Annotated in this window: 44 protein-coding genes, 1 tRNA gene and 2 pseudogenes (2 of these 47 only partly in view); 41 read left to right on the forward strand and 6 right to left on the reverse strand. The window is 34.5% G+C overall.

Features of this window, described 5'->3' with window-relative positions; genetic code table 11:
- From HMPREF1140_RS10100 to HMPREF1140_RS10115, 4 genes are all read left to right on the forward strand, one after another.
- Positions 1–806, forward strand: partial view of a VWA domain-containing protein gene (locus tag HMPREF1140_RS10100; protein ID WP_009663671.1) — the 3' portion only. 373 nt of this gene lie to the left of the window's left edge; only the last 806 of its 1,179 coding nucleotides appear in the window; its start codon lies off the left edge, out of view; its stop codon occupies positions 804–806.
- Between the two features lie 101 nt (positions 807–907).
- Positions 908–1,636 (forward strand): hypothetical protein, encoded by a 729-nt coding sequence (locus HMPREF1140_RS10105; RefSeq protein WP_009663707.1) that lies wholly within the window; start codon positions 908–910, stop codon positions 1,634–1,636.
- Between the two features lie 72 nt (positions 1,637–1,708).
- Positions 1,709–2,179, forward strand: coding sequence for a GNAT family N-acetyltransferase (locus HMPREF1140_RS10110; RefSeq protein WP_009663678.1), 471 nt, complete (start codon positions 1,709–1,711; stop codon positions 2,177–2,179).
- Between the two features lie 247 nt (positions 2,180–2,426).
- Entirely contained in the window at positions 2,427–3,332 is a 906-nt protein-coding gene (locus HMPREF1140_RS10115) for an Rpn family recombination-promoting nuclease/putative transposase (RefSeq protein WP_009663687.1), read from the forward strand.
- 68 nt (positions 3,333–3,400) lie between these two features.
- Here HMPREF1140_RS10115 and HMPREF1140_RS10120 read toward each other — a convergent pair whose 3' ends face one another.
- Positions 3,401–6,166 (reverse strand): AAA family ATPase, encoded by a 2,766-nt coding sequence (locus HMPREF1140_RS10120; protein ID WP_009663663.1) that lies wholly within the window; start codon positions 6,164–6,166, stop codon positions 3,401–3,403.
- Positions 6,166–7,302 (reverse strand): exonuclease SbcCD subunit D, encoded by a 1,137-nt coding sequence (locus HMPREF1140_RS10125; protein WP_009663690.1) that lies wholly within the window; start codon positions 7,300–7,302, stop codon positions 6,166–6,168. Before HMPREF1140_RS10125 ends, HMPREF1140_RS10120 begins: the two co-directional genes overlap by 1 nt.
- A 202-nt stretch (positions 7,303–7,504) precedes the next feature.
- On the opposite strand from HMPREF1140_RS10125, the gene HMPREF1140_RS10130 reads away from it, so the two are divergent.
- From HMPREF1140_RS10130 to tnpA, 20 genes and pseudogenes are all read left to right on the forward strand, one after another.
- The gene (locus HMPREF1140_RS10130; protein WP_009663681.1) at positions 7,505–7,894 is read left to right on the forward strand and encodes an SdpI family protein; all 390 of its coding nucleotides are present in this window, start codon (positions 7,505–7,507) and stop codon (positions 7,892–7,894) included.
- Positions 7,894–8,385 carry an NUDIX hydrolase gene (locus HMPREF1140_RS10135; RefSeq protein ID WP_009663706.1) on the forward strand — a complete coding sequence of 164 codons (492 nt, stop codon included), beginning with the start codon at positions 7,894–7,896 and terminating at the stop codon, positions 8,383–8,385. Before HMPREF1140_RS10130 ends, HMPREF1140_RS10135 begins: the two co-directional genes overlap by 1 nt.
- Positions 8,386–8,450: 65 nt before the next feature.
- Positions 8,451–9,323: a DMT family transporter gene (locus HMPREF1140_RS10140; protein ID WP_009663754.1), complete on the forward strand. Its 873-nt coding sequence runs from the start codon at positions 8,451–8,453 to the stop codon at positions 9,321–9,323.
- Between the two features lie 17 nt (positions 9,324–9,340).
- Positions 9,341–9,796, forward strand: a complete 456-nt coding sequence (locus HMPREF1140_RS10145; protein ID WP_009663698.1) for a DIP1984 family protein — start codon at positions 9,341–9,343, stop codon at positions 9,794–9,796.
- Positions 9,797–9,969: 173 nt separating this feature from the next.
- Positions 9,970–10,866, forward strand: coding sequence for a TIGR01212 family radical SAM protein (locus tag HMPREF1140_RS10150; protein WP_009663664.1), 897 nt, complete (start codon positions 9,970–9,972; stop codon positions 10,864–10,866).
- A gap of 59 nt (positions 10,867–10,925) precedes the next feature.
- Positions 10,926–13,133, forward strand: coding sequence for an ATP-dependent helicase (locus HMPREF1140_RS10155; RefSeq protein WP_009663719.1), 2,208 nt, complete (start codon positions 10,926–10,928; stop codon positions 13,131–13,133).
- Positions 13,134–13,212: 79 nt separating this feature from the next.
- A complete protein-coding gene (locus tag HMPREF1140_RS10160; RefSeq protein ID WP_009663776.1) occupies positions 13,213–13,476 on the forward strand; it encodes a hypothetical protein in 264 nt (87 codons plus the stop codon).
- Between the two features lie 57 nt (positions 13,477–13,533).
- Complete coding sequence (locus tag HMPREF1140_RS10165; RefSeq protein ID WP_009663712.1) at positions 13,534–14,961, forward strand: class I SAM-dependent RNA methyltransferase; 1,428 nt, start codon at positions 13,534–13,536, stop codon at positions 14,959–14,961.
- 327 nt (positions 14,962–15,288) lie between these two features.
- The gene (locus HMPREF1140_RS10175; RefSeq protein WP_009663735.1) at positions 15,289–15,561 is read left to right on the forward strand and encodes an ArsR/SmtB family transcription factor; all 273 of its coding nucleotides are present in this window, start codon (positions 15,289–15,291) and stop codon (positions 15,559–15,561) included.
- Positions 15,562–15,638: 77 nt separating this feature from the next.
- Complete coding sequence (locus HMPREF1140_RS10180) at positions 15,639–16,649, forward strand: permease (protein ID WP_009663779.1); 1,011 nt, start codon at positions 15,639–15,641, stop codon at positions 16,647–16,649.
- Between the two features lie 12 nt (positions 16,650–16,661).
- Positions 16,662–16,994, forward strand: a complete 333-nt coding sequence (locus tag HMPREF1140_RS10185) for a thioredoxin family protein (protein WP_009663675.1) — start codon at positions 16,662–16,664, stop codon at positions 16,992–16,994.
- Positions 16,984–17,151: a hypothetical protein gene (locus HMPREF1140_RS13880; RefSeq protein ID WP_009663721.1), complete on the forward strand. Its 168-nt coding sequence runs from the start codon at positions 16,984–16,986 to the stop codon at positions 17,149–17,151. Before HMPREF1140_RS10185 ends, HMPREF1140_RS13880 begins: the two co-directional genes overlap by 11 nt.
- Complete coding sequence (locus HMPREF1140_RS14160) at positions 17,139–17,516, forward strand: arsenic resistance protein (RefSeq protein WP_330370069.1); 378 nt, start codon at positions 17,139–17,141, stop codon at positions 17,514–17,516. The genes HMPREF1140_RS13880 and HMPREF1140_RS14160 overlap by 13 nt, the downstream gene beginning before the upstream one ends.
- A gap of 134 nt (positions 17,517–17,650) precedes the next feature.
- Positions 17,651–17,863, forward strand: coding sequence for an arsenic resistance protein ArsB (locus HMPREF1140_RS14165; RefSeq protein ID WP_009663762.1), 213 nt, complete (start codon positions 17,651–17,653; stop codon positions 17,861–17,863).
- 209 nt (positions 17,864–18,072) lie between these two features.
- Positions 18,073–18,690: a TetR/AcrR family transcriptional regulator gene (locus tag HMPREF1140_RS10195; RefSeq protein WP_009446406.1), complete on the forward strand. Its 618-nt coding sequence runs from the start codon at positions 18,073–18,075 to the stop codon at positions 18,688–18,690.
- Between the two features lie 111 nt (positions 18,691–18,801).
- The gene (locus HMPREF1140_RS10200) at positions 18,802–19,530 is read left to right on the forward strand and encodes an ABC transporter ATP-binding protein (protein WP_009663708.1); all 729 of its coding nucleotides are present in this window, start codon (positions 18,802–18,804) and stop codon (positions 19,528–19,530) included.
- Positions 19,505–21,067, forward strand: a complete 1,563-nt coding sequence (locus HMPREF1140_RS10205; protein WP_009663740.1) for a hypothetical protein — start codon at positions 19,505–19,507, stop codon at positions 21,065–21,067. The genes HMPREF1140_RS10200 and HMPREF1140_RS10205 overlap by 26 nt, the downstream gene beginning before the upstream one ends.
- A 14-nt stretch (positions 21,068–21,081) precedes the next feature.
- Positions 21,082–21,300: a DUF1648 domain-containing protein gene (locus tag HMPREF1140_RS10210; RefSeq protein WP_009446402.1), complete on the forward strand. Its 219-nt coding sequence runs from the start codon at positions 21,082–21,084 to the stop codon at positions 21,298–21,300.
- Positions 21,297–21,536: a GntR family transcriptional regulator gene (locus HMPREF1140_RS10215; RefSeq protein ID WP_198007472.1), complete on the forward strand. Its 240-nt coding sequence runs from the start codon at positions 21,297–21,299 to the stop codon at positions 21,534–21,536. Before HMPREF1140_RS10210 ends, HMPREF1140_RS10215 begins: the two co-directional genes overlap by 4 nt.
- A pseudogene (gene tnpA / locus HMPREF1140_RS13310) lies at positions 21,478–21,666 on the forward strand (IS200/IS605 family transposase); the annotation flags it as partial. The gene HMPREF1140_RS10215 and the pseudogene tnpA, both read left to right, overlap by 59 nt.
- Before the next feature lie 32 nt (positions 21,667–21,698).
- Here the strand turns inward: tnpA and HMPREF1140_RS10220 are convergent.
- Positions 21,699–22,832 (reverse strand): low temperature requirement protein A, encoded by a 1,134-nt coding sequence (locus HMPREF1140_RS10220; RefSeq protein WP_009663672.1) that lies wholly within the window; start codon positions 22,830–22,832, stop codon positions 21,699–21,701.
- A gap of 295 nt (positions 22,833–23,127) precedes the next feature.
- On the opposite strand from HMPREF1140_RS10220, the gene HMPREF1140_RS10225 reads away from it, so the two are divergent.
- The 4 genes from HMPREF1140_RS10225 to HMPREF1140_RS10240 all read left to right on the forward strand — a co-directional run bounded on the left by HMPREF1140_RS10225 (position 23,128) and on the right by HMPREF1140_RS10240 (position 26,697).
- On the forward strand, positions 23,128–24,012 hold the full coding sequence (locus HMPREF1140_RS10225; RefSeq protein ID WP_035620373.1) for an acetamidase/formamidase family protein: 885 nt from the start codon (positions 23,128–23,130) through the stop codon (positions 24,010–24,012).
- Between the two features lie 170 nt (positions 24,013–24,182).
- Positions 24,183–25,331 carry a YcjF family protein gene (locus tag HMPREF1140_RS10230; protein ID WP_009663759.1) on the forward strand — a complete coding sequence of 383 codons (1,149 nt, stop codon included), beginning with the start codon at positions 24,183–24,185 and terminating at the stop codon, positions 25,329–25,331.
- 8 nt (positions 25,332–25,339) lie between these two features.
- A complete protein-coding gene (locus HMPREF1140_RS10235; RefSeq protein ID WP_009663767.1) occupies positions 25,340–26,146 on the forward strand; it encodes a hypothetical protein in 807 nt (268 codons plus the stop codon).
- A 17-nt stretch (positions 26,147–26,163) separates the two neighbouring features.
- Positions 26,164–26,697, forward strand: coding sequence for a DUF2185 domain-containing protein (locus HMPREF1140_RS10240; RefSeq protein WP_009663746.1), 534 nt, complete (start codon positions 26,164–26,166; stop codon positions 26,695–26,697).
- A gap of 52 nt (positions 26,698–26,749) precedes the next feature.
- Here HMPREF1140_RS10240 and HMPREF1140_RS10245 read toward each other — a convergent pair whose 3' ends face one another.
- Complete coding sequence (locus HMPREF1140_RS10245) at positions 26,750–27,445, reverse strand: L,D-transpeptidase family protein (RefSeq protein ID WP_009663649.1); 696 nt, start codon at positions 27,443–27,445, stop codon at positions 26,750–26,752.
- Positions 27,446–27,647: 202 nt separating this feature from the next.
- Here HMPREF1140_RS10245 and HMPREF1140_RS10250 point away from each other — a divergent pair, with 202 nt between their 5' ends.
- Complete coding sequence (locus HMPREF1140_RS10250; protein ID WP_009663750.1) at positions 27,648–29,063, forward strand: alanine/glycine:cation symporter family protein; 1,416 nt, start codon at positions 27,648–27,650, stop codon at positions 29,061–29,063.
- A 61-nt stretch (positions 29,064–29,124) separates the two neighbouring features.
- Here HMPREF1140_RS10250 and HMPREF1140_RS10255 read toward each other — a convergent pair whose 3' ends face one another.
- Positions 29,125–29,820, reverse strand: a complete 696-nt coding sequence (locus HMPREF1140_RS10255) for a DUF542 domain-containing protein (RefSeq protein WP_009663659.1) — start codon at positions 29,818–29,820, stop codon at positions 29,125–29,127.
- A 271-nt stretch (positions 29,821–30,091) separates the two neighbouring features.
- On the opposite strand from HMPREF1140_RS10255, the gene HMPREF1140_RS10260 reads away from it, so the two are divergent.
- The 9 genes and pseudogenes from HMPREF1140_RS10260 to HMPREF1140_RS10300 all read left to right on the forward strand — a co-directional run bounded on the left by HMPREF1140_RS10260 (position 30,092) and on the right by HMPREF1140_RS10300 (position 37,203).
- Positions 30,092–30,163, forward strand: a tRNA-Arg gene (locus HMPREF1140_RS10260).
- A gap of 292 nt (positions 30,164–30,455) precedes the next feature.
- Complete coding sequence (locus HMPREF1140_RS10265) at positions 30,456–30,752, forward strand: hypothetical protein (RefSeq protein ID WP_009663728.1); 297 nt, start codon at positions 30,456–30,458, stop codon at positions 30,750–30,752.
- Positions 30,749–31,255: a DUF2004 domain-containing protein gene (locus HMPREF1140_RS10270; RefSeq protein ID WP_009663701.1), complete on the forward strand. Its 507-nt coding sequence runs from the start codon at positions 30,749–30,751 to the stop codon at positions 31,253–31,255. Before HMPREF1140_RS10265 ends, HMPREF1140_RS10270 begins: the two co-directional genes overlap by 4 nt.
- 1,040 nt (positions 31,256–32,295) lie before the next feature.
- A pseudogene (locus HMPREF1140_RS10275) lies at positions 32,296–32,711 on the forward strand (YjdF family protein).
- Between the two features lie 40 nt (positions 32,712–32,751).
- On the forward strand, positions 32,752–33,480 hold the full coding sequence (locus HMPREF1140_RS10280; protein WP_009663691.1) for an NAD-dependent protein deacylase: 729 nt from the start codon (positions 32,752–32,754) through the stop codon (positions 33,478–33,480).
- Between the two features lie 21 nt (positions 33,481–33,501).
- Positions 33,502–34,491 (forward strand): helix-turn-helix transcriptional regulator, encoded by a 990-nt coding sequence (locus tag HMPREF1140_RS10285; RefSeq protein ID WP_009663660.1) that lies wholly within the window; start codon positions 33,502–33,504, stop codon positions 34,489–34,491.
- 29 nt (positions 34,492–34,520) lie between these two features.
- Positions 34,521–34,880, forward strand: coding sequence for a YccF domain-containing protein (locus HMPREF1140_RS10290; RefSeq protein WP_009663751.1), 360 nt, complete (start codon positions 34,521–34,523; stop codon positions 34,878–34,880).
- Between the two features lie 113 nt (positions 34,881–34,993).
- Complete coding sequence (locus tag HMPREF1140_RS10295) at positions 34,994–35,575, forward strand: TerD family protein (RefSeq protein WP_007590935.1); 582 nt, start codon at positions 34,994–34,996, stop codon at positions 35,573–35,575.
- A 143-nt stretch (positions 35,576–35,718) separates the two neighbouring features.
- Positions 35,719–37,203, forward strand: a complete 1,485-nt coding sequence (locus tag HMPREF1140_RS10300) for a DUF438 domain-containing protein (RefSeq protein WP_009663777.1) — start codon at positions 35,719–35,721, stop codon at positions 37,201–37,203.
- Positions 37,204–37,244: 41 nt separating this feature from the next.
- Here HMPREF1140_RS10300 and HMPREF1140_RS10305 read toward each other — a convergent pair whose 3' ends face one another.
- Positions 37,245–37,817: a TetR/AcrR family transcriptional regulator gene (locus tag HMPREF1140_RS10305; RefSeq protein ID WP_009663749.1), complete on the reverse strand. Its 573-nt coding sequence runs from the start codon at positions 37,815–37,817 to the stop codon at positions 37,245–37,247.
- Positions 37,818–38,097: 280 nt separating this feature from the next.
- Here HMPREF1140_RS10305 and HMPREF1140_RS10310 point away from each other — a divergent pair, with 280 nt between their 5' ends.
- The 3 genes from HMPREF1140_RS10310 to HMPREF1140_RS10320 form a co-directional block, all read left to right on the forward strand.
- Positions 38,098–40,434 (forward strand): hypothetical protein, encoded by a 2,337-nt coding sequence (locus tag HMPREF1140_RS10310; RefSeq protein ID WP_009663668.1) that lies wholly within the window; start codon positions 38,098–38,100, stop codon positions 40,432–40,434.
- A 102-nt stretch (positions 40,435–40,536) separates the two neighbouring features.
- Entirely contained in the window at positions 40,537–41,829 is a 1,293-nt protein-coding gene (locus tag HMPREF1140_RS10315) for a UDP-N-acetylglucosamine 1-carboxyvinyltransferase (protein WP_009663720.1), read from the forward strand.
- 61 nt (positions 41,830–41,890) lie between these two features.
- Positions 41,891–42,157, forward strand: the 5' portion of a protein-coding gene (locus HMPREF1140_RS10320) for a hypothetical protein (RefSeq protein ID WP_009663689.1). 138 nt of this gene lie beyond the right edge of the window; the window shows 267 of its 405 coding nt (coding positions 1–267); the start codon lies at positions 41,891–41,893; the stop codon falls past the right edge of the window.

Genomic DNA, 42,157 nt, shown 5'->3' on the forward strand with positions numbered 1-42,157 from the left:
AGATACCAAAACAAAGTAAGGAAAATGCAAGAGAATTTATCAGAAAAATAGTGGAACAGATAAATGCATTACTTGAAACGGATTTAAGAAGAGCGGTTACAGCAAGTATAAATAGAAAGTTGCATTCTCCTATACCGTCAGCATCTGCACTTGATTTTCAGACTACAATAAGGAAGGGAATCAAGGATTATAATGCAAAGCTAAAGAAGATTATTCCGCAAAAGTATTATTTCTTTGAAAGAAGTGCTACAACAGCAGCCAATAAATATACTGTTGTTTTGGATATTGACCAGAGCGGTTCTATGGGAGAGTCGGTAATTTATTCATCTATAATGAGCTGCATACTGGCAAGTATGAGTGCTATAAAGACTAAGGTAGTGGCTTTTGATACCAATATAGTGGATCTGAGTGAAAAATGTGAGGACCCTATTGATTTGCTTTTTGGATTTACGCTGGGTGGCGGAACAGATATTGAAAAATCTATAAAATATTGCTCTAAATATATAGAGAACCCTAAAAAGACTATTTTCTTTTTGATTTCAGATCTTGAAGAAGGCGGAAATCGTGCAGGACTTCTTAGAAGACTGACACAGATGAAGGAAGACGGCGTAATTGTTATCTGTTTGCTTGCGATATCTGATGACGGAAAGCCTTTTTATGATGCAAATATGGCAGGAAAAATTGCCGCTCAAGGTATTCCTTGTTTTGCAGCAGCACCACAGATGCTACCAAGGCTACTTGAAAAAGCAATGAAAAATGAGGATATGAGTGAGTTTGCTACCGGTAAATTCGGGGTTGAAAAATAAAATTAAAAAATTAAATTTATATTGTGACCTTATAACATTTTTTCCGTCTGTATAATTGAGTGAGATAATCACAGTAATATTTTGTTTAAGGAGATAAGAAAATGAGAAGATTATTTACTGTTATATTGGGAATGCTCTGTGCGGCTTCAATTATGGGTTGCGGTGCAAAGGCGAATAATACAGAATCTCAGGCAACTACAGCATCACAGGAAAGTACCCTCATTAAAGAAGCAGAAGAAATAAGTGAAACAAATGAATCTGCACCTATAACAGGTGGATGGGCAATAAATAATGATTTTGACGGAATCGATGATGCAAATGCTATGTCAGCTTTTGAAAAGGCTACAGAGGATTTGGATGGCTACAGATATGATGTAGCAGCGGTACTTGGTTCGCAGATTGTTGCAGGAACAAATTATTTATATCTTTGCAGAGCGGAAATGGTAGTACCGGATGCCAAGCCGGAGTATGTAATTTTAAAGGTATATGAGGGCTTGGAAGGAAATGCTGAGATCACAGGCAGCCTTAGACTTTTGGAAGGAAAAGAAGGCTGGGAGTACAATGATGCAAATCCTTATATGGATGAAAATGAAGAGGTCAAGGTTGCTTTTGATAAGGCACTAGAAGGCTTAACAGGAGTGGAGTATAAGCCGATTGCATATATAGGTTATAAGGATAATTCATATGCAGTGCTTACAAAGATAACAATTACCTCAGTAGAGCCTTTAACAAGTCTTTCAATGGTATATATTACAAAAACAGACAGTGGGGCTATGATTGATGATATATATGATATTGATATGTCTTTGGAGAATGTAGGAGAGCAATAATTTAATTTTATTTATGGGACAACTTAGTCTGTTGTAGGAACTGTTAAACGAATAATTTATAAAGGGGGAAATATGAATTTTAGGTTCGCAAAAAGAGAAGATACCAATTTAATACTTTATTTTATAAAGGAGCTGGCCCTTTATGAGAAAATGCTTGATGAAGTGGTAGCTGATGAGAAGACATTGGAAGAATGGATTTTTGATAAGCAGAAAGCGGAAGTTATTTTTGCAATGGAGAATGAAAAGGAAGTCGGGTTTGCACTTTTCTTTCACAACTTTTCTACATTCTTAGGCAGAGCCGGAATATATCTTGAGGATCTTTTTGTACTGCCTGAGTTTAGAGAGAGAGGATATGGAAAGGCTTTACTAAAGAGACTGGCATCTATTGCAGTGGAGAGAGGTTGTGGCAGACTTGAGTGGTGGTGCCTTGACTGGAATAAGCCAAGCATTGACTTCTACCTATCCCTTGGTGCCGAACCGATGTCGGACTGGACCACATACAGGATAACCGGGGATACATTAAGGAGGATGGCGGAAGTCTAAAAAATACAATTGATAGAGTATGATTAGTTGAATAGACCGTTACACTTTGTGTGGCGGTCTATTTTTATATATTTTAATTCATAATATTTAATAAAATAATATTGAGTTTTGGTAATATATAGGATAATATATTATATATCTTACATGAATTAGATTTCTAAATTTTCTTAAAATTCTAAAACCAAACAATATTAATCCCCAATGGAATAGATAGTAATTTTAATTTTTGGTATAATAGGGAGGAGACATGAGAGAAAAAGATGTAACTCAAAAAATGTTGGAAAACTATAATGATGTATTCGCAGATGTTTTAAATGTACTTTTATTTAACGGTGAGATGATAGTTGATGAGAGTAACCTTACTGATGCTTTACCAATGAGTGTGCTTAAAGTGGATGGAAGAGTCAGAACCCAGGACAGAGATGTTGCAAAATATTGGCATAATAGTAAAATGAATATGGCATTTTTTGGATTGGAAAATCAAACAGGACCTGATAAGCTAATGCCATTTAGGGTCTATGGATATGATGGTGCAGAGTATGCAAAACAAAGTAGGAGAGAAAACAGGAATGAAATAAAATATCCTGTAATTACTTTAGTATTATATCTTGGATTTGACAGAAAGTGGGAATATCCCAAAACACTGTTTGAAATACTTGACATAGACGAAAATATAAAACCTTATGTTAATGATTTCAAGATAAATCTTTTTGAGATAGCCTATTTAGATAGGGAAAAGATAGACTTATTTAAAAGTGATTTTAAAATACTGGCTGACTATCTGTACCAAATGAGAGTGAATAAGGACTATATACCTGATAAAACTGTAATTGATCATGTAGAAGAATTGTTAATGTTGATGGCCGCAATGACAGGCGATAAAAGATTTGAGGAAACTATAAATGATTTAAACGGAAAGGAGAGCGTGACTATGTGTGAAGTACTTGATAGAGTAGAGGCAAAAGGTATTGAAAAGGGTATTGAAAAAGGCATTGAAAAAGGAATTGAAAAAGGTGCAGATATCATAAGCAAACTGAATGAAATATTGGTAAAGGAAGGTGATTTGGAGAAGATACTTAAAGCCAATACTAATAAGGAATATAGAAATGAATTACTCAAAAAGTATAATTTGATGGATGAATTTAAAAACTGAGTTTATAATAGGACCTGAAAAAGGTACTGTAAAATCTGATTTACAACGATTTTGCAGTACCTATTTTTCTATATTATTATCTCAGCCCTGCTTCCGCCGGTCTTATCTTTTTTAACAATAATTTGTTTGTCGATTTTTTGCTTGAGTTCACCCACATGGGAGATGATGCCGATAAGCTTATTGTTGCTTGCAAGTGAGGCAAGGGCATTCATTGCCTGAGCGAGGGAGTCTTCATCAAGTGAGCCGAAGCCCTCGTCTATAAACATAGTATCAAGTTGTATACCGCCGGCAGATGATTGAATTTCATCAGAGAGTCCAAGTGCTAAAGCTAAAGAAGCCTTAAATGATTCACCGCCGGAGAGTGATTTTACACTTCTTGTAGTACCGTTGTAGTGGTCTATTACATCAAGATCAAGTCCGGTTTGTCCGACTTTACTGAGGGATTCCTCTCTACGGATCAGATCATATTGACCGTCTGTCATTATCATCAGTCTGGCGTTTGCTCTTGAGATAATTCGGTCAAAATAATGCATTTGAATATAGGTTTCAAGCATTATCTTATCTTTCCCGGTGATAGTGCCGTTTGCAGTATCTGAGAGAGCTTTTACCCAGGTGTATTTTTTCTCAATATCTATAAGCTCAGAGGATTTGAGCTTTATATTATCGTGATTTGACTTATTATTTACTATTCGGCTATGAATATTCTCCTTATTTTTATTAAACTGAATTTTGTTTGCAGTAAGACCAACCATTTTTTGTTTTTCAGCTTCAAGATCAATTTCCTGCTTATTTTCCATCTGCTTTGAAAGCTCATCCTTTGTAGCATTGGCTGAAGCCAGATTTTCACTGCACTCATTTAATCTCTTTGCAGCCTGATCTATGTCTTTTTTAATTTTTAGGATCATTTCCTGATTCTTTTGTATTTCCTTGGTTGCTTCAAGCTTTGAAGCGAATGCAAGTTTTGACTTTAAATCAATAATTCTATTATTGAGTGAGTTATTCTCAGATGTCAAAGTACTTATTGTATTGCTGATAGCAGTTATACCGCTCTGCAATTCTTCTACCCTTGCACGTGACTGAGGAAGTCTGACTTCAATAGCTTCTTTTCTGGCAATGTTTTTTTCTTCCGTCCGGATATTTTGGTCAAGTACTTTGATATTACTTTCAAGTTCGGTTATTTTTGACCTTGTAATATCGGTGGCATTATTCATATCGATATCACCAAGCAGTTCCTTGATAGAGGACACTGTAGCATCTGTCTTTTCGTTCTTTATACCTCTTAAGTTTCCGGCTCTAAGGCTGGCATCATTTGCCTCGGCATTCGCCTTTGAAAGCTTGGATTGTAGAGCATCCAGTTCATCTTTTCTAGGTACTTCTATAGGCTTAACTGCTTTATTCGGATGTGATAGGGAACCACATACAGGGCATGGCATATTATCTACAAGAGTTTCTGCCAAAAGACCTGCCTGAGCATCAAGATAAAGATTGTTTTTCAATTTAAAAGATAGGTCAAGCTCGTTTGCTATAGCTTTTTTCTTTTCGTATATTACAGTAGCATCTTTGTACTCTGCGGCAATTTGTATCAGACTTTCCATGCTCTTTAATAAAGTGTTCAACTTTGAGAGGCTATCCTTATAAACAGACTTTTGATTTTCAAATAAAATCTTTTGCTCGCCGGATTTTTGCAGAGCTTTTGATTCTTCACTCAATCGCTCGATTTCAGCTTTTAAATCTTCTATATCTTTTCCTGTTTTTATAAGCAGAGCATTGTTTTTCTCGATATTTGCAGCATTATTTTTAAAGGCTGATTCTTTTTGGCTTAATTCATCATACTCAGACAATTGAGACTCTATAGTGGCAGAATCCTTAGTGAGCTTTTCCTGGAGTGATGTTTTTTTCTGTTCGTCTTCTAAAGCTTTTGTTAAAGAGAGCTTGTCTTCAGTAAGTCTTGAAATCTTTATTTCATTTTGCTCAAAGGCTGACTTTGCTTTCAGATAATTCTCGCCACGCTCAATATTTATCTTTAATACATCAAGTTGCTTTTCTATTTCAGATATCGAGTCAGCAGTCCTTTCTTCAGCTGCGATATCTTCTGATATAAGTTTTTCAATAAGCTCAATACATTCATCTGTAGGTAATTCAGAGTTTTTTGCCTTTGTAACCTCTGTATAAAGCAGTGAGGAGTCATCACAACTTATTCCTGAGATATACTGTGAAATACTTTGCTTTATTTTTGAACAGGAGTTATCAAGAGCGGCTGCTTCTGACTTTAATCTACCTTGTAAATCAGAATAAAGTTTTGTTTTAAAGATATGTCTGAATATTTCTATTCTGTCTTTAGTAGGTGCTATTAAAAGTTTTAGGAAATCTCCCTGTGCAATCATTGCTATTTGACAGAACTGATCTCTGTTAATACCTATGATATTGTTTATTTCCTTATCAATCTCTCTGGTTTTGGTGATTGGTTTTCCATCAGGGAGAATAAGCTCCACAGATGCAGTCTGCTTTGTAAGCCCTGATCCTCGTTGTGCCGCTCTTTCATATTCCGGATTTCTTTTGATGGTATATTTCTTTCCCTTATAATTGAAGATAAGTTTCACAAATGTAGGTGTTTCATCGCTTGCATACTTTGAGCGAAACATGGAAACTTCTCTGTTATTACCGCTTGGATCCCCGTAAAGAGCATAGGTAATAGCATCAAATATAGTTGTTTTACCGGCGCCTGTATCACCGGTTATAAGATAAAGTCCACCTGTACCAAGCTTGTCAAAGTCAAATTCCGTTTTGCCGGCATAAGGTCCAAATGCAGAAACTGTTAATTTTATAGGTCTCATTATTTATCCCTCCAAATATCTTCAATAATATTTTTCATAAAATCTTTTTGTATATCATTTAAATGTTGACCGTTTCTTGACTCATAGAATATATCAAACAATTCAAGAGGTGACTTTGATTCCATATCATTGATAAGGTTTATCTCGGCACTGTTTCTTGTTCTTTGATTGTCATAATCAAGCTTCATTATATTTTTGTAGACCACACGAAGTTTTGTTATAACATCCTGTACATCATTTTCGTCAGTCAAGGTGATATGAAGGTAGTCATTTCTTAAAGTACTGCCTTCATAAAAATCTTTAAGCATAATTTCATTATATTTACCTTTTATTTCCACCATATCACGAAGCGGTGTGAGAGGAATGAAATCAAGTTTTATATTTCCTTTTTCTTTTATATCAATTACGGTTATACTCTTGGTATCATTTGCTTCAGAGAATGAGTACTTTAGCGGTGTACCGCAATATCTTATATACTCACTTCCACAGCTTTGCGAACGGTGAATATGTCCAAGTGCCACATAATCAAAGTCTTTAAAAATGCTTGCATCTACATTGTCACTACCGCCAACGGAAATATCTTCTGATTCTGTTCTTGAAGAGCCTGTAACAAACTGATGTGTAACAAGGATATTTCTACTATCAGTATCTATATGCATATTATTTATTACGATTGACATTGCATCTGTATATGAATTTATTTCTTCATCCGGAAAATATCTTCTAACATGAACAGGCTTTATAAAAGGCAACATGTATATATTTATCTTTCCAAAATCATCAGAAAGTTCAATTGGAGAAATATTACCGTTATAAACCGGAGACAGATGTATACCTGCTTTATCAAACAGTCTGGAACCGAATGCAATACGCTCGGCAGAATCATGATTGCCGCTTATTATAAAAACATTTAGTTCTCTCTGTGACAGTTTATAGAGAAAATCATCAAAAAGCTCCACCGCCTCGGCAGGAGGAATAGGCTTATCATAGATATCACCGGCAAGTATTATACCGCTTGGTTGTTCCTCATCTATAATGTGAATGATTTTATTGAGGATATAGGTCTGGTCTTCCAGCATTGAAAATTCATTTATACGTTTTCCAAGGTGTAAATCGGATAGATGCATAAGCTTCATGAGCTGATTCCTTTCACTTGTATGATTACGGATTTTATTCTTATAGCTAAAAAATTACATAAAAAATAAATATATTATAGCTTTAAGTATAAAAATATATATGCTAATATTATAGCATAAGGAAGAAGGATAGTGAAAATTTTTAGACTATTTTCTTTGTTTTGCGTGCATTAAACTATAATATATAAAAGGAAGTTGACTTATGAATTTTTGGATTTTTATGCTTGTAATGAACTTACTTACTCCTTTGGTTATGATAATTTACGGACGTGTTTTTGAAAAAAAGCCTCCTAAAATAGCAAGAAGTAAGTTTGCATTCGGATACCGTACGGTAATGTCTATGAGAAATGAGGAAACATGGGAGTATGCACATAGATTTTTTGGTAAGCTCTGGTTTAGATTCGGTATTGCAGTAGGGTTAATAAGTATAATTGTATTATTCTTTTTTATTGGAAAAGATAAAGATACGGTGGGATTTGCCGGAATGATCATATGCTATGTTCAGTTGGTAGCAATGCTTTTGCCGGTTATTCCTACGGAATTAGCACTTAGAAGAAGATTTGACAAGAATGGAAACAGAAAGGACAAATAATGAGAAAAGTTAAGCTTTGTACTCTATGCTATATTGAGCGAGATAATAAATATTTGATGCTTCACAGAGTAAGTAAGAAAAATGATATAAACAAAGATAAGTGGATAGGGGTTGGCGGACATTTTGAGGAAATGGAAAGTCCTGAGGATTGCCTTATCAGGGAAGTAAGAGAAGAGACGGGATATGAACTGGACGACTTTGATTTTAGAGGTATTGTTACTTTTGTATATGGAAAAGCAGGAGATGAAGTCGTAGAGTATATGCACCTTTTTGTAGGAAGAAATGTAGTAGGAGATCCCATAGAATGTAATGAAGGTGTATTAAAATGGATAGATAAAAAAGAGGTGTTGAATCTAAATTTATGGGAAGGTGATAAAATTTTTCTGAAGCTTTTAGAAGAGAGAGAGGAATTTTTCTCACTTAAACTGGTGTATAATGAGGATGAAATACTGAGTGAAGCTTTCCTGGATGGAAAATCAATGGATATATAATTACAGATGAATTTTCGGAAGCAATATTGTATAATAAAATTAATTATTGGATTTGAGGGGGAATTATGGAAAAGAAAATTCGTATAAAAGGTGAAATATACTTATTACTGTCCGGATTTTTCTTCGGACTGCAGCCTTTTTTCGCAAAGATCATATATGCTCACGGCGGAGACGCATATAGTCTGCTGGTGCTTAGATTTTTGATAAGTGGAGCGGTATTTGCCGCCATTTATATGATGCTTGGACAAAGTATTTGGTTAACTAAGGATGAGTTTATATCAATATTTATTTTGTCTGTTCCCGAAGTTATTATGTGTATATTGTTATTTTTATCATACAGCTATATATCTTCAGGTTTGGCTTCAACATTGCATTTTTCATATCCGGCAGCGGTTATTTTACTTGAGCTATTGATTTTTAGAAAAAAAATAAGTAAGATAAAGCTGTTATGTTTGTTGTTTTGTGCAATAGGTATAGGAGTGTTTTATCAATCTGACGGAAATATAAATATTTTGGGAATGATTATGGCACTTGCTTCCGGTGTAGGATATGCCATATATATTATAGTGTTGACACATGGAAAAGCGGGTAAGATACCTGTAATTAAAATGTCTGCATGGCTTTCGTTTTTACTTGCAATAGAGATTGCTATAGTTATGCTTGTATCGGGTAAGTTCAGATTCCAAATGGATGCAACAGCTATAGGAATGAGTGTATTTATGGCGGCTGTTATATCCACATTGGCACTTGCAACATTTCAAATCGGAGCACCTATGTGCGGAGCTCAGACGGCGGCACTTCTTAGCACTATAGAGCCGGTGAGCAGTATTTTACTTGGAGTAATATTCCTTGGAGAACATATGAGTCTGAGGATTTTTGTCGGTATATGCTTTATACTGATGTCAATAGTGATTCAAATTAAAGAAAAGAAAGAATAGATATTGGAAGGAGTTATATGAAATTAGCGGTAGCATTACAGGAAAGAGCGGATCTCAATATTAAAATAGAAGATTTGAAGGGTAGATTAAACAGAAATATATTGGTGCAGGAAGGAGAAAAGCCTGCAGAAGATCCTAAGGATTTAAAAAAGGAGCTTGATTCTTGCATTAACAGATTGGAATATTTGATAGCTGCTATCAATAAGACAAACTGTGAAACAAAAGTTGACGGAAAGTCTATTACAGAATTGCTTGCAAGAAAGGATGCTTTGCAAGTAAAGTCATCTGCTTACAGAGACAGTGTGTATGTGGGAAGCAGCAATACAGACAGAGCCAGAAGTACAGAGATAAAGATAGTTCCTGTGATAGATGTTAAGTCTTGGCAAAAAGAGGCTGATGAGACAGCAAAAGAAATCAGACTTATAGATAATAAAATCCAGGAAACAAACTGGACTACTGAACTTATAGAATAATATTTTTAGACGGTAGCATATTCAGGGCGAGTAAAAATTTGCGTTTGCGCACATATCGGAGCCTTGGGCAGGCATTTGTTTATAGTTATGCCCCGACAGTGTACAAGTGTATTGTTATAAATTACTGTTATTACCGATTACTGACTGTTTGTGTGAGGGAGGGAAGTGGGATTATGATAAAAACAATATCAGATTATTGTAAAGAAAAATTTGGAACAAAAGTGTACAGATTGGCACTGACTACAGGAGCCACCTGTCCCAACCGTGACGGAAAGGTTGGGGTGGGTGGCTGTAGTTTTTGCTCTGAAAAAGGATCGGGAGAGTTTGCAGTAAGCGCCAACGATATAAAAGAGCAAATAGAAAAAGCGAAAAACTTGATTTCAGCGAAGATTCCGGGGTCAATAAAGGAATGCGATAGAAAATATATTGCTTATTTTCAATCATTTTCAAACACGTATGGAGATACAAAGCGATTACTTGGCTTATTTGAACAGGCTGTAAAAAGAGATGAGATCGTAGCACTTTCCATTGCTACAAGGCCTGATTGCTTTAGTGAAGAGATGTTGGACGGACTTGAGCTTTTAAATCAGTTAAAGCCTGTTTGGATAGAACTTGGACTTCAGACTATAAATGAAAATACTGCAAAGGCGTTTAACAGAGGATATACACTTGATGTATTTGAAAAGACATATGATGAGCTGAAGAAAAGAAAATTTGAAGTAATAGTACATATGATTCTTGGGTTGCAGGGTGAAACCACAGAGGATATGTATGCCACAGCTAAGTACCTTGCTAAAAAGAAAATAGACGGTATTAAGATACATGGACTTCATATACTAAGAGGGACAAGGCTTGCAAAGGAATACAAAGATCACCCGTTTAAAATAATGAGCCTTGAAGAATATACCGAGGTACTTATAAATTGTTTAAAAATACTTCCGAAGAGTACAATCATACATAGAATGACCGGAGACGGAGATAAGAAGCTTCTTATTGAGCCGATGTGGAGTGCAGATAAAAAAAGAGTACTCAATTATATAAATAAAAGGATCAGAGAAGAATTTTTATAAGGCTTGCAAGAACATATGTTTTGGTCTAAAATGAAATAAAGAAAACTTTTAGAGGTATTATGTCTACTATATACGATAAATTAAATGATAAACAAAAACAGGCGGTTTTTACTACAGAAGGTCCCCTTTTACTTTTGGCGGGAGCAGGTTCCGGAAAAACCGGTGTGCTTATGCATAGGATTGCATATCTGATAGAGGAAAAACGTGTAGATCCCTATAATATTATGGCAATCACCTTTACAAATAAAGCTGCCAAGGAAATGAAAGAAAGAATCAGTAAACTTATAGGTGAAGAGGGAAATTTTGTTTGGGTAATGACATTTCACTCAAGCTGTGTAAGATTCCTTAGAAGATTTATTGATAAGATTGGTTTTGACAACAGTTTTACGATATATGACAGTGATGATCAAAAGACTCTTATGAAAAAGATTTTCAAAGAAAATGATATAAACACAAAAGTATATAAAGAAAGAGCAGTACTTAATATTATTTCAAGTTGTAAGAATGAACTTATGTCACCGGCAGAATTTATGAAGTCTGCCATAGACTCATATGAAAAGGGAGTAGCCAGACTTTATGAGATATATCAAAGTGCTCTAAAAAAGAATAATGCCCTGGATTTTGACGATCTGATTTGCAGAAGTGTTGAGCTTTTTGAAAAATGTCCTGAAGTGCTTGATTATTATCAGGACAGATTCAGATATATAATGGTGGATGAGTATCAGGATACCAATACAGCTCAGTTTAGGCTTATTTATTTGCTTGCGCAAAAATACGGAAATATATGTGTGGTAGGTGATGACGACCAGAGTATATATAAGTTTAGAGGTGCAAATATTGAAAATATCCTAAGTTTTGAAGACAAGTTTGAGAATGTAAAGGTGATAAAGCTTGAACAAAACTATCGTTCCACAGGAAATATACTTGATGCGGCAAATGCTGTCATAAAAAACAACAGGGGAAGAAAAGATAAAAGCCTTTGGACAGAGGGAGATAGTGGAGAAAATATAGAGCTTCGCCAATTTCAAACTGCTAATGAAGAGGCTGACAATATAATAAAGGATATTAGAGACAGAGCAAGGGATAATTTCAGAGACTTTGCTGTGCTCTACAGAACAAATGCTCAGTCCAGACTTTTGGAGGAACGTTGTGTAACTCTTGGCATTCCGTATCAACTTGTGGGAGGTGTAAACTTCTATCAAAGAAAAGAAATAAAGGATGTGCTTGCTTATTTAAAGACCATTGCCAATGGTAATGACGATATTGCATTACTTAGAATTATTAATGTGCCGAAAAGAGGAATAGGAGCTACCACTATTGCAAAGGTAAGCGAGTATGCCAATGAAAATAATATAAGCCTTTATGATGCCATGAGTATAAGCGAAATGGCAGGAGTAGGTAAGGCAAGTGATAAAATTAAGAGTTTTATTACAATGATTGAGGAGTTTAGAGAGAAGGTAGCAAGGAAGGCAAATATTGCAAATCTGATTGAAGAACTTCTTGAGGAAACCGGATATATTGAAAGCCTCTATGATGAGGGTGAAATTGAAGGTGAGAGCAGAAAAGAAAATATCGAGGAACTTATAAATAAGTCGGGAGAATATGAGGACGGAGAACTTTCACTTTTCCTTGAGGATGTATCTTTGGTTGCCGATATTGACAGGATGGATGAAAATGCCGACAGAATAACACTTATGACTTTACATGGTGCCAAGGGACTTGAGTTTGATACTGTATATCTTGCAGGCATGGAGGAAGGTCTGTTTCCAAGCGCTATGAGTTCAAATTCCAGAGAGGATTTGGAAGAAGAGAGAAGACTTGCTTATGTAGGTATAACAAGAGCAAAGAAAAATCTTATACTGACATCGGCAAAGCAAAGAATGGTAAATGGTGAGACAAGGTATTCTTTGATGTCCAGGTTTGTCAGTGAAATTCCAAGAGAACTTTTAAATAAACATGTTCTTGATACCGAAAAAAGGTATACAGAAAAAAGCGGTAGTTTTGGCGGGGCATTGCCTTGGGAGACAAAAACCCCGGTAAATAATAATAATTTTGAGAAAACGCTCAGCTTTGGAAAACAGTTTAAAGTTGAAAAGGCTCAGAGTCTTGATTATTCTGTAGGTGATACTGTAAAACATATAAAATTCGGAATGGGTAAAGTTCTTGAAATAGTTGACGGCGAAAGAGATTTTGAAGTAAAGGTCAATTTTGAGAAATTTGGAATTAAAAAGATGTATGCAGGATTTGCCAATCTGACTAAAATATGATAAAATCAATTAATTGAGTAGTTAAGCATTTTTGCCTGACTTTGTACACAAAATATATCTTTAGAAGAGAGGTATGGTTATGGATAAATTTAATAATTTAAGTTCTAGAATGGAAGAATTGGTTAATGCATCAAGACTTAACAGTCTTTTGGCAAAGAGAGAAGAAGATGAGAAGAAGAAAAATACCATTATTTGGGTTTTGGCTATTATAGGTGCTATCGCTGCTGTAGCAGGTATTGCTTTTGCGGTATACAAATTCTTCACACCTGATTATCTTGAAGACTTCGAAGAAGACTTTGATGATGATTTTGACTATGACTTTGATGATGAAATAGAAGAATAAGAAATAACATGATATGATGGCGGCCCTTGAGGTCGCCTTATCTTTTGTGAGGTGATAATGAAAAAAGGCGATATCTTAAAGGGACAGATTACAGAAAGCCATTTCCCCGACAGCTCATATATTGACCTTGAAGGAGAAAAGGTACTTATAAAGAAAGGTATTTTAGGTCAAACTATAGAGTTTGCTGTTACCAAAAAAAGAAAAGGGAAGCTTGAAGGAAGAGCATTAAACATAATTGAAAAATCACAATTAGAGGACAATGAAAATCCTTGCATACATTATGAGGTATGTGGAGGATGTACTTATCAGAATTTAAGCTATGAAAATCAGCTTAAATTAAAAAATGAACAATTAAAAGCACTTATGGAAGGTGCAACAGATAAGGATTTTGATTGGGAGGGAGTTATACCTTCACCAAAGTATCTGGCATACAGAAATAAGATGGAGTTTTCTTTTGGTGATGAACAAAAAGACGGTGATTTGGCACTGGGCATGCACAAGAAGGGCAGTCACTATGATATAGTGAATGTTTTTGAATGTAAAATAGTGGACAGTGATTTTACCAAGATACTTGAACTTACTTTAAACTTTTTTAAGGAGAGAAAAGTATCATACTTTCATAAAAATAGCCATATAGGTTTTTTAAGACATTTGCTTATTAGAAGAAGTGAGTATACAGGAGAGATTTTAGTGTCTTTGGTAACTACAAGCAGTTTCGGTTTTGTGGAGGATCCAAATTCATTACCTGAGCCTTCTGTACTTGGAACTGCGGAAGAAGTACTTATAAAAGAATGGGCAGATTATATAAAATCAGAGACCGACAAGGGAATTCTAAACGGAAGCATCGGAGGAATTTTGCATACAAAGAATGACTCATATGCAGATGCGGTACTAAATCAGGGAACAACTCTATTACATGGGAAGGACTATATTACAGAAAGATTGAATGGGCTGGATTTTAAGATAACACCGTTTTCATTCTTCCAGACCAATTCTAAGGGAGCAGAGGTTTTATACAATGTTGCCGGAAAGTATCTTGGAGATACGGCCGGGAAATCTGTATTCGATCTGTATTCCGGCACAGGTACTATTGCTCAGCTTCTGGCATCTGAGTCTGAAAAAGTTTATGGCGTGGAGATAGTTGAAGAGGCCGTTGAAGCCGCCATAGAAAATGCGAAGAAAAACGGCCTTGATAACTGTGAGTTTATAGCCGGGGATGTATTAAAGGTGGTGGATACCTTGGGATTTAATCCTGATATTATAATACTTGACCCGCCAAGAGACGGCATCCATCCAAAGGCATTGCCAAAGATACTTGAATTCGGTGCAAAGAAAATCGTGTACATATCTTGCAAGCCTACATCTTTTGTACGAGATCTTAAAATAATGGAAGCCGCAGGCTACAGAATGGAAAAGTGCGTGGGAGTAGACATGTTCCCAAACACAGTTAATTGTGAGGCGGTTGTTATGCTGTCGCGACCGTAAGGGAAGCGAGAGCATTACAAACCACCCATGCAATAGCCGTCCGTGATTGTCAAGTGCGAAGCATGCAGACAGAACGGAAACGGCGAACTGCGGAGGCGGTAGCACTATTGTCCAAATTTGATGTCGATAAGCATATAGATGTTGAAATTAAGCTGGATGAGCTTGATTTGACAAGTGCTGAAAGCAAGGCTACTTATGCACAAATATAAATTTATAGATGATTTCTGAAAATTTTAAAATACATCAAATATTTTTGATTTGATGTTGACAACCGGTTTTATTTGGTATACAATAAATACATCAAAAATATTTGATATGAGGTTAATAATGAAAAATTATGAAGAGAATGCTAAGGTATTTAAGGCTTTATGCGATTCTAAAAGACTAAAAATAATTGATATAATCAAAGATGAAGAAAAATGTGCTTGCGTACTCCTAGACAAACTTGATTTATCACAATCCGGATTATCCTATCATATGAAGATATTAACAGATACAGGATTAATAAATGCAAGGCAAGATGGTAAATGGACACATTATAGCATTAAAGACAATGGAATTGATGAAGTCATACAATTATTAAATGAATATCTAAAATAAAAACTGGTCATCCGAGTTTGGATGACTAAAAAAACAAACAACATATCAAAAATATTTGATGTATAGGAGGTGATTTAATGATTTTGTCGATAGGAAAATTTATTCAAAATCAGATTTTAGGGATGAAGTGGCTTAATGATTTAATAGGATATGTATTAAAACTATTAAATATTGATGTAACCGGTAAATGGGGTGCATCTGTACAATTTTTCATTTATGACGTGATTAAAATCGGTATCTTATTATGTACTTTGATTTTTATTATTTCGTATATTCAAAGTTATTTTCCACCTGAACGAAGTAAAAAAATATTATCAAAGTTTAGGGGGATTTGGGCGAATATTATGTCTGCACTTTTAGGCACAGTTACGCCATTTTGCTCTTGCTCATCTATTCCACTCTTTATAGGTTTTACATCAGCCGGACTTCCATTAGGAGTTACTTTTAGTTTTTTAATTTCATCACCTATGGTCGATCTTGGGTCTTTGGTACTTCTTATGACCATATTTGGAGCCAAAGTTGCAATAGTCTATGTTTTATTTGGACTTTTGATCGCCGTTGTTGGAGGAATGATAATTGAAAAGCTTGGGCTGGAAAATGAAGTTGAAGATTTTATCATGAATTCACCAAAAGGAATTGAGCTTGAAGTTGCACAAATTGGAAAAAGAGAGAGAGTAATATTTGCGAAGAATGCAGTAGTAGAAACCTTTAAAAAAGTGTTTCCATATATCTTGGTTGGTGTTGGAATTGGAGCAATTATTCACAACTGGATACCGGAAGTATTAATAGAAAAGGTACTGGGAGGGAACAATCCATTTGGTGTGATTTTAGGAACATTAGTAGGTGTGCCAATGTATGCTGATATTTTTGGTACTATACCAATTGCAGAAGCACTACTTTCTAAAGGAGCAATGCTTGGAACTGTTTTAGCCTTTATGATGGGAGTAACTACACTAAGCTTGCCATCTATGATTATGTTGAGAAAGGCTATTAAACCAAAGCTTCTATATGTGTTCATCACCATAACCACTATAGGAATTATAATAGTAGGATATATTTTTAATGTGTTACAAAATCTATTTATCTAAGGAGGAATAAAAATGTTATTTAAGAAAAAAGCTTGTTGTAATCAAGTATCAGAGCAAGGAGAAAGCAAGATTGAAGAAAAAGGAATCTATGTTTTAGGCTCAGGATGTTCTAAATGTAATGCTTTAGAGAACAATGTTAAAGAAGCTTTAACTAGACTGGATGTTAATGAAGAAATAAAACATATAAGAGATTTCTCTGTTATTGCATCTATGAGTGTTATGACTACCCCTGCACTTGTGATTGATAATAAGGTTGTAAGTTATGGTAAGGTTCTAAATCCGGATGAATGTGTAGAGATTATAAAAAACTCAAGAGGTGGAGTATCTAATAACAATGGGGTGTAATGTAGTTTGTCCGGTTCTTCCGTTTAACTATAAAAAGGCTGATTGGGGGCTTGATGATCCAACAGGAAAGCCAGATGAAGAATTTATAAAAGTCATAGAAGAAATTGAAAGAAAGGTGCTTGATTTATTAGAAGAAGTCAAGGAATGGGGAAACTAGAGTTTAATAATGTATCAATTCCAACGACCATCTTACTTTGGATTATGATTTATCCAATGATGTTAAAGATTGATTTTAATAGTGTTAAAGATATAGGTAAGAATCCAAAGGGACTTTTTATAACGTGGTTTGTTAACTGGATTATAAAACCATTTACTATGTATTTAATTGCAAGTTTATTTTTCTTTATTATTTATAAAGGCTTTATCAGCAAAGAATTAGCTTTGGAGTATTTAGCAGGAGCGGTATTGTTGGGTGCGGCTCCATGTACCGCAATGGTTTTTGTATGGAGTAAATTAACCAAAGGTGATAGTGCATATACTCTAGTACAAGTAGCAAGTAATGATTTGATAAATATACTATAGCAGGACTTTTGCTTACATTGATCATCATTTTTTCATTCCAAGGTGAGAAAATTATCAATCAACCATTAAATATTTTCTTAATAGCAATACCACTTGTTTTGTAGACTTTATTTATTTTTGGGATAACTTTTGTTATGGCGTATTACGCTAAATTACCATATTCTATAGCTGCACCTTGTGGTATGATAGGAGCATCTAATTTCTTTGAATTGGCAGTAGCAGTAGCAATTTCACTTTTTGGGTTGTCCTCTGGGGCAACGCTGGCAACTGTAGTTGGTGTATTGGTTGAAGTTCCGGTTATGCTTATGTTAGTAAAATTTGCAAATTCTATGGAATACAAATTTTAGATTAATAATTGGGAATGCAGATCCCAAAGGGCTGATTCATCAATTTTTTTGTAAGTGTCCGTACACTTACTGTGCTTGCTACAAAAGTCAAGCAAGCATTAAGCATTTCTCTAAAATTGTAAATATATTATACCATAAAATTCAAGAGAAATGAGAAAATAATTGACAAATTGTCAGTTGTGTGATACCCTCTAAATAGGAGGTATAAAATGAGAGATGTAAAAGAACCTGAAATACGACGTGCAGAGATTATGGATGCTGCAATGATACTCTTTATGGAGAAAGGATATACCAATACAACAACACAGGATATAGTTGATAAAGTAAATATATCAAGAGGGTTGTTATATTATCATTTTAAGAATAAAGAGGATATCTTATATTGTCTTGTAGAACAATATTCAGATAGACTACTGAAAGATATTTATAGTATTGTTTATGATGAAGATAAAACTGCCATAGAAAAAATCAGATCATTTATAGATGTCACAATTATATCTTCGGAAAATGTTTCAGCAGAGGGTACAGTGCTACAAAAGACAGTTGATCTTGAAGAAAATCAATATATGCTAGATAAGTTATCCCATAAGCTTGTTGAGAAACTTACAATATATTTTGAAAAAATTATAAGTCAAGGAATAGCAGAAAAAGTTTTTTCTGTAAAATATCCATTAGAAACAGCAGAATTTCTTATGACAGCTTATGTTTTTGTTTCAAATAACATAAGTATAAGAGATTCGAAAAAAGAACCTATTAGTGACTATTTAAACGCATTTAAGATAATACTTGAACAAAGCTTAAATACGAAAAAAATCTTTAGTACTTAAAAATAGAAAAGAATGTTTGCAAGGAGAATAATATGCCGATAGCTACTGCTACGCAAGCTATCGGTATTATTTCAAAGAATAACTGACAAAATGTCAATGGAGATAGAAATTATGTTAGAGATAAAGAATTTTAGTAAATTCTATGGGAATAAAAAAGCTGTTGAAAATTTATCAATTTCAGTACAGCCCGGAGATATTTATGGATTCATTGGTGCAAATGGAGCCGGAAAAACTACAACGATAAAGGCGGTAGTTGGAATTCATGATTTTGAGAATGGAAGTATAACGATTGATGGGCATTCCATTAAAGGGGAGCCTGTTATTTGTAAAAAAATGATGGCATACATTCCGGATAATCCGGATTTATATGAACATCTGACAGGATTTCAGTATATTAATTTTATTGCAGATTTATTTGAAGTTTCTACTGAGATACGCAGAGAAAGAATTCAGAGATACGGCGATTTATTTGAAATGACTAAACATCTTTCGGGAATGATATCTTCGTATTCACATGGTATGAAGCAAAGAACGGCGATTATTTCTGCACTGGTGCATTCTCCAAAGTTACTAATTTTAGATGAACCTTTTGTTGGACTTGATCCGAAAGCAACTTTTCTACTAAAGAAAATAATGCACGAATGCGTATCAGATGGAGGAGCTATTTTCTTTTCAACACATGTATTGGATGTTGCAGAAAAATTATGTAATAAAATTGCAATTATAAAAAATGGAAAGTTAATTGCGAGCGGAAATACAGAAGAAGTCAAAGGCAATAAATCTTTGGAAACTTTTTTCATGGAGGTGCAGGATAATGAGCAAAATTTGGATATTAATTAGAGCACAATTAATGAATTTCTTTCCAATCAACGAAATGAAAGAGCCGGGGAATAAAAAACAAAGTTCGATTGTTATTACAAGTTTTGGAATAATAACTCTTGCCATATTTTTCTTTGTTTATAATATCATAACAGCTAAAACATTGGTACAAGTGGGACAGCAGGAATTGATACCGGAATATATGGTGTCGGTATCAAGCTTTGCAATATTATTTTTGACAATATTTTATTCAAATGGGATTTTATTTGGCAGTCGTGATATGGAAAATCTTTTGTCGTTGCCTGTAAAAAGTTCGGATATTATGAGCAGCAAGTTTATGTTTATGTATTTATTGAATTTTTTAATAGGATTGATGTTTATGCTTCCGGGAGGAATTGTTTGGGTGTTAAACGGAAGTTTAAATGTATTACAGATTATATTGTATTTTACCTCCATGATTTTTGTTCCGTTGATACCGATGTGTATAGCAGCATGTATGGGAATCATTATAGTTGTTGCTTCATCTTTCTTTAAGAGAAAAAATGTTATTGCTTTAATCTTTTCATTTGCAATGATAGGGATAATTGGATATATTGCAGTGTCAGCCATGAAATCAGGTAATGAAAATAGTATCGGGATTATGCTTTCTAAGCAAATTACAGGATTGTACCCACTATCTAAGCTATTTATGGAATACTATAATTTTCCAATGCACATTGGAGTAGGGTTATTTATTGTTCTCTCAATAGTATTTTTTTATATATTTGCCAAAATGGTTTCATTGAAGTATGGATTACTTAATACTCTTGCTAAAACAACAACAAGATATTCCGACAACAAAAATTCTAATAGTAGAACATCGGTATTTTTTGCCCTATATAAAAAGGAAATGGGACTATTTCTAAACTCATATATGGCAGTGTTGAATGCAGGTTTTGGTGTAATATGTTTATGTGTTTTCAGTATATTTTTCCTGTTTAACTCTTTACAACAAATAGGGGAATATTCGGGAATCGAAAATATTAATGAATATCTTTCAAATTTTGCTCCAATATGTATTGCTTCAATGTTTGTACTTAGTTGTCCGGCAGCGTTTTCTATATCTTTAGAAGGTAAAAATGTTTGGATTTTGCAAAGTTCTCCTATTCGAGTAAAAACGATTTTGAATTCTAAGATTGCAGTAAATCTTACGCTTCATTTAATCGGATATATTATTTCTGTGTTTATAGTTTTGGTAAAGCTTGATATGGATATTATTCAAACTGTCAGCTTAATAATTGTCCCTATTTGTTATTCCATTTTTATAACAGTGATTGGAATTTCTTTGAATAAAAAATTCCCTAACTTTGAATGGGAAAGTGAGATGATGATAGTAAAACAGAGTATGCCTGTAATTGTGTCTTCAATTATTGGAATGACTGTATTAGTTATACCAATTCTTTTACATTGGTTTTTGCATTTTCCTATAGTACCTACATTATTGGGAGTAGCACTTATTTTGCTCGTTATTGCGGGTGGCGTTTATATAAAAACTTGTATATTAAATTTTTTAGTTTAAGGAGGAAATGTTCTATGAAAAAAAGATTTTTGAAAGATTTATTAGTTCTGATAGGAATAATGTTTGTAATATTTATTGTTTGCATATTTCTTCCGGAGAAAATTCCTGTTCATTTCAATGCAAGAGGAACCACTGATATATTTGCTGGAAAATATTATCTTCTGTTCGCTACAGTTATTCCATACTCTGCATATTGGAAATTTTTACGAGGGCGGAAAAGTAAAAACGAATGAAAATATATCCATATTTACAAATTGCATCAGTGTTAAGAGCGACTATTTTAAGAGGAGACTATGTTCCGGGACAACGGATGCCACCTATAAGGGATTTAGCACAGAGGGAGGGACGTAATCCTGCAACAGTTCAAAAAAAGTTCTTAAAAATGAAGTGCACCCCAAAAGTTAGACATAAAACTAATTTTTGGAAAGATAAGAGTCGACATAGGAAAAATATTAAGACTCCTTTGTGAAAGAAAAGGAATACATACAATCGAAGCAGAATGTTGTCCTGATCATATACATATGCTTGTAGAGATACCACCAAAATACAGTGTGTCACAAATTGTTGGTTATCTCAAAGGGAAAAGCTCATTGATGATTGGGGTAGTACAAACCACCGGCTGAGCCGGTGGTCATAATTGTAATAAGTTATAATCTGGTTTTTTCTTTACGAAGTACACAATAAAGATTCCTGTTTGACAGACGCTCATAATACTAGTAATCAAGATGACTGTGTCAGGATTCTTTGATAATAATAGACTTAGAATCAGGCCGCAAAGATATAGCACTATTTGAAATGCATAGTAACATTTTGGAAACTTAAAATCCTCTATATTATATTTGCTGTTTGCAAGAGTAGCTCCTTGAAAAATTGCAATTCCAAAATAGAAGAATGATGCAGCAAAGAGGTGATTTACGCTTGGCAAAACGAGAAAACTCATAGATACAGTTATTACAATCAGTCCAACAATGATAGGTATGTGGCTATATATTAGGAATGATATATTGGCATCAGTTGCCTCGTCAATAGCATGGTCGAATTCGCCAAAATAGAAGAGGAATAGCGAAGCCATAATAATAAAGAGAAGAACTGAGTTAATTGAAAAATTTTCGGTAGTGAAGAACTGGGCAAGTCCCATAACCATCTCTCCGAAGGTTATAATAACAAGAAGCGATAGCCTTTCAATCAAATGAGGTAGATTTGATATGAACTTTTCTCCTCTCATTTCCATAAATATTGGCATAGCAAAAGTAGATAAAAAACCTGCCAAGAAAATGGGAACACCAAACTTAAGAGGCAGAAAAGATGCTGTATAGACAGAGACTGCTCTAAGACCTGTTAACCACAATAATCCGCGTACTGTTCTTAATGATCCGCATGAAGTGCTTTTTTTCATATATTCGATCAAATACTGAACGAATAAAGTTAGGCTCAGTGTTCCTAGTGCTAAGCAGAACTTTTGGAAAGCAAGTTCCCACTCCTGTGTAATCAGATTAGAAATGAAAAGTAGGATTCCCATATTTAAGAAACTTACAAACATATTAAGAAGGGAATTCTTTCCGTGACGATTTGTAAATCCGGTTTGAATCAACCAATTGTTGAGTAGGATAATGAGAGTTAATAAAAATGTGAGCATGGATTCAAAGGTCACCATGCCATTATCTAAATGATGTATTAATGCTGTTGCTTTAGAAATAGCGTATACAAAGACCAAGTCATAAAATAACTCAGTATATTCAACACGTTTATGTGTAATTGAAGTCATGATTTTCTCCTTAAATTTCAATATAATCCGAACGTAATAAGTGTATTATAGTCAAAAATAAAAGTCAAGAAAAGACCTTTTTAGCATTGAATTTAATAAGTTATATGCAGAAAAAGGTGAATCAGGTAGTCGCCTTTTATTAGATAAAAAAGATATAGAGTATAAACAATTATACTTGAGTAAGAGCTACATTTATTATAGAATGATGAAAAGACGGAAATAATACTAAAACAGGTTTTGCAGAAAGGAGAGGATCCAATATTCTATACAGGAGAATACCGGATTGTATTTGGATATGAAAATAATAGAAAACAAAATGGTGTTTGCATTTGATGGAAATAATAAATGTGTGGCAGAGGTTGAGGATGGAGAAACTCTGGTTTTCCGTACACATGATTGCTTTGATAATCAGTTAAGTGAAGAGGGTTCATCTATCGGTAGCCTGAACTGGGATTGTATCAATCCGGCTACAGGACCGGTATATGTAAAAAATGCGGTAGCCGGAGATGTATTAAAAGTTGAAATATTGGATATCAAGCTTGAAAAACAAGGTGTGATGTGCGCACTCCCTGATAATGGAGTACTTGGCTCTTTGGTAAAAGAAGAGTCTGTAAAGCGTTTGAAAGTGGAAGATAATAAGGTTTACTTTAATGAAAATATTGTATTTGATGTAAATCCTATGATTGGAGTTATAGGTGTAGCACCAAAGAGTGGAGCTATAAATTGCGGAACGCCCGGAAATCATGGTGGAAATATGGACAATAAAAGGATTGCAAAAGGTGCGACTCTTTATTTCCCTGTATTTCATGACGGAGCAATATTTTCTTTAGGTGATGTACATGCAGCTATGGGAGATGGAGAAATAATGGTCAGCGGTGTAGAAATTTCAGCTGATGTTACAGTAAGACTCTCTGTAATAAAGGGTGTAAGTATTGAGACACCGATGCTTGAAAACGATGATATCTGTGGTGTAATCTATTCTCACGAAGAGATTGAAAAAGCGGTATTTCATGCAGTAAGAATTGCAAATGAGGTTATGCAAAAGAAACTTGGACTTTCATTCAATGATGCCGGTATGTTAATCAGTGCAGTTGGAGACTTGAGATTTTGTCAGGTAGTGGATCCCGAGCGTACGGTTATGATGTGCATACCTAAAACTATATTGAGTGAATTGTTTTAGATAAAAGTATAATTAAATATTGATACATTAATATTAGCCGGAGGATGAAAAATTCTCCGGTTTTTTACAGTTTAATTATCAATACATTGACTATATACCGATTACTTTTATAATAGAATCATATGATAAATTACTACAGAGTATACTAAGAAAGAATAAATGGAGAAAGTATGGATAAGGGGAATATATTGGTAATAGGTGACTCGGGGGTCGGCAAATCAACCTTGATTAATGCTGTTTTAGGAGAAGAAATTGCCGAATCCGGTTTTGGAGATAAGGGTACTACAAAGGAACTGAAAGTATATGAAAGTGATGTACTGGATTTTCATATTATAGACACTGTAGGTTTTGAACCTTCATTTTTTAAAAGAATGGGGGCTATAAATGCTGTAAAAAAGTGGTCAAAAAATGCCATTAAAGAGGGAAAAGAGAACTCGGATATAAATGTTATATGGTTTTGTGTTGAAGGCACTTCGAGTAAATTATTTCCGGAGGCAATAAAAAGTCTTTCTAAAGCGACATCTATTTATCCATCTGTTCCAATAATAGTTGTAATTACAAAATCATATTCAAAGCCTGAGCGTGAAAGAAATATACAGATGGTTAAAGAGGTATTTGAAAAGCAAAAGAATACTAAAAATCTAAAGGGCATTATTCCTGTAGTTGCAATGATATATGAAATAGATGAAGAACAATTTGTGGCGCAGGAAGGTATAACTGAGCTTATAGATATGACCTATGAGCTGATACCTGAGGGTATGCAAGCTGCAAGAAAAGATATTGAAGCGTTTAAATTAAACAGAAAAAGGTCATTTGCACAAACAGCCATTGCGACTTTTACTTTAAGTGCTGTGGCAATAGCGGCAATACCTATTCCGCTTTCCGATGCGGTCTTGTTAACACCTTTGGAAAGCGGTGAAATAAATGCTATAGCAAAGATATATGGTATTAAGAACGACAAGAATTCTAAAAGATTCATAGCTTCTTTGGTGGAAGCGGGAACTGTAGGTGTGGCTGCAAAGGCGGCCATAAATGCGCTAAAAGCAATTCCGGCGATTAATCTGGCAGCCTCTGTAATAAATGCAGCTGTTGCAGGTGCTATAGTCATTGGGATAGGAGAAGTATGTGTCTACATATATGAGCAAATTTACCTTGGAAACAAGTCTTTGGACGATGTGGATTGGCTTAACAAAGTAATTGAATCCAAGCTGAATAAACAAATAATTGAAAAGATAAATATGATAGTCACAGATAAGGACTTTAGAAAAGGCAATATAACTAATTTAAAGAAGCTGTTTGCAAAATTATTATCAAAATAAGGAGTCTTATGGCAATAGACGGAGTTAAAATTATAGACAGTGATGATGCTTATGATATTTATAATGATATCGTGGAGAGATATAAGGACGGTATAGATGTAGAGTTGATTAAGAAAGATTGGTTGAATGAAGAGAGCAATTTTTGTACCGATGAGCTTTATACGGAAATATATTGGACTGCTCTTGCCTATGCGCTTTGGAATATAGGACATTTGGATGAAGATATAAAAAATAAAGCTATGGAAATTATATCAAAAGGTGCAAGCAAACTATGGAACGAGATAGACGAAAGGGCGGTAAAAGCGAGACAGAAAGCTTTAAATAAATTAGCTCTTCAAATTCAAAGTGAAAATCCAAGACCTATTAAAAAGCCCAAGCCACAAAAAAGAAGAGAACCGTATTTTGAACTTGGAGATGTTATCTCGATAAAGTTTGAGGATAAATATGGTATATGTTTTGTCTCGGATTTGGAGGTTAGACCGAGAAAGATAGAATATCATATAGCCTGTGCAAGAACATTACAGGATTTTGAGCCTACCATAGATGATTTTGTAAACAGCAGTATTGCGTATAAGAAGATGAATACCGAGTTTGTGCTTGAGACAGACTGCTGGTTTAACCATAAGGATCTAGGTGAACTACTGCCATATTTAAAAAAGATAGGAAGAATAAAACTAAAACCTTACAGTTTGGGTGTGCTCTCACCTGCCGACTCACTTGAGAATTTTTATGATGATATTACAAACAAGTCGGAACTATGGCCTTTTAAAACAATTGAGATAAGCGAAATAATAGAAGAAATTTTAGAAAATTAATAGGGGAGTAATTTATAATGAATAAAAAATGTTGTATAAAACCTGAAGATTTAAAAGATCTTTTTCACACAGACGGTCCTGAGGGTTGTATAGCTTCCGACAGAATAATGGTAGAAGGCAGAAAAGTCGGATATATGTACAGAGAGCATGCCGACCGCAAAGAAGACAGCGGATGGAGATTCACTGCAGGAGATGAGGATGAAGAGTATATGTCAAATGCTGAAAATGCCGGAGTATATACTTTAAATGCAGTAGCTAATATTGATATGGATATCATTCCTTTTTTAAATTCACCTGTAGGAAGCAGTTTTTTTAGAGATGAAAACGGGAAACTTGTAAAGGATGATTTTAATATAATTGCCAGACAGGAGATAGACGAAATTTTATATGAGTATAAGATTGAAAACTCAGAGGATTATGAGAATAGGGATCCGGAGGAATTGGCAGAGATATATGAAAATATTAAGACAGTTCAGGAAAATCATGATTTGTCTGATGATGATGTAGAGGAATTATTAAAAAGTATTTTCTCAGACTATGATGAATCATAATAAATCGTAAACAAAAAGGCAGCGTACATTTGATACGCTGCCTTTTTAAGTATTAATAGCTTGTAAGCTTATCTACATTTTCAATTATAACAATCTTTGTATCGGCATCTACGCTGTTTACAAGCTTTTTCATGTACTCCTCAGGAATTCTTACACAACCGGCTGATGAAGTATCGTTGTCGGTTTTTGTACAATGAATAAAGATTGCTGAGCCCTTACCGGGTATGGCTTCTGTATTATAGTTAAGTGCCAATGCATAGTTATAGAAAGGATGAGCCGCTTTTAAATCTTCAGCTGAATTCCAGTCTTTTTTTACATTTGATGCATTTACCCATTTATTGTAGTATGCACTGTTTGAATCATCTACCCAGTAATCGTCGTCACCGATTTTACGATATTCCAAGATGCTTCCCGGATTATCCTTAAGTCCGAAGGCAAACATAGCACTGAATACTCCCTCAGGTGTTTTTCTGTCACCTTCAGCTTTTTGAAGAGAAATGCCGTTTGTACCTGCAATACCGTTTACATACCAGTTCTTTTTCCATGTGCCGTCAGCCGACTTTGTATAGTCATTTACCGTAACCTTGTTTTTATTGTTTTTATGTCCGACAATAAGCACAATATGACTTGCAGATTTTGAAATCGCCAGTTTCTCTACAGGTAGGGCTGCATGAGAGTTTATAGTTGTACTTGCCAGCAGTGTTGAGAGAACCATAAAAGTTGCACATATTTTTTTAATCAATTTCATATATAATTCCATTCCGTATTGGAGATGTAAATACATCTCATTATTTAAAATTTTCTATAAACAAGATTTTATACTGATAAATATGTTTTAGTCAATGAAAAAAATATTAAAAAAATAGTCCTTATTTTTTTACATAAAAACAGGTGACATATAACAGTGTAATGTGGTAACATACTAAAGTATACACAAAGAGAGGTAGCATATGTTGAGTACGATAACAAAAATTTTGAGCACGGTGGATGACTTTGTTTGGGGATTACCACTGATTATTTTGATTTTGGCAACGGGATTATTTTTGACTGTAAGACTAAGGGGACTTCAGATAAAGAGGTTACCTCTCGCAATCAAGTATATGTTTTCATCGGATGAGGAAGACGGAAGCGGAGAGGTATCAAGCTTTGCGGCACTTTGCACAGCTCTCTCGGCCACAATCGGAACAGGAAATATTGTAGGAGTGGCTACGGCCATAGTTTCCGGAGGACCCGGGGCACTGTTTTGGATGTGGATGGCAGCCATAGTAGGAACCGCAACAAAGTATGCTGAATGTCTTCTGGCTGTAAAGTACAGAGTCGTTGAAAAAGACGGACATGTTATCGGAGGACCTTTTTATTATATTGAAAACGGAATGGGCAAGCAGTTTGGATGGCTGGCAAAAATATTTGCAATATTCGGTATAATGGTAGGGCTCTTCGGAATAGGAACTTTTACACAGATAAACGGTATTACAAGTGCAATAGGAAACTTCTTTGATAAAGAAAGTGTTCATTATGTAAATCTGTTTGGAAGAGATTATTCTCTTACTATTATTATATCAGGAATTATACTGACCGTTTTTGTGGCATCGGTTTTAATAGGAGGATTAAAGAGGATTTCAAATGTGGCGCAGATTATAGTACCCTTTATGGCAATTATTTATGTCGCTGTAGTTATGATTATTCTTATACTTAATCCGGGAAAGATACCGGCTGCACTTATTGAGATAGTACAAGGTGCATTTGGATTAAGAGCTTTTGGCGGTGGTATGTTTGGTGCTATGATAGTAGCCATGCAAAAGGGAATTGCCAGAGGAATATTTTCAAATGAGGCAGGACTTGGAAGCGCGCCGATAGCGGCTGCTGCGGCTCAGTCTAAGGAAGAAGTTCGTCAGGGACTTATCTCCATGCTTGGAACTTTTATAGACACTATTATTATCTGTACAATGACAGGACTTTCAATAGTAATCACAGGTGCATGGGATATGGGTCTTGAAGGTGTAGCTGTTACAACAAAGGCTTTTCAAATAGGATTGCCTTTCCCGGACAGTGTGGCTGCATTTATATTGATGGTATGTCTGGTGTTCTTCGCTTTTACAACTATTCTCGGCTGGGATTATTATTCTGAAAAATGCCTTGAGTACATAATAGGAAATAAGCCGAAGGCTATAACAGTTTACAGATGGATTTATATTGCATGTATCTTTATAGGTCCTTATATGACGGTTAAAGCGGTATGGACTATTGCGGATATCTGTAACGGACTTATGGCAATACCTAATCTGATAGCTTTGATAGCATTAAATGGAGTGGTGGTAAGAGAGACAAATTCATTTTTTGAAAGAGGCGTTCATAATAAAATATAAAGTAAAAAAGGTCTTAGACTCACAGATGTATAACTGTAAATCTAAGACCTTTTGTTAATTATTATTGTTCTGCATATTCAGGGAATGTAATACTGTTTTCCTTGAAAACATGAACAAAAATATCCTCAACGAAATCCTTCATAAGTTTAAACGTATTGGCATATGTGACACAAGTATCAGCCGGTACTTGAAAGTTATTTGTAAGCTGTTGCATTTCCTTAATCATGTCGCCTACATCTACATGTTCACCTTCAAGTTCACTTATTAATTCAAGAGTTTCTTTGTCAGGGTGATGATTTGAACGCATCAGCGGGAATATGAGCCTCTCTTCTTTTGCAAAATGCTCTTCAAGTTCTGCTTTCATTCTTGCAAATAAGTTGTGAATCTTTGTAAGTTCCGCACCATGATGCTGATAATGTACTATCAAAATCTTGTTTAAAAGCTTTTCGATTTGCTCCATCATCTCACGCTCTGTAACATGATGAGTTGCCTCAAGATTATCAAGCATCTCATTAACGCTTAGTTTTTCAAAATCATCTATGGATTCCACACTTTCTTTGTTTTGTGAAACAGGCTGCGAAGCTATATTGTTAAGTTCATTTATAAGTGAAGTAAGGTCAATACTCCCGTCTGTGAAAGACTCATCAAGTGGCATATGACCACCACAGCAGTAGTCAAGGTGTAAGTTGTTAAGATAAGGAATTGTTTGAGGATATTGTTTAACAATATCGGCAAGTGACATTTTAGCTGTAATCATAGTATACCTCCTTAAAGTGAGTGAATTATCATAAACAAATTCACTGTCAGTTTTATAGATAAAGATGAACTTACATCAATATCTATAAAAAGAGTATACACTTATAAAATATAGGAATCTGTAACAAATGAGACAAAACAAAATATTATAAGAATATAATTATAGTTTTGAATTTAAAAGATACAAAAAACAGATGAAATGGTAGGGTTTAAAATCAGCTTGAAAGAAGTATGTATTTGTTGTATACTTTTTTTGTTATAATTATATATCGGTTCTCTTAGTTAAATGGATATAACGATAGCCTCCTAAGCTGTAATTGTGGGTTCGATTCCCGCAGGGAACATCCATTTTAAGCGGTAATGACGATAAGGTTATTACCGTTTTTTCATGCAAAAACTTATATTTATAATTTAGCACTTCGGCTGGCACCTGGAATGACAGCCAGATGTCCCTCAAGGTGTCCACCAAGAGAAGGTATTTTGATACAGTTATGATGAATAGTTTCAACTTTGCAACAGGTTGTTGCAAAGTTAGCGGTAAAAGAATTGATATTTCATTAAATTGACGCTCAATTTGCTCTGTGCTAGAATAACATTAACAGATTCATCAGCAAAGTAATACACTGTGAGCTTGTTATGGATAAGAGTTATGAAGCTATTAATGAATTTTTAAATAATCCACAGAATACAGATGATTTTTATGAAAATGATACAGTCATTGCAATTGATTGGAGAGAGGATGATGAGGATATTGTAAAATATTTTAATCAGGCGATAGGAAATAAGATTGCTATTAAAATGGAAAACAATGATAAGCCTTATGGTGATGATATTATTTTAACCTATAAAGACAAAATCGTAAAAATCCCTATGATAGGCAATGAAAATTATAAAATCAAAAATATACTTATAAAAACAAGGAGATTGAGATGAATTTAAAAAGTAATAATTATCCAACCATTGAATATGAAAAAGGAGAAGAAATTTTTTTGTCACCAGAGGAAATTAATAGTTCTTTTTACTTTGATGTTGAAGAGGAATTAACCTCAAATGATGAAGCTATGGCGATTGTAGCCTCTATGATAGATGAAGTGGATACATTAGTAGAAGCAGCTAAAGATTTTTTGAAAAATACATTATTGAATGAGGGAAATGAATACTATGGCACTGTTGCATATTTTATGGAATTTCATAGAGATGAAATGGATGCTGATACGGTATTGGAGCTGTTTCCTTCAAGTAATGTTGATACAATAACATTTACAGAAATGGTAGATTTTTTAAAAATGATACGTTTTGGGAGCTTAATTGATAATAAAACAAATCAGCAAGCTTTTATTATGGATTTAAGTTTTAATCCGGAATTAACAGATGAACTGATGGTTATTTATTTTAATTTAGAAAAACAGGTATTTTATGTAACACATGAAAGCTGATCTAAATAAAAAATAGATAACAGTCATCATATAATATTTCAAAAAACAGTAAATCAAATTGGTTTACTGTTTTTTGTTGCAAAAAAACAGAAAAGAAAGTACATGAACAATAGCATAACTTAATACCCATAATTGCTGAATTACCAGCTTGCACTGGGTAAAATTGTATCATATTGAATTACGAAAGGCAAAAAAAATTTTGACCTGCAAGCTTTAAGTGTTAAAATCGTACTTAGTATATGAAGGAGTGATTAGTGTATGGAAAAGAAGTCAGATAGCAAGTTGATTGCACTACATCAATCGGTAGCTGTCAAACTCCCGGTGTGAGTTCAAAAACTATAAAACGGCATATAAAAGAAATGGATAATGTTCGTTATATTGGTAGTGGATATAGTGGGCATTGGGAAATAATAGAATAAAAATAACGGTCAAAACCCAATAGACATCCGACTTAATTAACACTATAATATATTTAATCTAATAAGAAAATAGAGCAATCATTGTTGCAAACTTTTTGACAATGGTAGCCATAGGCATGAACTCCATGGAACTGAATGGTTATATCCTTTCAGTGCTTCGGGCACCGGACAAGCGTCGTCAGGTACTTTTACAAGGGATAAAACAGGTTTTCTTATTTTGACACAGATTTACAGTAAAGTTAGAAAACAAGCTACTTTCATTGACTTATGTTGATAGATAATATTAGTAAATTACAGTACAAACCTTAGCTCCTAAGTTGTAATTGTTGGTTCGATTCCCGCAGGGAACATTTTTGGCGGTAATGACTTGTGACAGATGCTTGTCATTATCGTTTTTTGTTGTATATAAAAGTTTGATTTTTATTGAATAACTAATTATTATATGAGAAAATAATAGCGAACAGTCAAGTTTAATCTTGATTATATAAGCAAAGATAAAAACGCAATGTACATTTATTGTGCTATAGCCGGTAGGTAGCCCGGCAGTCCTATAAGTATATAGGGTAAGTAACCTGCCCCTCCGGGTTGTCCGTTCTTTGTAAAGAAATTGGAGGGATGGCGATGAATGATATAAATGTCAAGTTAACTGTGTTTTTTGAAAATCCGTTTTGGGTAGGTGTGTTTGAGCATGTTGAAAACAACTTTCTTGTTGCATCAAAAGTAACGTTCGGTGCAGAGCCTAAGGGCTATGAGGTATTAGACTACATAATAAAAAATTACTATAGTTTGGTATTCAGCCCTGCTGTTGAAACAAAGATAAAAAAAGACAAAACAAACCTAAGAAAGCTCAACGTGATGTAAGAAAGCAGATGCAAGTATCCGGTATAGGAACAAAATCGCAACTTGCATTAAAATCGCAACATGAACAGAATAAGAAGGAAAGTAAGGTAAGAAGGCGAGAAGAAAAAGAGGCGGATGAACTTAAGAGATTTTTATTAAAACAGTATAAGAAAAGAAAAAAACATAAGGGACATTAATATTAAGTACAAGTATTTGTAGGTGAAAGCGGGTATTTATATGTATGAGAATGAGAAGACAAAGCTTCAAAAAATTATTGATGACAGTACCAATATAGTATTTTTCGGTGGTGCCGGAGTTTCTACCGAAAGCGGTATTCCGGACTTTCGAAGTGCGGACGGACTCTACCATCAAAAGTATAAGTATTCACCGGAGCAGGTGGTAAGCCACAGCTTCTTTATGAAATATCCTGAAGTTTTTTATGAGTTTTATAAGGAAAAAATGATGTGTCTTGATGCAAAGCCTAATGCAGCACATAATAAACTTTCGGAGCTTGAAAGCTCGGGAAAGCTTAAGGCTGTAGTGACACAGAATATTGACGGACTTCATCAAAAAGCCGGAAGTAAAACAGTCTATGAGCTTCACGGAAGTATACATAGAAATTACTGTATGAAGTGTCAAAAATCCTATGACGCAAATTATGTTAAAAACCAAAAAGGAATACCGTATTGTGAATGTGGCGGTATGATAAAACCTGATGTTGTTTTGTATGAAGAGGGGCTTGACGGAAATGTAATAAACGCTGCAATAAGAGCTATAGCATCTGCAGATACTCTTATAATCGGCGGAACATCTTTGGTGGTATATCCTGCTGCAGGTTTTATTGACTATTTTCAGGGTAAGCATCTTGTTGTAATAAATAAGTCGGAGACCGGAAAAGCTGTAAATGCCGAGTTATCTATAAATGCTCCTATCGGAGAGATTATGAGCGGAATAATTGTTCAATAGAAAATAAAAAAGAGGTGAGTTATGCCAAGGGGGAGCAATCAAAAATTTAAATTTACATATCTTATGAAGATTATGGCTGAAAAGACTGATGATGAACATAGTCTTACTATGCCTCAAATACTTGAGGAGCTTGAAAAGTACGAAGTAAGTGCCGAGAGAAAAAGCATTTATGAAGACTTTAAGGATATGTCAAAATTGGGTATAGATGTTATAAAGGAGCAAAGGGGTAGAGAGACCTTTTATCATATCGCAGGAAGGGAGTTTGAGCTTGCAGAGGTAAAGCTTCTTATTGACGCTGTACAATCTGCAAAGTTTATTACTCAAAAAAAGTCAAAGTCCCTGATTTCCAAAGTGAAGAATTTTGTAAGTGAGCATCAGGCCAAGCAATTACAAAGGCAGATTGTGATAAACGATCGTGTAAAGACTATGAATGAAAGTGTGTATTACAATGTGGATGATATACATACTGCTATAAATCAAAACAGGAAGATTAAGTTCAAATACTACAAATGGGATATTGATAAGAAACTTGTGGAAAGACATGGTGGAAGCTATTTTGTTGTAAGTCCGTGGGCACTGCTTTGGGATGATGAAAACTACTATATGATTGCTTTTGATGACTGGGATAATAAAATCAAACATTATCGTGTAGATAAGATGATGTATATTGAAGTTGGAAATGATGAAAGATCCGGAAAAGAAGAGTTTAAAAACTTTGATATGGCAAAATACTCAAAGGCGACATTCGGTATGTATCATGGTGAAAAGACCAAGGTATGTATAAAATTTGCAAATCATATGTGTGGGGTATTTATAGACAGATTCGGAAAAGATACTCTTTTCAGAAAAATAGATGAAAACAACAGTGAGTTGATAGTGGATATAAATGTCAGCCCACAGTTTTTCGGGTGGATATTCAGCCTTGGAAATGATGTGGAAATAGTATCTCCTATAGAAGTTGTTAATGAACTTAGGGAATACACAAAGAAATTTATAATGAAATATGAATAGATTTAATAAAGGTAATATAAGGAGTAAGTATGGGTACTTTGGGTAATGTTTTGTGGTTTATTTTCTGTGGACTTTGGAGTGGACTGATGTGGATATTTGCAGGTTGTCTTTGCTGTATAACGGTTATAGGTATACCTTTAGGTCTACAATGCTTTAAATTTGCCGGACTGGCATTTTTCCCTTTCGGGAAAGAAGTGGTATATGGCGGAGGTGCGGTAAGCTTTCTTGTAAATATTATCTGGCTTATTATACTTGGAATACCTATGGCAATCGCTCATGCGACAGCCGGTGTGATCCTTTGTATAACCATAATAGGTTTTCCTTTTGGACTTCAGTTCTTCAAATTGGCTAAACTTTCATTAATGCCTTTTGGAGCCAGGGTGATTTAATGAAGACATTCTTAAATTACATGGTAGCTGATTGAAAAAAGAGTATAATTGATATATTATTGAGGTAACAAATTTTGGTAATTTATATATCAATGATATATCAGGAGGATAATATGCCAATTAGTTTAAAAAAAGGTCAAAAAGTTAGTCTAACAAAGGGAAATCCGGGACTTAAGAATGTTGTGGTAGGACTTGGATGGGATACAAACGCCTATGATACAGGTGCGGATTTTGACTTGGATGCGGCAGCGTTTTGCTTGACAGATTCAGGGAAAGTTTCAAGCCAGAATGATTTCGTATTCTTTGGAAACCTTAATCATCCGTCAGGTGCAATAAGCCATTTGGGAGATAATCTTACAGGGGCAGGTGACGGTGATGACGAGCAGATAAAGATCGATCTTTCAAGAGTTCCTGCAGAAATCACAAAGATTGCATTCACAGTAACTATTTATGAGGCGGAAGCAAGAAGACAGAACTTCGGTCAGGTATCAAATGCCTTTGTAAGAATATTTGACGAGAATACAGGTGAAGAACTCTTAAGATATGACCTTGGTGAGGACTTCTCTATAGAAACCGCAGTTGTATTCGGTGAACTGTATAAGAACGGTGACGAGTGGAAATTCAATGCCATAGGTAGCGGATATCAGGGTGGATTGGCTGCTCTTTGCAATATGTACGGAATAGATGCGGAATAAATTTTAAAATTTGGACTGTGCACTTTTTTAAGTGTCGGTCCTTTTTTATTTATTTTTTATATTGTAACATATGATACTGAAAAATGTCTTTTATAAGATTATAATTAGGGCATACTAACTTATATGGGGAAAAGGAGAATGATATGAGTAAAATACTTGATTTAAATAAACCGGTTTTTGAGTTGGCAAAGGAATATCCTGACTTTATTGAAATATTCGCAGGTCTCGGATTTAAAGATATAAAAAATCCTGTTATGTTAAATTCTATGGGGCGTTTTATTACTATAAATAAGGGTGCTGAAATGAAGGGCATTCCTCTTGAAAAAATAAAAGAAGTTTTTAGAGAGCATGGATATGAGATAGCTGAGGACAAAAAAGAAGAAAAAGAATTAAAAGATGTGGCGGAGAGTATACCAAATAACACCGAAGACAGTACCGAGTTACTCAAGCAGTATTTGATAAGACTCTCAAACGGTGAATCTTTGGAGTCGGTTCAAAAAGATTTCAGAGAAAAATTTGAATCTGTAGATGCAAGTGAAATAATGAAGGCGGAGCAGTCACTGATGGAATCCGGAATGCCGTATCAGGAGGTTCAAAAATTATGTGATGTGCACTCAGCACTGTTTCACGGAACAACAAGCAATGAGCTTGGAAATGAAAATGAAATAAAGAATACTATGAGTATGGCAGACGGTGCAAATGAAGATGACACTAAAATGCTTATTGAGACAAAGGGACATCCGCTTTCTACATTTACAAGAGAAAATGAAAATCTTGAGAAGTATATAAATGAATTTCTGGCTAAAATGGAAAACAATGAGATAGACAGAGCGCTACTTTCAAAGATAAGAGAAGTTTCAATGCATTATGCAAAGAAGGGCGATCTTTTATATCCTTTGTTAAAGACCAAATATAATGTTTCGGGTCCTGCTACAGTAATGTGGTCTGTAGATGACGAAATCAGAGATGAGCTTGGAAGACTTGATAAAATCGAAAAAGAAGATGAGAAATGGATAGAGGATATAAAGGCTGTAATTACCCGTATGCAGGAGATGATTTATAAAGAAGCCAATATTTTATTTCCGATATGTACAGTGAACTTTACAGATGAGGACTGGTTAAATATTTATTTGGACAGCAAGGGATATGAGAACTGTCTTGATATAGTACCTGAAAGTTTTGATAAAGCCGAGAAAGTTAAAAGAGAGTTTGACGATATTGACGGTGAGATAGTACTTCCGGGAGGGCATTTTACAAAGGAGCAGCTTATTGCACTCTTAGATACCATGCCTCTTGAGATTACATTTATAGATGCCGATGATATAAACAGATTTTTCAATGATAATGATTGTCCGAAAGCATTTAAGAGACCGTTAATGGCAATTGACAGGGATGTGTATTCATGCCATCCTCCAAAGATAGAGCCGATGGTAAGAGAGATAATATCAGGATTTAAAAACGGAAGCAGAGATGAAGTTGCTATCTGGATGAAGAAGAACAATAAGGACATGCTTGTAAAGTATATGGCGGTCAGAGACAAAAATAAAAAATATCTCGGAACAATGGAAATAGTCCAGGATATGGATTTTGCAAGAAAGCATTTTGAAGAAGAAGGTCAGAATAACTGATATAATAAAGAGCCTATGAATTTTTTCATAGGCTCGATTTATTATTCTATAATATTTGTAAGTCCGTTGCGTATAAAAGACTGAGTAAGTACTGCGAGATCATGAGTTGACATCTCAAACTCACTGTCAATCCACCTTACAAGCAGACCGAGTGTTCCCGAAAGAATGAAATCGTAATATAATTCAAAATAAGGCATATTCTTTTGCTTTATAAAAGCCTTATATTTATTAAATACACAGGTTTGTAATTTATTTCTGAGTTCATTAGAGAAGTTTGCATCCAAATCGTCATGCAGGAATATTTTTGCCATATCTTTGTTATCATATATAAATACAAATAAAGCTTCTATAAAAGGTACAAGGTTGTCTGTATCCGGAGCTATTTTAGTAAGTATATCTTCAAATTCATTTAAAAGATCGGCTTGTATATGCTCCATCAAATCATATACATCCTTATAATGTAAGTAAAAGGTTCCTCTGTTTATGTCTGCCATCTGTGCAAGTTCTTTTACCGTGATATTTTGGATTTTCTTTGTTTCAAGCAAGATACTCAGACATTTTCTAAGCTGCGATCTGGTTTTTCTTACTCGCCTGTCTACAGTTTTTTCGTTCATAAAACCTCCCGATAGTGTTATAAAATAAAATTTCCAATTTTTCGACTAAATGTACAATAGACGATGTTTAAGAATTCCATATCAGTTAATTAACTAATGTACATTAATATACTTAAAAGTATAGTCAATTACAATAAAAAAAGCAAGTATAAACTAAGTATGTAATAAATATTTTTTAATTAAAAAATATTTCAAGTAAAGTGAAAAGTATAGTATAATAAAATACTGGGGTTAAGAGCCCTATTTGACTCTAAAACATTATGTGATATAAGGGAATTTTATGAGAACTAAGAAATTTAGATATATTATATTTGTATTTGTATTCCTATTGGCGGTAATAGGTTTTTTATTATACTCTTTTTTGAAAAAAAATAAAGTTGACACTACAGGTGGAGATATTGAGGCAAGTGATATTAATATACCGAGATTATATAATGTACTTGGAGATTATTATATAAATAAAATGTATGGTTACAGTGATGAGACGGATGTTGAGGCTGCCGACAATATACTGTCATTGGTACTGGATGATTACAGTATGAAGTTTAGAGTGGTAGATGCAAATATTGCAGATATTGAAGATTATGATTACAGCATAAGAACATTTGATACTAATGAACTTGTAGAAAGCGGAGACAGGACAAAACTTGATGGCGATATTATAGATTTGCATCTGTCAAGTCTGGTGGAAGAAAATAAAGAATACTTTCTTGAACTTAGATTGTATACAAATGGACAGACATTTCATTATTACAGCAGGATAGTCAGGAGCAATACCGAATTTGCCAAAAGGCTTATAGATATGGCAAATACTTTTTCCAATAATAATTTTGACAACAATACGGCAAAAGACAATACCGTATACCTTGAAAGTGACGGTACAGGGAATTCAAGAGGACTTGAATATGTAACATTGAAGTCGGATTTCAATATGATAAGCTATAACGGAATGAACCTTACACCTTCTGAAAAAGAGGTGAGCCTTGTAAATTATAACGGTAAGGTAGGGGAAATACATTTCAGCTTTACTGCAAGTTCGGAAAATAAAGTTTATAATATAGAAGAGAATTTTATCTGTAAATCCGGTACACAAAGACTTTATATGCTGGATTATACCAGAACGATGAATCAAAGTTTATCAAAAGATATTGAGTACAATAAGAAAATAGATTTAGGCATCGGTAATAAAGATGTCAGGTCTATATCGGATAATACAGGCGAGAAAATTGCATTCCCGGTAGATAATAAGCTCTTTTTATCAGACAGTAAAAAGGAAAGTCTTGAACAGGTTTACAGCGTAGGAAAAAACAGTTATATTTATCCGCTGAAATTTGGAGACGGATTGTACTTTATAAGCTATGGTTATAATGTTGACTCATCTCATATAGGAGCTGTAGGTGTTTGCCTTTTTAAATATATGGAGAGCACAAAAAAAGTTTCAAAGCTGGCTTTTGTAAAAACAGAAATTGATGCTCAAAGTTTAAAGGAATCGATAGATGAACTTGCATATATGGGTGATAATGCAATGCTTTATCTTAAGCTTATGGATAAAGTTGTAGGCCTTGATGTTTTGTCGGGAAATTATGTGACTGTGGCGGAAAACCTTGAAAACGGAAAGTATTCCATAAGTCAGGATAAGAGTTTATTATCCTGGAATATCGGAGACGGATTGAATATTTATAATTTTGCTACAGGAGAAAATAAGCAATTAGATAATGCAAATGAGATAATGCTGCCTATAGGGTATATTGGAAGCGACTTGGTAGTAGCAATAGAATCTCAAAACATTTCAAATACAATCAATGGCAAATCTACAGGAAGTATTTTTGAAAAGGTGAGTATATATAATAATCTTTTGGAATTACAAAAGGAATATACTTATGACGGCAGATATATTGACAATATCGATGTAAAGGGAAATCGTGTGCATATTGATCTTTATCAATATGACGGTGAAAACTTTACCAGGTCGGGAGAGGATACAATAATCAGTAACAAGTCTGTGGCAAGTGAGAGCAGAGTATCATCTTATATGGACAGTTTCAGAGCAAAGAACTATGTCATAGACACCGGTAAGTGGATTGAAGGTGAGGCTTATTACTTTAAGGATCTTCAAATTGACAGTACCGACATAGAATATAATATTGATTTGAACAAATCGTATCTTGACAATATGTATTATGTCTATATTAATTCCAAGCTGGAAGGGATATATGATAATCCGGTGAATGCTATAGATACTGCATATACTGATATGGGATTTGTAAGAAGAAAAGGTATAATGGTGTATGCTAGGTCCATGGTTGAGACCGCGTCAAATACAAATTTTGATGTAAACAAAGCCGGAGAATATGTAAATTATTGGGAAAATAATGAGCTTACAAGATTTCAGGGTATAACATTAAAAGAGGCAATGTACTTTTTAACTGTTAAAAAGCCTGTGTTTACATTTACAGCAATAAATAATCCGGTTATAATAACTGCGTATGATTCAAAAAGTGTCACAGTATATGATATAAATACAGCAAGTATACAGAAAATAGATATAAATGAGGCTCAAAGTATATTCAATAGCACCCAAAATGACTTTTCTTGTTTCTTTACCTTTAGAATGTAATGTGATAAAATTAGAATCGTAATAAAAAAGAAAGATTTGATTTAGGTTTTTATTTACTTAAATATTAAAGTTTAAATATATAGTTTTATATAGAGGAGAAAAATGGCTCAATATATAATGAATGGTGGCAGTCCATTGGTAGGAGAGGTTGCTATAGGCGGTGCAAAGAATGCGGCACTTGGTATTTTGGCAGCTGCTATAATGACAGATGAAGATGTTTATATAGAAAATTTACCTGATGTAAAAGATATTAATGTAATGCTTGAGGCGATAAAGGCTATAGGTGCAAGTGTTGAAAGACTTGACAGACATAGCGTGAGAATTAATGCATCTTCAGTAAAGGATGTATTGGTTGATGACGAGTTTATAAGAAAAATCAGAGCATCATATTATTTTATAGGAGCCTTGTTAGGTAAATATAAGAGTGCCGAGGTTGCTTTGCCGGGCGGATGTAATATAGGATCAAGACCTATAGATTTGCATTTGAAGGGATTTAAGGCGTTGGGAGCCGAGATTGATATTGAGTCGGGAAGAGTAAAAGCACATGCCATTGATTTGGTTGCGGCGGATATATATCTGGATACCGTATCTGTAGGTGCCACTATAAATATTATGATGGCGGCATCATTGGCGGAAGGAAGAACGGTTATAGAAAATGCGGCAAAAGAACCGCATATAGTTGATGTTGCAAATTTCTTAAACAGTATGGGTGCGGATATAAAGGGCGCAGGAACAGATGTGATAAGAATAAACGGCGTTAAGTCATTACATGGAAGCAGATATTCCATAATACCTGATCAGATAGAAGCCGGAACATTTATGTGTGCGGCGGCTATTACAAAGGGTGACATTACAGTAAAAAACATTATACCGAAGCATATGGAAGCTATAAGTGCAAAACTTATGGAGATGGGATGTGAAGTTGTTGAGTTTGACGATGCAATAAGGGTTATTGCAAAGAATAATCAAAAGGCCACAAATATAAAGACATTACCTTACCCGGGTTTTCCTACAGATATGCAACCACAGATAACTACCGCATTGGCTTTGGCTACCGGTAGTAGCCTTGTAGTGGAAAGCATATTTGAAAACAGATTTAAATATGTGGATGAACTCGCAAGAATGGGTACAAATATTAAAGTAGAGGGTAATACCGCCATGGTTATCGGCGTAGCAAAACTTAGAGGGGCGATGCTTAAAGCACCGGATCTTAGAGCCGGCGCCGCGCTTGTATTGGCTGGTCTTGCTGCAGAGGGACAGACTACTGTAGATGATATTAAGTATATAAAAAGAGGATACGAGGATTTTGAAGGTAAGTTGGTTTCATTGGGCGCTGATATAAGAGAAGTGGACAGTGAGGTTGAGGCAAGAAAGTTTAATATCAAGGTTGTATAAGAATTTAATTTGCGGATGGCTTGGCTGTCCGCTTTTTAATATATAAAGTAATGAGGTGGTTATGAAAAGACAAGAGTTACTATATATATGTGATGGTAGGGATTGGTATTGCAATGACAATCTCATTCATTTTTCCGGAAATGCATTTGGCAATGAAATAAGTTTTGATTTTTCAGGATATACAGAAGAAGAGTTATTATCAAGTCTGGTGCCTATTATTGAAAGAATTATAAATGAGATAGATAGGCTGGATAAGGATGCAAGAAGTATTATAAAAGGGAAACATAAGGACGAGGACGTAGATGTATTGGAGTTGACAAATATTATT

Source organism: Lachnoanaerobaculum sp. ICM7, from assembly GCF_000287675.1.
Taxonomy (GTDB): Bacteria; Bacillota; Clostridia; order Lachnospirales; family Lachnospiraceae; genus Lachnoanaerobaculum.

Excerpts from the sequence above, each read along its gene's own strand:
- HMPREF1140_RS10105 (WP_009663707.1), top strand. The coding sequence starts at position 908 with ATGAGAAGATTATTTACTGTTATATTGGGAATGCTCTGTGCGGCTTCA.
- HMPREF1140_RS10110 (WP_009663678.1), top strand. The coding sequence starts at position 1,709 with ATGAATTTTAGGTTCGCAAAAAGAGAAGATACCAATTTAATACTTTAT.
- HMPREF1140_RS10115 (WP_009663687.1), top strand. The coding sequence starts at position 2,427 with ATGAGAGAAAAAGATGTAACTCAAAAAATGTTGGAAAACTATAATGAT.
- HMPREF1140_RS10120 (WP_009663663.1), bottom strand. The coding sequence starts at position 6,166 with ATGAGACCTATAAAATTAACAGTTTCTGCATTTGGACCTTATGCCGGC.
- HMPREF1140_RS10125 (WP_009663690.1), bottom strand. The coding sequence starts at position 7,302 with ATGAAGCTTATGCATCTATCCGATTTACACCTTGGAAAACGTATAAAT.
- HMPREF1140_RS10130 (WP_009663681.1), top strand. The coding sequence starts at position 7,505 with ATGAATTTTTGGATTTTTATGCTTGTAATGAACTTACTTACTCCTTTG.
- HMPREF1140_RS10135 (WP_009663706.1), top strand. The coding sequence starts at position 7,894 with ATGAGAAAAGTTAAGCTTTGTACTCTATGCTATATTGAGCGAGATAAT.
- HMPREF1140_RS10140 (WP_009663754.1), top strand. The coding sequence starts at position 8,451 with ATGGAAAAGAAAATTCGTATAAAAGGTGAAATATACTTATTACTGTCC.
- HMPREF1140_RS10145 (WP_009663698.1), top strand. The coding sequence starts at position 9,341 with ATGAAATTAGCGGTAGCATTACAGGAAAGAGCGGATCTCAATATTAAA.
- HMPREF1140_RS10150 (WP_009663664.1), top strand. The coding sequence starts at position 9,970 with ATGATAAAAACAATATCAGATTATTGTAAAGAAAAATTTGGAACAAAA.
- HMPREF1140_RS10155 (WP_009663719.1), top strand. The coding sequence starts at position 10,926 with ATGTCTACTATATACGATAAATTAAATGATAAACAAAAACAGGCGGTT.
- HMPREF1140_RS10160 (WP_009663776.1), top strand. The coding sequence starts at position 13,213 with ATGGATAAATTTAATAATTTAAGTTCTAGAATGGAAGAATTGGTTAAT.
- HMPREF1140_RS10165 (WP_009663712.1), top strand. The coding sequence starts at position 13,534 with ATGAAAAAAGGCGATATCTTAAAGGGACAGATTACAGAAAGCCATTTC.
- HMPREF1140_RS10175 (WP_009663735.1), top strand. The coding sequence starts at position 15,289 with ATGAAAAATTATGAAGAGAATGCTAAGGTATTTAAGGCTTTATGCGAT.
- HMPREF1140_RS10180 (WP_009663779.1), top strand. The coding sequence starts at position 15,639 with ATGATTTTGTCGATAGGAAAATTTATTCAAAATCAGATTTTAGGGATG.
- HMPREF1140_RS10185 (WP_009663675.1), top strand. The coding sequence starts at position 16,662 with ATGTTATTTAAGAAAAAAGCTTGTTGTAATCAAGTATCAGAGCAAGGA.
- HMPREF1140_RS13880 (WP_009663721.1), top strand. The coding sequence starts at position 16,984 with ATGGGGTGTAATGTAGTTTGTCCGGTTCTTCCGTTTAACTATAAAAAG.
- HMPREF1140_RS14160 (WP_330370069.1), top strand. The coding sequence starts at position 17,139 with ATGGGGAAACTAGAGTTTAATAATGTATCAATTCCAACGACCATCTTA.
- HMPREF1140_RS14165 (WP_009663762.1), top strand. The coding sequence starts at position 17,651 with ATGGCGTATTACGCTAAATTACCATATTCTATAGCTGCACCTTGTGGT.
- HMPREF1140_RS10195 (WP_009446406.1), top strand. The coding sequence starts at position 18,073 with ATGAGAGATGTAAAAGAACCTGAAATACGACGTGCAGAGATTATGGAT.
- HMPREF1140_RS10200 (WP_009663708.1), top strand. The coding sequence starts at position 18,802 with ATGTTAGAGATAAAGAATTTTAGTAAATTCTATGGGAATAAAAAAGCT.
- HMPREF1140_RS10205 (WP_009663740.1), top strand. The coding sequence starts at position 19,505 with ATGAGCAAAATTTGGATATTAATTAGAGCACAATTAATGAATTTCTTT.
- HMPREF1140_RS10210 (WP_009446402.1), top strand. The coding sequence starts at position 21,082 with ATGAAAAAAAGATTTTTGAAAGATTTATTAGTTCTGATAGGAATAATG.
- HMPREF1140_RS10215 (WP_198007472.1), top strand. The coding sequence starts at position 21,297 with ATGAAAATATATCCATATTTACAAATTGCATCAGTGTTAAGAGCGACT.
- HMPREF1140_RS10220 (WP_009663672.1), bottom strand. The coding sequence starts at position 22,832 with ATGACTTCAATTACACATAAACGTGTTGAATATACTGAGTTATTTTAT.
- HMPREF1140_RS10225 (WP_035620373.1), top strand. The coding sequence starts at position 23,128 with ATGAAAATAATAGAAAACAAAATGGTGTTTGCATTTGATGGAAATAAT.
- HMPREF1140_RS10230 (WP_009663759.1), top strand. The coding sequence starts at position 24,183 with ATGGATAAGGGGAATATATTGGTAATAGGTGACTCGGGGGTCGGCAAA.
- HMPREF1140_RS10235 (WP_009663767.1), top strand. The coding sequence starts at position 25,340 with ATGGCAATAGACGGAGTTAAAATTATAGACAGTGATGATGCTTATGAT.
- HMPREF1140_RS10240 (WP_009663746.1), top strand. The coding sequence starts at position 26,164 with ATGAATAAAAAATGTTGTATAAAACCTGAAGATTTAAAAGATCTTTTT.
- HMPREF1140_RS10245 (WP_009663649.1), bottom strand. The coding sequence starts at position 27,445 with ATGAAATTGATTAAAAAAATATGTGCAACTTTTATGGTTCTCTCAACA.
- HMPREF1140_RS10250 (WP_009663750.1), top strand. The coding sequence starts at position 27,648 with ATGTTGAGTACGATAACAAAAATTTTGAGCACGGTGGATGACTTTGTT.
- HMPREF1140_RS10255 (WP_009663659.1), bottom strand. The coding sequence starts at position 29,820 with ATGATTACAGCTAAAATGTCACTTGCCGATATTGTTAAACAATATCCT.
- HMPREF1140_RS10265 (WP_009663728.1), top strand. The coding sequence starts at position 30,456 with ATGGATAAGAGTTATGAAGCTATTAATGAATTTTTAAATAATCCACAG.
- HMPREF1140_RS10270 (WP_009663701.1), top strand. The coding sequence starts at position 30,749 with ATGAATTTAAAAAGTAATAATTATCCAACCATTGAATATGAAAAAGGA.
- HMPREF1140_RS10280 (WP_009663691.1), top strand. The coding sequence starts at position 32,752 with ATGTATGAGAATGAGAAGACAAAGCTTCAAAAAATTATTGATGACAGT.
- HMPREF1140_RS10285 (WP_009663660.1), top strand. The coding sequence starts at position 33,502 with ATGCCAAGGGGGAGCAATCAAAAATTTAAATTTACATATCTTATGAAG.
- HMPREF1140_RS10290 (WP_009663751.1), top strand. The coding sequence starts at position 34,521 with ATGGGTACTTTGGGTAATGTTTTGTGGTTTATTTTCTGTGGACTTTGG.
- HMPREF1140_RS10295 (WP_007590935.1), top strand. The coding sequence starts at position 34,994 with ATGCCAATTAGTTTAAAAAAAGGTCAAAAAGTTAGTCTAACAAAGGGA.
- HMPREF1140_RS10300 (WP_009663777.1), top strand. The coding sequence starts at position 35,719 with ATGAGTAAAATACTTGATTTAAATAAACCGGTTTTTGAGTTGGCAAAG.
- HMPREF1140_RS10305 (WP_009663749.1), bottom strand. The coding sequence starts at position 37,817 with ATGAACGAAAAAACTGTAGACAGGCGAGTAAGAAAAACCAGATCGCAG.
- HMPREF1140_RS10310 (WP_009663668.1), top strand. The coding sequence starts at position 38,098 with ATGAGAACTAAGAAATTTAGATATATTATATTTGTATTTGTATTCCTA.
- HMPREF1140_RS10315 (WP_009663720.1), top strand. The coding sequence starts at position 40,537 with ATGGCTCAATATATAATGAATGGTGGCAGTCCATTGGTAGGAGAGGTT.